Below are 47578 nucleotides of genomic sequence, written 5' to 3' on the forward strand. Positions count from 1 at the left end.
GACTGCCGACCACGCGCAACCGCGACATCGACAGCTTGCTGCCGATCGAGGGCTGGGCGCCGATCTGCAACTGAGGCTCAGCACGGCGAGTGGGGAAGCGGTAGGTGGCTTGGGCGGACGCATACGGACGACAAGGCCCGCAGCGCCATCGAAACCGCCGCTCAAACGGTGCTCGATGCCCGCGCGGCCTTCCCCGACAGCACGCTCGCCGACCTCTACGATCCGCTTTCCATGCCGCCGGCCCTGGTCAAGGCCCACCAGCAGCTCGACCGCGCCGTCGATGCCGCCTACGCCGCCGTCGAAAAGGCCGCAGGCCGCAAGGCGCCCAAGCTCGGCACCGACGCCGAACGCGTCGCCTTTCTGTTTGAGCGCTATCAGGCTTTGACCAGCCTGCTGCCGGCCGAGAAGCCGAAGCGCGGACGCGCAAAGCCCAGTCGGAAAGTGGAGGAGGGCGCGGATTGAGTGCGCCGCCGCGCAACCCCTGGCATGAGCTGCCCACTACAGCGCCCTTCGTGCTGCCGTGCGACGCGGCCTGGCTGCCGCTGATGCAGTCGCCCTCGCTGGGTGAGGGCGAGAAAAACTCGGCGCGTGCAGCCTTGAACCTGGATCTGCAGCCGGAACCCTTCTTCGGTCCGCACGCCGCGCCGGTGGTCCTGCTGCTCGCCAACCCCGGGCTGGGCGAGGACGATGCCGGTCATCACCGCCGCGCCGATTTTGTCCACGCGCTGCGCGCGCATGTGCAAAGCGATTCCGGTGCGCCGCACTTCCACCTGCTGGACCCGAGCCACGGCCCGGGTCAGCGCTGGTGGCGCCGTCAGTGCGGCCCCTTGCTCCGTGCGTCCGGCCTCAGCGTCGAGGCGCTGGCCGAGCGCCTGCTGTGCATCGAGTTCTTTCCCTACCACTCCGAGCAGTTTGCGCACGCCCATCTGCGCCTGCCGTCGCAGCACTTCAGTTTCGAGCTGCTGCGGCGGGCGATGCGCCGCGACGCGCTGGTGCTGTGCATGCGCGGATATCGCTACTGGTGCGGTGCGGTGCCGGAGCTTGCGACCTACGCGGGCCTGCTGCGGCCGAACAGCCCGCGCTCCGCAACACTGAGCGCGGGCAATCTGGGTGCGGAGGGTTTCACGCGTGTGCTCGGCGCGCTCGATGTGAGGCTTGCTCCCATGCAAGAGCGGAGTGTTTGAACGCGGGGCCTCGAGCAAGTGTTCACGCCGATGCCGCATGCGGCCTCTGCCCTCTGCGCGCCCGAGGTTGGGCCGCGCTGCGCTTGGCGCCAACCTACGAAGGCCGCGCCGTGGCGCAGTATCTGCGTAGGTTGGGACAAGCCGCAGGTGCGTCCCAACATCGCAGACTCGCAGGTCGCCGCGGTCATGCCTCGCCGCCGCTTTGTCCAGGGTGGGGCTGTTGAACATTCGGACAGGTCAAGGTCATCGCCGCATGGGAATCACCGGCGAGTTCGCCCGCCTCAATGCCAAGCTCGCCAACGTGCAGTGGGCGGTGTCCGCGCGCACGGCCGATGGCATGGTGAGGCGGTCCTCGCCCGCACTGCAGTGTCGGTTGAGTCCGCCTCGACCGATGACCCTGGCCGAGGCGGCCGAGTGCCTGGCCGTGGCGCTCGGAACTGCGCGCCCGAAGTGGATCGAACAACGACTCGCCAACCAGGGCTACGACTGCTTCTTTCGCCTCCGCGGCGCGGGCTTCGACATGGAACTGCGGAGTGAGGACTGGCAAGTCGAGGCGCCTCAGAGCGGATTCCTCTTGCGCGGGGTGTCATCGATCGACTCGGCGTTGCGGCCGCTGAGCGAGCAAGCGGGGTGGCGGATCAGCCCTGTCGCAGATCTCATCCATCAGCCGGTTGCGGAGTAGACGCCGCAGCACTCGAAGTGATTCGGATCGGCGTGCGACGTGCGGGAAGAAATCGCCCTGAGCGTGTCCGCCCGCCGCTTGAAGGACTTTGGAGCGTAGCTGGCTTGGCCGAAGCGCTGATCGCGCAGAGTGCGCACCTTCGCCAACGCTGCTCGGGACCGGTGTAGCAACGCCTCACACCCACTCCCTCCGACCCAGTCTCCACAGCATCAACGCCAACATCAGCACCCCACCGAACAATCCAATCGCCAGCGCTATCTGCGCACGTGCCGGGTCGGCGGCGAGTTGGTTGACGGGGATTTGCCAAGGCAGGATCTGGCCGATCTGGGCGGAGGTGGCGACCACGGCGAAGAAGGTGCCGCCGATGCCGGTGGCGAGCGCGGGCACGAAGCTCGCGTAGCGCAGGGCGATCCACAGCTGGATGGCGATCAGCAGCCAGGCGGCGAGGTAGATGCGGGTCAGCAGCCACAGGAAGCCGGCGATGTCGACGCTGCCGGTCGGGGCGATAGCGGGTTTGATCCAGCTGGCGCCGTAGATCGCAGGCAGGGTGAGCGCGGCCAGTGCGAGGCTCATCGCGGCCACGACGGCGAGCACGCTGACGGCTTTGGCGGCGTACAGGTGCCAGCGCGGCAGGGGCAGGGCGCGCAGGTAGTCCCAGCTGCGCACGCTGTGCTCGGTCTGCGCGAGCAGGGCGGTGAGCGCGGTGACGCTCATCGGCAGCATGAAGAAGGCCCAGATCGCGGCGGCGCCCTTCAGGGTGATGTCCCACTCGGGCGCGGTCTGCAGGCGCAGCAGGTTGAAGAACACGAACACGGCGATCAGCGCAGGCGCGACCAGGGCCAGCAACAGGGCCAGTGAGCGCTGCAGTTTGGCGGCCTCGACCGCGATGGCGGTGCGCAGGCGGGCGCGAGGCGGTGCTGTGGCGCGCGCTGGGCTCATGGGCTTGGTCGGGTTCACGGCGGCGGGCGGATTGAAGGCTCGATTCGGGTTCATGGCGATGAGCTTTCTGCCGGATCGACTTCTGCCGGATCGACGCGACGCGCGGCGGCGCTTTGCGCGGCGCGGTGGTAGAGCGCTTCCAGGCTCAGCTGGCGCGGCGCAAGCCGATGCACCGGCACATCGGCGATGCACAGCGCGTGGTTCAGTGCGGCGCTGGCGCGGCGGCTGTCGGTGCCGGCGGCGAAGCGCGCGATCAGCACGTCGCCTTCGCGAGTGAGCTCCACGCCTTTCGCACGCGCCACGTCGGCGGCGCGCCCCGGTTCGTCGGTCTCGATGCACAGCTCGGTGGCGAGGCTGGAGCGCAGTTCAGGCAGCGCGCCCTCCAGCACCAGCCGCCCCTCGCTGAGGATGCCGATGTGGCTGGCGCTGTGCTCCAGCTCGCCGAGCAGATGGCTCGACACCAGCACGGTGGCGCCGGTGCGTTCCGGCAGCTCGCGCAGCAGTTCGCGCATCTCGGCGATGCCTTCGGGGTCGAGCCCATTCGTGGGTTCGTCGAGCAGCAGCACCGGCGGCGCGCCGAGCATCGCCCGCGCCAGGCCCAGGCGCTGACGCATGCCCAGCGAGTAGTCCGCGACGCGGCGGCGCGCCTGCGCGGCGAGGCCGGCGAGTTCGAGCACGCGGCCGATTTCGCTGGCGGGCAGGCCGAGCAGGCGACGCGCGAGATCAAGGTTGGCCTGCCCGCTCAGATGGCCGTAAAAGCCGTGTGCTTCGAGCAGGGCGCCGATGCGACGCGCGGCGGCGATGCGATCGCGGGCGATGTCGATGCCATCGATCCAGACCTGGCCGGCGTCGGCGCGCAGCAGGCCGAGCAGCAGTTTGATGGTGGTGGTCTTGCCGGCGCCGTTGCGGCCGAGAAAGCCGTAGACGCTACGTGCTGGAACGGTCAGCGATACCGAATCGACTGCGACGCGGTCGCCGAAGCGGCGGGTAAGGCCCAAGGTGCGGATTGCAGCGTGCATGGCGATGGGCTCTGGGATTTAAGTGCGAATTAAATCTAGCGGGGCGTCGAGTTTTAAGTCAAGATTAAATTCGTCTGGGCCTGCGATGGTGCGATTTGAGGTTGGCAACGGGCATGGCGCGCGCTGCGAATGGATGCAGAATCCGCCTCGCGGACGGGCGGCCCGCAGCGTTGCACCTGCACCGGTGATGCGGCCGTACCGACTGGCGTGCGCGTTCAAGTCGCGGCGTGTGGATGCGAGGTCCGGCACGGACAGGATTGGGCGATTGCGCCGGCCGGTGAGCCGCTCCGTGTCACGCCTTGCCCGTCAAACCTCAGCTGCGCGGATCAATCGGAACTGCTGCATTCACCAGGAACAACCTACGCATGAATACCGCGCCACACCTGCAGGCCGCTGAGTTTCGTCGCCAGTGCCGGGTGCTCCGCATCGCCACCGTCTGCGTGCTGATCGGGCTGCTGGCCTTGATCCTCCCGGGCCTGGCCGGTCTGCCGATTGGTTTGGCCGACATCGGCGCGCTGACGGATGCCCAGCGCTGGCTGCTGCGTGGCATTCAGGGATTGCCGGCCGTCGGTTATCTGTGGGCATTGTGGTCGGCCCAGTTCGCCCTGGGTGAGCTGGCCGCCGGCCGCAGCTTCCATACCACGGTTGCGCGCGCGTTGCGCTGGATCGGCCTCGGCGTGCTCGCAGGCGCGCTGCTGCAGGTGTTCGCGGTGATCAACCTGATGCGCTTCGTGCTCGATGCTCCCGGCAGCTATGTGTACTTCGAGCTTTCAGCCATCGTGCTCGGTGTGATCGGCGCCGCGCTGGTGCTGGTGGCTCGCGTGATCGATCAGGCCCGCGCGCTGCAGGCCGAACTGGACGAGATCATCTGATGCCGATCCGGGTGAAGCTCGACGAAGTCCTGGCCCGCCGCGGCCGAACCGCGCGTGAGGTCGCCGCCGAAGTCGGCATCAGCGAAACCCAGCTGTCGCTGTTCCGCAGCGGCAAGGTCAAGGGCATCCGCTTTCGTACGCTGGCGCGGCTGTGCGCGGTGCTCGGGTGCACGCCCGGGCAGCTGCTCGGCTATGAGTTCGATGCGGACGATATGGCGGTCGAGGACGTTGAGTAGCAGCAGCGGAGCACGCTCCGCTCTACTTGCCCGAGGCGAGATCCGAAGGCCTGCCGGACTGCGAACGCCGATGGAAAGCCTGAGCAGCCGTAGAGCCGAGCTCGGTTGGCGCTCACAACGCAGGTAGAGCCGAGCTTGCTCGGCTCAAACCCACGACGCCTGCAGCCGAGCTTGCTCGGCTGAAGCCTGCAACGCGTGAGCGGCCGGGAGCGCTCGGCTGAAGTCGGTGGCCGACCGCAAACGCGGCATGCATCACATGGGAATCGACTGGGTTCATCGCGCGGCGCCTCTCCAGCAGGTCCCGGGTGCGGATGGAGCAGCCAGGGCCCCAGTCGCGGTCCAGTTGGCTCGCCGTCGCCGCGTGCGCTATTCGAATCCGTCAGCGAACACCGCATCCCCCGGCGTTGCACCCGGGCTGGCGAGCGCGAACGGCGATAGCGAATCAACCACGCCGCAGACCTGCCGCGGCGCGCCCGGCAGGTCGATGCGAACGGTGGTGCGATCGATCCACTGACCGTTCTCGCCGTGCAGCAGGCGCAGCTGCAGAAAAGTCCCCGCCGGCAGGCTGGCTGGCACTTCGATGCAGACGGTCATCGGGGGCACGACGCTGGCGGTGGTGGTGATGTCGAAGGCCGGGCAGGTGCCGCAAAGAGCATAGCCGGCCGGCATCGCTGCGGGATCGGGCTGGATCCGCGTGAAGGCGGTGCTGCCCGCGCCGATGATGCCAGCGAACTCGACAGAGACGCCCGGAGCCCGAACGGTCACCGGCGCACCGACCGCGGTTGCCACATCGAAGGCCGGATCGCAGGCATCGCCAATGCCGTCGGCGTCGCCATCGGCCTGCGGGGCCAGCGTCGGGCGCGTAAAGCTCTGAAGGTTGGTGATCCTGCGCAGGCCGGTGCCGTCGCGCTGCATCGCGTACGGCTTGGGGCTGCCGTCGTAGTCGGCCATGAACACGATCTGCGCGCCATCCGGCGAGAATGTGGGTTTGAACTCGCGGAAGGTGGTGTTGGTGATGCGGCGCGGGTCGGAGCCGTCGGCGCGCATGGTGTAGATCTCGCCGTTGGTGGCCGCACCGTCGCGGAAGGAGATGAACACGATCCGGCTGCCGTCGCGGCTGTAGGCAGGCTCCATGTCGATGCCGGCCGTGGTGGTGAGGCGGATCTCGTCGGTGCCGTCGGTGCGGATGCTGTAGATCTCGCGATTGTTGCCGGTGAGCAGGTTGCGCACGCTGTCGAAGGCGATGCGCGTGCCGTCGTGGTTGAACACCGGATTGTTGGCCTGGCCGTTGAAGCCCTGGTTGGTTGTCAGTCGGATCGGATTGCTGCCGTCGGCGTTCATGATCCAGACGTTGCGATCGGTGTTGGCATTCGAGGGCGGACGCGTGCCGAGGAACGCGATCTTCGTGCCATCGGGGCTGACCACCGGTTCTTCGTCGCGACCGACGACGTTGGTCAGGCGAGTCACGTCGCTGCCGTCGGCGTTCATCATGTGGATCTCATAGTCGTTGCCGGCGCGATTGGACGAGAACACGATGCGCCGCCCGCTGGTGTCGAAGCGAGGGTGCACGTCGGCCGCAGAAGTGGGCGTGACGCGCAGCGGCTGCGAGCCGTCGTAGTTCAGCGTCCACACGTCGAGGCTCTCCAGCTCGACGGCGACGCGGTAGCCGTTGGGCACCGCCGGGCACGAATCCGCACCATCGATCACGCCGTCACCATCCACGTCGGGCCGGCCGAAGCCGCGGAACGGCACGTTGTCCGTGGGGCCGCCATAGGTGACCGCATTGCCGCCGTCGAGGTCCATCACCCGCGTGGCGTAGATGCAGTCGCCGGCGGACGAGTAACACAGCTCGAATGCGATCCGGCTGCCGTCGGGGCTGAAGCGGGCCGTGCTGACGAACACGCGGTCGGCCGCCGGATCCTCGTAGAGCGCGACCACGCCACTGCCGTCGGTGCGCGCGAGGTAAAGCACTGGCGGCACGGTGAAGCCCACCGGATCGGGCCGGTTGATGAACAGCACGCGGCTGCCGTCGGGGCTGACCACCAGACTGCTCTTGCCACCGACGATGTCGGTCAGGCGCAGCCCGCTGCCGCCGTTGCCATCCATGCGATACAGGTCGTTGTAGCGCGGGCCCTGGGTCGCGGCGCGACCGGAGGCGTACACGATGCGGCCGTCAGGCAGGTAGACCGGTTCATCGTTGAAGCTGCTGTTGACCCCGGGGTCGGTGAGTGCGACGACCGTGTTGCCGTCCAGCGACGACCGATACACCTGGCGCGAACCGGAGGCCGCAGCCTGCGAGGTGAACACCACGGACTGGCCATCGGGGCTGAATGCCGGCCTGCCGTGCTTGTTGCCGGTGGGATCGTTGCTGACGGGTGGTGCGGACGTCAGCAGGCGCTGGTCGCTGCCGTCGATATCCATCAGCCAGATCTTGTCGTCGAGGTCGGTCGGGCCGCAGTTGCGGCGGAACACGATGCGGGCACCGTCGGGGCTGATCGCGAACTGGTCGTTGCGGCAGCTGCCGCCGGTGAGGTCGGTCAGGTCGGTGCCGTCGACGTCGATCGTGTAGATCATCGACGAGAAGCTGCCCGGGCTGGCCGAGAAATACAGCTTGCGCGAGGCGGCATCGAACTGCAGGTCCTGGATGAAGGTGCCGGTGCTGAATGCCGGCTCCGCCAGCAAGGTGCGCTGCGAGCCATCGAGATTCTGCGTCCACAGCCGGTGGCTGACCGGGCCGGAGAGGAAGTACTCCCCGAAGGCCACGCGCCCGCATTCGAAGCCGGTGCTGCAGTCGACTTGCGCGTGCGCACTCGTTGCCGTGGCGCTCAGCAGCACCAGCGTGCGCAATACCCATGCACGCAGCGGTTGAAGGGACGGAAGGGCTTCGCGGGACATCGGAGGATCCTGGCTGAGGTTGGACGGGGCGGCGCAGCTGCACCTTCCCCAGCAAACGCCGGAAACCGCGGCAAGGGCTCACGTCGCTTCCGCTTCAGCGCGCTGCCGGCAGCGCCGCTTCAGCGCGCTGCCGGCAGCGACCCGAATGGCTCGGCCGTTTCGTCGATCCCCGCCACAGCGCAGCGAGCGACCGCTTCAGCGCGCCGATGTTGATGCCTGCTTGCTCGAATGCGCCTAGAGCCGAGGGTGCTCGGCTGAACCCGACGAGCGTGCTCTAGCGCGAGTTGCATGAGAACTGCCTCACTTCACGACGCGCGCGGCGCCTTGGTGAGGTCGAGCAGGGTGATCACCACGCCGTCGATCATGTTGTCGATTCTTCGGTAAGGCATCACCCGGACCTGGAACTGGCGGCCGTCATCGGTGCGGATCTGTTTTTCCGACGGCAGCAGGGTGTGCAGGGTTTCCAGTGCGTCCTCATGCAGCGCCGGGTACTGCAGGCTGCTGGTGATGTCGCTGAGCGGCCGGCCGATGTCGCTCTCACGCAGGTTGACCAGCTTGGCCGCGCGATCGGTGTAGCGCCGGACGTTGAGCTGCTGGTCGAGAAACAGGATCGCGATCTCGATGCTGTTGAGCACGTTCTTCATGTCGCTCTGCGCCAGCGCCAGATCGTCGAGCTTGGTCTGCAGCTCGCTGTTGATCGTCTGCAGCTCTTCGTTCATCGACTGCATCTCTTCCTTCGAGGTGGTCAACTCCTCGTTGGCCGATTGCAGCTCCTCATTGGTGGACTGCAGCTCTTCGTTCGACGACTGCAGCTCCTCGCGCGATGCGCGGGCCTCTTCGCGCAGGTTGCGGATCTCGTCGTGACACTGCCGCAGCTCGGCCTCGTGTGAGGCTGAAAGCGCGCCCTTGGGCCGCCGCGCGCGTCCGGCCGGCGCGGCTGGGGCATCACGAAACACCAGCATCGACATGCCGCGCAGCGCAGCGGGCTCCTGGAAGGCCTGCAGGGTGACATCGACGACCTGCGTGCCCGCTCCGGTCTGCACCTGCAGCTCGTGCAGCTGCAGCGGTTCGTTGCGCTCGGCAAGCCCTCGCAAGGCCTCGACCAAGGGCGCGCGCAGCCCATCGCGGGCCATCGCGTGGATGTTCCAGTTGGCCTTGCCGGCGGCCGGCTCCAGATAGTTGCCGGTGCGTCCGCTGATGTAGACGATGTCGCCCTCGCCATTGATCACCACCGCGGCCGGCGCGTAGTTCTGCAGCAGGACATCGTCCGCCGATCTCTGCAGGCCGTCGTTGGACGGTTCGGGTGTCTGCGGCGCTGACATGGGGGGTTCCTTGGACGTGCCGCGCAGGGGCGGGAATGATTTCAGCAGAAGATTGGCGCCGCGAATCGCGCCGTCTTCCTGGCGTTCGTACAGCCGCAACCGCGCGTGCAGCGGCGTGAACAGTCGAGTGAGGCGTCCGACCGTCTCGGAGCTACCGAGCAGCAGCAGGCCGCCGCGCCGCAGGCTGTAGTGGAACAGCGGCAGCAGTTTGCGCTGCAGTTCGGGCACGAAGTAGATCAGCAGGTTGCGGCAGACGATCAGGTCGAGCCGCGTGAACGGCGGGTCGAGCGCGACGTCGTGCTGGGCAAACAGCACACGGTCGCGGATGCTCTTGCTGATTTCGTAGTAGGTCGGGTGCGCGACGAAGAAGCGCGCCAGGCGCGGCGCCGAGACACTGTCGGCAATCGACAGCGGATAGCGACCACGCCGCGCGACCCCAATCGCGTCCGGGCTGATGTCGGATGCGAAAATCTGCAGGCTCATCGCTTGCGCTTCCGGCAGCTGGTCGAACGCCTCGGCAAACGCGATCGCCAGCGAGTACGCCTCTTCGCCGGTCGAACAGCCGACGCTCCAGACCCGCAGGTGTTGCTCATCGCCGCGTCTCGCGAGCAGCTCGGGCAGGGCGGTGCCCGCCAGGTACTCCCAGACCGGGGCATCGCGAAAGAAGCTGGTGACGCCGATCAGCAGTTCCTTGAACAGCAGGTCGGTTTCCTGCGCATTGCTTTCCAGGAACTCTGCGTAGGCGTCCACCGAGTCGATGGCGTGGATCGCCATGCGCCGTTCGATGCGTCGCTGCAGGGTGCTGACTTTGTACAGGGTGAAGTCGTGGCGGGTTCGCTGGCGCAGCAGTTCGATGATCTGCTTGAACGGCGCCGCTTCCGGGCTGGCCGGTGTTTCCGCTTTCGGGCTGCGCCGTGGCGTCGACGCGTGCATGAGGACGGCGAGAATGCGGCTCGGCAGTTCTTCGGGCGGCGCAACGATATCGGCGCAGCCCGCGGCGATGGCGCTGCTCGGCATCGAATCGAACTGCGCGCTGGCGGGCTCCTGTGCGGCCGTCAGCCCGCCCACGGCCTTGATCGCCTGCATGCCCAAGGTGCCATCCGAGCCCATGCCAGACAGCACCACCGCCACCGCCTGCTCACCCTGCACGCTGGCCAGCGAGGAGAACAGCACATTGACCGGCAGCCGCAGCCCGCGCGGTTCGGCCGGTGGCGCCAGCTTCAGCGACGCGCCGGCCAGGCTGAGCTCGGTGTTGGGCGGGATCACGTAGACGCAGTCGGCAGCGATGCGCATGCGGTCGGCTGCCTCGCGCACCGGCATCGGGGTGATCCGCTGCAGCAACTCCGGCAGCAGCGCCTTCTGGGTCGGATCGAGATGCTGCACAACGATGAAGGCCAGCCCGCTGTCGGCGGGCACTGCCGCGAGAAACAGCTCCAGCGCCTGCAAACCGCCCGCGGAGGCACCGATGCCAACCACCCGAACCCGCGCTGGCAATACATCGCCAAGCACTGGCGCTTCAGCGAGCGCGCCGGGCGTAGCCGGGCCGGAAGCTGGCATCAGCTGACCGGCGAGACTGAGCCCTGGGTCGCCACCAGCAGAAGGGCCTCGCTGGCCGGCACCGTGCTGACCGTGATCTTCCAGCGGTGGCTGTCGTCCACGGTATTCGCAGGTTGAACGCTGCACGGCGGGCTGGTCGCGCCGCCGCGCGGCAGCGTGTCCAGCAGCTGGGCGAGCCGCAGCCGTCCTTCCGCCGACAGGAAGGCGCCGAAATGGCGACCACTGACTTCTTCACCGGGAGCCTCCAGCAAGGCGGCGCCGGCCCGATTGCACTCTTCGATCTCACCGCTGGGGTTGAGCACGAAGTAGGCGATCGGCGCCAGCTCGTACAGCATGCGGTAGTGGGCCAGCCCCTCGGTCAGTTCGTTTTCGCTGGCTTCGAGTTGAGCCTGCTGCAGATCCAGCTCGACCTGGTGGACCTGCAGCTCATGCAGCAGCTGCAATGCATCGGCGGCGCTGGCAGGCGTGCTGGCGAGCCGGTGCAGCAGGGTGAGGGCCTCGACACTGACGCCCCAGCCGCGGGTCGACGGCGCGTTGCCAGCGTTCAACCGCTGCTGGGCGTCGTGGCGCAGCGTGGCGCGTTCGCCCGGCTCGGCGGTGATCTGGGGCATGGAGTCTCCGGTGTTGGATGGGAAGCAGGCTGCATAGTAGCCCCCGCGGATGAATGCACCGCTGCGCATCGCTGCCGCGACACCGCGAGCAGCCGTGAACCGCCGAGGCTGAAGACCAGCGCGGCGGAACTCACGCTTGTGATGGCTCGTGGCGGTTCGGTAGAGCCGAGCTTGCTCGGCTGCATCTCGAAGGCACGAAGAGCCGAACTTGCTCGGCCGCATTCTTCCGGCGGGCGAGAACATCCGGAGGCGTCGCTACACCAGCGGAGCAAGCTTCGCTCTATACGGCTGCGGTGTCAGTGCCCGCGTTCGCCTCAGATGCTTGGTGAACGCGCGGCTGCGCGCTCAGCGCAGCGTCCAGTCCGTCAGGATCTGATCAAGGCCTGCGCTGGCGGCCTGGACTCGGATCTGCAGGGCGCGCCGGTCGGCAGCGCGCGTGCATTCAAGTTCGAAGGTGGCTGACCACGGTGCTTCGCCAGCGGGCGTCTCACCGGGCGCGCGTCGACGCAGCTCGCCTTCGGCGTCGATCAGTTCCTCGCGCAGCTGCATCGCCTGCCAGTCGGCGTCGTCGCTTGCGCGCACGCACACCTGGCACTCGTCGATCGGGCCGTACACATTGCAGACGCTGATGCGGGCGATGAAGCTCTGCCCGGGCAGCGGCTGCGCGGGCAGGGCAGTGGCCAGCAGGCTGGTCTCGCCGGTCAGTTCCCACTGCGAGGCCGAATCGCGCACGCGCAAGAAGCCGTCATCGTCCGCGCTCGCCGGCAGCGCGCGGGCGTCCAACTAGGCCAGCTGCTCGGCGGGGATGGAATCGCGCTCGTAGTCCTGTGGCTCCAGGTTGACGCCGTGGGCCAGCAGGGCCTGGATCAACTCGGGCTGCTGCAGGCCGAGCAGGTCGCGCACCCAGAAGTCCGGCGCCTTCTTGCGCACCAGGGCGGGGTCCAGCCCGGCTTTGAACAGCACGGCGATCAGCTGCAGACGTTTTGCGGTCTGCGCCGCCATCGTGTGCGCGTCGAGATCAAATGCGTCCAGCTGCGCCTGTCGGGCGCGGACTTCAGCGCGGGCCGCCGCCATCTGCGTGGCGACGTCCGTGCCATTGTTTGGATCGATCACGATCGCATGCGTGCCCGGTGCGCCTCGGCGACGGGCAAGTCGCCAGGCCAGCGGCAGCCAGTCGGCCAGTCCATGCTGCAGCAGCAGGCTCGATGTGCAGGCCTCGAACAGCGCGTGGGCCTGCTTGTGCAGGGCGGCGTTCGGATCGAAGCCGGCGTCCAGCATCGCGGCAGCGCGATCGGTGTCGAGGCGCGCGCAATTCAGGCACATCAGCAGCCGTTTCGCGCCGGCGCTGAGCTCGGCCTGTGCGGCCAAGGTCTGCAGGGCTTCCGGCTGGCCGAGCAGGCGCTCGATCAGGCCCTCGGACAGCACGAGCTTGCGTTTGTGGCGAACGCAGAGGCTCACCAGCGTGTCGAGCAGGGGCAGGCCGCCCGCGTCCAGACACAGCTCGGCTTCGCTCAGGCCCAGCAGGTCCTTGCTGCCCGGTTTCGCGCCAGCCTGCAGCAGCTGTTCGATCGCGAAGGCATGGCCGAGGCGACAGGCCTGCAGCAGCGGTGTGCGCTGCAGGCCGAGGTCGTCGCCGAAGCTGCGGCGCAGGTCGGCCTCCAGTTTGGCGATGCCGCGACGTGGATCCAGCGAGGCCAGCAGGTGCCGCAGCGCGGGCTTGAGCTCATCGCGCGGCTGCGCGGCGACCGCGTGGCCTGCCTTGCGCGCGGCCAGCGCGGTGACGACCTCGCGGTGATCGCTGAGCAGGGCGATATCGAACAGGCTGCGATTGCGGGCGTCGAACTGGCCGATGTGGGCATCGGTGATGTCCTCGGCGACGCTGGGATCGCGCGCTTCGATCCGCGCCACGAATTGTTCTGGGAGCATGCGGATGGAGTTCCGGTGGGGCGGCTGTGGGCGTGCATCGGGGCGAGATTGGGGCGGCAGTGTAGCGGCGTCGTGCTTCCTGAGGGGTGGTGCGCGGGCGCGGTCGCCGGTGAGAATCCCACTGGAGTTCCGCGCGGCGCCGAGCGGCGATTCGCGGTGACAACCGACGTACGAATCGGCCTGCTTGCCGGGGCCGCGCTTGCGCTGTCAAGCCTTCCTGAATTCGAGTACATGCCCATGAGCACACCGACCTTTTTCGCGAATGCGCTGGCCTTCCGGCGGTGGCTCGCGGCCCACGCCGATTCGGCGGCAGAGTTGCTGGTCGGTTTCCACAAGGTCGGCAGCGGTATGCCCTGCATGTCGTGGTCGGAATCGGTCGACGAGGCGCTGTGCGTCGGCTGGATCGACGGAGTGCGCCGGCGCATCGACGATGCGACGTACTCGATCCGATTCACCCCGCGCAAACCGCAGTCGATCTGGAGCGCGGTGAATATCGCCAAGTTCGCCCAGCTCGAAGCCGAGGGGCGCATGCAGCCGGTCGGTGCGCGCGCGTTTGCGCTGCGCAGCGAGGCGCGCTCGGGCGTGTATGCGTATGAGCGCGAGGACAGCGCCGAGCTGTCGAGCTTGGAGCTGGCTGCGTTCCAGCGCGATCCGGTGGCCTGGGCCGTCTTCGAGCGCACGCCGCCCAGCTATCGCAAGGTGGTGCTGCACTGGATCACCACCGCCAAGAAGCCCGAGACCCGCGCCGCGCGGCTCGCCAAGCTGGTCGAGGCCAGCTCGGCGGGGCAGCGTTTGAGGTAGCTCTGGCGTGACCTTGTCCGGTGCTGCGGCGCGGCTTGCTGCGAAGCCCGCATGGTCTGTCGGTCTACGCAACTTGGCTCTGAGTCGCCACGCATCGAAACGCTCCGCCGCGCTATGCGGTGCCTGCGGGATAGGCTGCGGTGGCGCTGCTCGCGTTGGATACGACTGTCGACGATGTGGTTTGGTGGCCGCGGCGAGGTTCTTGTCTGCGCTCCGCCCGAACCCTCTCCCCAACCCCTCTCCCACGGGGAGAGGGGCTTGGAGCGTGGATCGCGGAGTGAGGCGTGAGCGTGTGCCTCGGTCGGCCCCTCACCCCAACCCCTCTCTTGTGGGGCGAGGGGCTTGAAGCGTGGATCGCGGAGTGAGGCGTGAGCGTGTGCTTCGATCGGCCCCTCTCCCCAACCCCTCTCCCACGGGGAGAGGGGCCTGGAGCGTGGATCGCGGGGTAGGGGGAATGCGGGATGTGCTCCCCTCTCCTGTGGGAGAGGGGTCGGGGGAGAGGGTTCGCAGGCCCTCACCCGCCACATTTGCCCCAGCGCAGCGTCGGGCTTCGAGGCCGCGGAGTCTCCGCTGCCTCCCGAAATCTTCGCTGACGGCTTCGCGTGAGCCCGCAAGCCTATGCAGAAGACTCGCCTTACTTGCATGCCGCGGGCCTCATTGCAACTGCGGTCGGGCTGCAACTGCCCGTCGGTTGCACGGTCGTTTCGGCGGACGTGGGTTCCATCGCGCAAGAGAAAACCTCACCAAGGCATCGCTTCGCGCCGGCCTTCGCGCAACCGCATCGGCATCGAGTCCACCACGTCCAGCAGTTCCGACAGCTGCTCCGGAGTCGTACGCGAGGCTTTCAGCCCACCATCGAGCCCGATCAGATGCAGCCCCGGTGCATGCGCGCGTTCGCCGAGTAGATCGCGCACGGCGCCTGCCGCGTCTGAGCCTGCCACCGCCGGCATCAACGCCTCCGCTCCGCCCGACCAGCGCAAGCGATCACCCTGCAACTGCCACACGCTGAGCCTGCGCTCGCGCAATGCAGCCTGAGCTTCGCTCAAGCTGTGCTCGAGTCGAACCCAGGCGTGCTCGTCCAGAGCGGTGACGATGATCAGGCGCCGCTGCCACTGCTGGCTGTCGAGCCAGCTCGTGGCGGCGATCGCGTTGACACTTAGCAGCAGGACCAGCAGCGGCATGAACTTGGTCATGCCGAAGAGCATTTCGCGGGGTGGATGCAGGGGCGGTGAAGGCGGCCTCTGCAGCGCGGCGCATACAGCACACACTGGCGGGCCGCGGCCGCAGCCACCGGGACGCGACGAGCCACGATCCGCTGCGAGGCTGACGGATGGGCTCACGCGGCTGCCCCCGACGTTGGATCACGATCGTGATCACGCCCGAAGTCGCCGACAGAGTGTTGCCGGCGGCGGCTTACTCTGCGGATCGCGTACGGCCCGGTCTGTTGTCGGTCGGGATGCCGCGACGCGTTTTCATCAGAAACGCGCTTGTCATCAGCGCCCCCAGCAGCAGCCCTGTGACGTGTCCAGGTTTCGGATAGCCGGCATAGATCAGATCGAGCGAGAACGCCGCGATGATGGCGAATGCAAGCGAGAACAGCAGAAACTTCGTGCGGTCCGCGCCTGAGACGGCCAATGACACTCCGCACCCCGCGATCGCCATGACTGCCTGCGAGGCACCTGTGCCGAGGTTCCACGGTTGCTCCACGAATCCAGTGCTGACGAGCGTCGCGATGCACCCGGGCACGAGCCAGAGGAGAAGCATGCGGGCGAAGCCGATGTGACGTTCAATACCAATTCCCAAGAGGAGCATGCACAGCACGTTCAGCAGCATGTGCATTTGCTTGACGTGCACGAGCTATGCGGTGACCAGCCTCCATGGTTCGAAGTCGATGAGGTGGTGTAGCCGCACGCCGTAGTCTTCAAGTTCGACGATTCTGACTCTGCCGAACCACGTTCCAGCGATGTCGACGGCCACGTAAACGCTGACTGCGGCCGTTGCTGTACAGAGCAGCAGCGTGCCCCAGGGAAAGTGGCGCGGCAGCGACACTCGGGGCATGAAGGTTGAAGAGCGTTGAAGCATGCCATGCCCTTTTGAACAGCGCTGCCTGAAGCAGCGGAGGTGGTCAATGTGCGTCCGCGCGCTCGGGTCGTTCGCGCAGCGCCGAATGCTCGCGCGTCCAGATGGCGATTTGCGGGCAATCGGTGACTTTATGCGGCCGCGGGATCACCAAGCCCAGCACCTGCCTGATTGACGTGCGCGCCATCGAGCTCGCCTGCTTGGCGCGTGCTCGGCGCACTTTGTTCGACCTGCATGCGGCGACCCACAGCCTGATTGCCGCGGAGCTGCTGCAAGGTTTCGCGCAGGTCTATCGCGTCGAGGTCGAAGCGTAAGGGCTGTCGGTGGCGGTACGAGGCTCATACCGCGACCGGCGCGCCAGATCGCTGGCGGACGTGGTGCATCACTGGCTGATCGAGGTATGGCACCGATGTGCTCCGTGCGACCGGTACTCTCGCTGCGACTGACCACACCCTGATCGAGAACCGGGGAGCATCGCTCCCCGAATCCCGAATCCCGAATCCCGAACCTACTGCAAGCGCCCCGCGCCCGCGCTCGACGGGATGGTGTTGCCCAATTGAACCGGATCGCTCACCGGCGTGTAGCTGTAGGGTGGCTGCCAGCTGCTGATTGGCAGGCCGCTGCAGCCGGCCAGATGGGTGTCGACCTGCAGCGGCACCAGGGCGGTGACGTCGTCGCTACCAAACCACAGATTCTCGCCGCGGAAGCCGGTGGCGCTGCCGTGGTGGTGGACCAGCTTGCCGCAGATCTCGTTGTTGGCATTGATCTTCAGCCCCAGCACGTGGAAGAAGTTGCTTTGGGCCAGAACGTCGCCTTCGTAGGCGACCGCCATGCCGTTGCCCCATTTCCGGTTTGGCACCGAGGCGATGCTGCCCTCGTAGAAGTTGTTGTACAGGTGCACGCGGCCGTAGCGGACGCGCGGCATGCGCGCCTGGTTGTACTGCCAGTGGTTGCCGGTCATGGTGACCTTCAGCCGGCCGGCGTCGCTCCAGCGGCGGCCGTTGTCGCCGTTGCCGATCAGGTTGGTCTTGTCGTTGGAGTAGAACCGGCTGTTGCTGATGGTGACGAAGTTCGAGGCCCGAACCACATCAAGCGCGCCATCGCGGCGGGTCGCGGTATACACGCCGTCGTACTGGCCGGGGCCGATGGTGACGTGGTCGATCCACACCTGCTGCGCCCAGGCCACCACGATGCCGTCGTACTCGGCGTCGGCCGAGCCCGGGTTCACATCCCACGGCGTTTCGATCTCGAGATTGCGCACGATCACATTGCGCGTCCAGGCCGGATACTCTTCGGCATCGCGGCCCGCATTCACCCAGGCCTGAAAGTTGTTCTGCGGCTCAGGCACGGCGGGTGTATTGGCATGTGGCGGAGCGAACTCGCGGCCGATCGAGATCTGCGTGCCGGCAAAGCGCGCGGGTCGGCCTTGCGCATCGTTGATCCCGACCAGGGTAGTGTTCGACGGGATCACCAGGGTGCCGCCGACGCGCTGATCGGCGTAGCTGGTGTATTCCTCGTAGACACCGTTGGTGAAGCGGAAGTCGATCACCCCGACCACGCGGATGATCTTCGGCGTATTGCCGGCCGTGCTCAACGCGCTCAGCAATTCCTCCTTGGTGCGCACGGTGTAGACGTGCTCCGGCGTGGCTGCCGAGCCGCCGCTGATGAACACCGGGCCGTACTCGCTCCAGCCGCCCCAGCCGATTCGCGGCGCCCGTTCGCGCTCGAAGCTGAGCACGCCACCGGTCGGATCCGCCGGCAGGTTCTGGTAGTGGTTCACATGCACCGGCAGCGGCGGGGTGGCCACAAAACCGAGGTTGTCGACCGGCGCCGCATAGCTGCGCTGGCCCATGTTGGCGGGCATCGGTTGGCCCACCGGCAGCAGGCGCGCGTCGATGGGTTCGCCGCCGCCAGCGCTTGAGCTCGAACTCGAACTGTTGCTGCTGCTCGAACTGCTGCCAGCGCTTTCGCCGCCCTCGAAGCTGCTGACAAAGATCACCGCAACGGGGTTGGGCACCGAGCTGCTCGACGACGAGCTTGACGAAGTGCTGCTGGAGCTCGACGAGCTGCCGGGAAAGTTCAAGCAGGTGTCGATACGGCCGACGCCGGTGTTGGCCAGCACATGCGGTTTGACCTGATCCGCCGGCAAGGCGGTGTAGGCATAGGGCGGCGTGTAGCTGACGGTGGAGGCGATCTGCCCGTCGTTCTGCACCGTGCCGGGGGTATTGCCCCAGGAGCAGGGATTGTTGTCGCAGTTGGTCGGCAGCACGGTCCAGGTGACATTCTGGAAAAGGTTGTCGCCATTGGTGTCCCAGAAGCCGATCTGGCTGCTGTCCTGCGACACAACCACATTGGTCGAATCCTCGAAATGGGTGCCGTCGATGCGGATCCGAGCGCCCATGCGCGAGTTGATCGCGGTGGCGCGCACCCCGTGGTAGTAGTTGTTCAGCACATGACCTTCGCCGAAGCGGAACAGCGGCAGCCGCGAGTTGACGTTCGACCATCGGTTGGCGATGAAGCTGATGCGGCGGTTGGCGCTGTCGGTGTCGGATGAACCCCACAGCGAGGTCTTCCAGCTGTCGTGCAGGTAGTTGTAGGACAAGGTGACGTTGTTGACCGCACCCTTGCCGCTGACCAGCTCATCGTAGAAATCGATATCGACATCCAGCGAGTTGTAGAACTCGTTGTGGTCGATCCAGATATTGCTGGCCGGGCCTTCCAGACTGATCTGATCCTTGTCGCCGATGTTGACGTAGCGCATGGTCAGGTTGCGGATGATGATGTTGTTGGCGCGCCAGACCTTGATGCCGATGCCGTCGAACAGCGCGCCGGGCAGGCCAATGATCGAGACATTGTTCATGTCCTTCACCTCGAACTTGGTGACGCTGCCGCTGTTGGCCGGGCTGATGGTGCCGTCGATGAAGATGGTCAGCGGCTGCGGGTTGCCGACCTGGGTCAGCAGCTCGGCCGTGAGCGCGGTGCCGCTGTTGACCGTTGCCACCCGCCCACCGGCACCGCCGGTGGTGCCGCTGTCCATCGAAGCGAAGCCGGGCACGGTATTGGCCTGGGTGCAGCTGAGTGTGCCCGGGCCGGCGCCGGAGGACGACGAGGACGAGGAGCTGCTGGAGCTTGACGAGCTGCTGCTTGAGCTCGAACTTGAACTTGAACTGGAACTTGAGCTCGAACTGCCCGGCGGCGGACAGGTGGCGCTGCCGGTGGGGCCGTAGTCGATGCTGAGGTTGTCGATCAGCGCCTCCTCGTTGTTCTCCATCCGCACAACGAAGAACGAGTTGGGCGTGCCGACTGTCGAGGTCACGCTGTAGACCTGACCGGGCGTTAGATCGCCGACCACCGCGTTGTAGATCCGCGAGTTGACGCCGTGCATCGAGTTCGCCGCGCCGCTGGTGTTGTTGTCGACCTGGAACTGCAGGCGCCGGGTGGCATCCGTGCCGCTGCGGCCGACGTAGCAGAACGACACCGTGTACTGCCGGCTGAGGTCGAACACGCCGCTGCTGCTGGTATTGGTGCCGAGGGTGGCCGTGGTGGGTGTGGTGTTGCCGACGCTGAGCACCGCCCCCATCAGCCCGAGTGCGCCGTCGACGACGCGGGTGCGCGAGGTGGCGCTGCTGAAGTACATCGGTGATCCGGGCAGGCCCGGCAGGCTGCGATAGCCGGCGGTCAGCAGGGTGCTGCTGCTGGCAAGGTCGAAGTTCTCAAGGAACAGCGTGTTGCCGCTGCTGCTGGAGGAGGAACTCGAAGATGAGCTCGACTCGCTTGACGAGGAACTCGACTCACTCGAAGACGAGCTCGACTCGCTGGATGAAGAACTCGATTGGCTCGACGAGGAGCTGGACTCGCTCGACGACGAACTCGACTCGCTGCTGGAAGAGCTCGACGAGCTGCTCGAAGAGCTTGAGGAGCTTCCACCGCTGCAGGTTGCCAGCTGGGCCGTGCCCGCACCACCGGCGCTGATGGTCAGATTGTCGATCGCCACACTGCCACCGGACTCGGCGCGCAGCGCGATGAATGAGGTCGCCGAGCCGATGCTGGCACTGACGCTGACCACCGTATTGGCCGCCAGCGTGCCGATGTCGAGGTTGAGCAGGCGCGAGGCGCCACCGAGCGGCGAATTGGCCTGGCCGGTGCTGTTGTTGTCGACGTAGACCTGGAATTTTTTCTGCACCGCAGGATCGGTCAGGGTGGCCGAGCGCACGCACATCGACACGGTCCAGGTGGTGGACAGATCGAAGATGCCGCTGAAGGCGCTGCCGGCGGCGGTGGTCACGGTGGGCGTGGTGTTGCCGATGCTCAAACGCGCACCGGTCAATGACACTGCACCATCGGCAACTGCGACGGTGCCGGCAAGGCTGTGGAACATCTGGGTGGGCGGCGTGATGCCCGGCAGCGCGCGGTATTCCGGCGTGCGCAAGCTCGCCGTAGTGGCGCTATCGAAATCTTCGAAGAAGGGCAGGTTGGCCTGCGCGCTGGCAAGGCTCGGGCCGAACAGGAGGGCGGCCAGGCATGGCAGCAGACTGATCGGGGACAGTCGGGGCAGGAAGCGACGGGTGTTCGGATTTGAAGCGCGGCTCATGGGGGTGCTCCACGGGCGGACAGGCGCGGTTGTTGGCATCGTTCCTTGATGCCTGCGCCAACATGAAGCCGCGCGTCCGGCGGCCATCGTGATACCGGTGTCATCTGATTGGACGACACGATGGGCACTCGGCGTCCTGCGCTTGCAGTCCGCTCGGTGCCCGGAGGTTCGATGGCCGTGGCTGCGCCGTCAGGGCGCAACCCAAAGAAGACCGGCTGCAGGCCGGTCGTGCGCGGTTTTTCCGCGCTGTTCATCGCGTTGTGCAAACGCATCCGGCTGGATGCGTCCTCCCTTGGCGCAACGTGCGGCGCAAGTTGATTCTCCAATGGCACCGGTGTCAATGTGCACTGCAGCGAAGCCTGTTCAGCCGCGCCGGCAAGCATTCCAGGGGCGTTGCTGGCGGTTGCTGGTGGCGGTGCCGGCGGCCACACCGATGATGCAGAATGTTGCCGCCAAGAACATCACGGGCTCAGCCCAGAGGGAGAGTGACACGGTGGAGCCCGATGCCCCCGGCGCGCAGGCGCCTGTTGATTCGCCGGTCGGCCGCGCGGCCGGCAGCCACGCTGACTCGACTGATCGCTCCGGCGCTGAGCCGGCAGGCAATGCCCCAACGCGTACCGCGCTGCAGCGCCTGCGGCCGTTGGCGCTGAGCTGGCTGCCGCCGCTGCTGGTGCTGCTGATCGCTACAGCCAGTTTTGGTTGGCGCTACTGGGAGCCGCAGTCACTGTTCTGGGACGAGAACTATCACGTCGCCTCGGCCTACAAGCAGCTGGAAGGCGTGATGTACATGGAAACCCATCCGCCGCTGGGCAAGATGCTGATCGCCCTGGGGGAGTGGGCGACCGGCGCCAATGCCGGCATCGATCCAACGCCCTTGCTGCAGCACGACCATCTGGCCCAGTCCGATCTGCCGCCGGACTTCAGTTTTGTCGGCGTGCGTCTGGCCTCGGTGCTGTCGATGATCCTCGCCGCGCCCTTGCTGTTCGGGCTGCTGCGGCTGGCGACCGGCAGCCGTGCGGTGGCCTTGGCGTTTACCTGCCTGTTCGTGTTCGACAACGCCCTGGTGGTGCACACGCGGGCGGCGATGCTGGAGGGCATGCAGATCCTGTTTGCGCTGGCGACGCTGTACCTGCTGGCGCGTGCGCTGGCGCCCGGCGGGCGGATCCGGCTGTGGCATTACCTCGGCCTCGGCCTGCTGATCGGTCTGGCGCTGGCGGTGAAGTTGAACGCGGGCGTGCTGCTGCTGGTGCCGCCAGCCCTGCTGCTGGTGGAGTGCTGGCCGCAGCTGCGCGAGCGGCTGTGGCGGCCGGTCGCAAAGCGCGCGCTGCTGGCGGGCAGCGCGACGACCCTGGCGCTGCTGCTGATCTTCGGCGGCGTGTTCGCACTGCAGATCAGCCTGTCCGAACGCGTGATCGACGGTCGCACCTACAAGGCTTCGCCCGAATTTCTCGGCGCACTTGCACTCGGCCACGGCGCTGCGCCGAGCACCTGGGCCGTGGGCATCCGCGATCATCTGCGCTACATCGCCGAGTATTCCGAAGGTGTTCCGCGTCTGGATGTCTGCAAGCCCGGCGAGAACGGCAGCCCGCCGCTGCACTGGGTGCTCGGCGGCAAGACGATCAACTACCACTGGAACAAGACGGTCGAGAACGGCGTGGCCGAAGTCAGCTACACCTACCTGCTTGGCAACCCGCTGGTGTGGTTGCCGGTGCTGCTCGGGCTGGTGCTGTCCGGCAGCCTGGTGGTGGCGCGGCTGATCTACGGCGCCCCCGTGCACGACCGTCGCCTGTTCCTGTGGATCCTGCTGATGAGCAGCCTCTACCTCGGCTACATGCTGGCGATCCTGCAGATCGATCGGGTGATGTACCTCTACCACTACCTGCTGCCGCTGGTGTTCGGCATCGTCAATCTGGCCCTGGTGTTCACCTACCTGTTCCGCGAAGGCCTGGCCGCCGGGCGCCTGCATACGCGCCTCAATCTGGTCGGCATCGTTGGCCTGGTGTTGGCCGGCTTCTTCTGGTTCGCGCCGTTCACCTATAACCAGCCGCTCACCGAACAGGCGGTCGAGCAACGGCAGTGGATGTCGGTGTGGAAGCTGGAGCCGATCCGATGAGCCGCAGCCGGGTGTCGGAGTGGCTGCTGAGCCTGCTGCTGGTGGCGCTTGCGATCACGCTGTGGGTGTCGATGCGGCCGGCGCAGGTGCCGGCGGTGATCCTGCTTGAGATCAGCCGCAATGCGGTGCCGATCAACACCCTGGACCAGCCGCGCGAAATCGACTCGCGCCAGCAGCTGTGGATCGATCGCTTTGACCTGGCCAGCAACGGCCAGCTGCGCCACCCGCAGCTCGGCCAGATCGGCTACGGCGAGCAGTTCTTCATCGATGCCGAACTGCGCCTGCGCATGCGGCGCGCGGCCAGCCTGCGCTTCGAAGTGCAGAGCGACGATGGCTTCGCGCTGGAGATCGACGATCGCCGCGTGTGCGCCTTTGTCGGTCATCGGGCTCTGGCCGGGCAAAGCTGCCGCGTGCTGCTGGAGGAGGGCGAGCATCGCCTGCGCTTGTCGTACTTCCAGGCCGGCGGGCCGGCGGGATTGCTGGTGCGCTACGGCGAAGGCGGCGAGGGCCCGCTGACCTGGCTGGGCGAAGACACCGACTACCTGGAAGTGCTGCGCTGAAACTCGGCGCGCGCTGCGGATACGCGCAACGCGCCTACTTCGCCAGCGTGAGTTTGCCGCTGCCGTCCATACGGCCACCGCTACGGATCGATTCGATCGCGGCCTGATAGGCGGGTTCGAGATCGTCCGGGCCGTCGACACCGAAGCCCAGCTCGCGGATGCGGCCGTCCAGCAGGCCGTAGATCCAGGCGTGAACGGACAGCGCCTGGCCACGGCTCCAGGCATCGAGGACGATGGTGGTCTGGCAGACATTGGCGACCTGTTCGATCGCATTGAGCTCGCACAGGCGCGCGTGGCGTAGTGACTCAAGCTCGGTCGAATCGAGGATCGCGCTGTGTCGATGGGCGACATCGCCGACATGGCGCAGCCAGTAGTCGGCCAGCCCGACCCGCGTTTTCGCCATCGCCGCGTGCACGCCGGAACAGCCGTAGTGGCCGCAGACGATGATGTGCTCGACCTTGAGCACATCGACCGCGAACTGGATCGTCGACAGGCAGTTCAGATCGGTATGCACCACCACATTGGCGATGTTGCGATGGACGAACACCTCACCCGGCATCAGCCCGGTGACCTGGTTGGCCGGCACGCGCGAGTCCGAGCAGCCGATCCACAGATACTTGGGCGCCTGCTGGCGCGACAACCGCTTGAAGAACTCGGGGTCCTCGGCGCGTACGGTTTCGGCCCACTGGCGATTCTTGTCGAGCAGCTCGCGAAGTTGGGTCATGGCAGGGCAGGGCAGCGGAAGGCGGCGCGCATTCTATGGCAGGTCTGCGCCCTCACGACTCGGATTGCGAAGGCCGCGGCTGCGGCGTTGTCGCCGCGGGGGCAGTCGGTGGTACGGCGAGCGGCGGCGCCGGCGGTAGTGGCGCCGCTTCGCTGCTGCGCGGGGGCAGCTGCGACGACAATCGATCCAGGCTGCGGTCGAGCTGCTGGATACGCACATGCGAGCGCAGCATTTCGAGTTCCTTGACGAAATCGCGGGCGTCCTGGCGATCGCGCCACTTGATCCGCATCCGCACCCTGCCTTCTTCGGATTCCGGCAGGCCGTCCAGCACCTTGAGGTCGTTCACCCGCAGCTCGATCACCGGCATCAGCCACAGAAAGCCGGCGCGGTAGCGCACGCTCATCAATACCTCCAGCGGCACCCGCAGGCTGCGCTGGCCGGTCTTCACCACTCCGAACACGGCATCGCGGGTGGAGAACTGCAGCTCCAGACCGAGATCATCGAGCTTGGCCAGGCCCATCACCTCGGCAAAGCCGCCGTGGGCATCGAAACGGAATGACACGGTATCCATGGCGCGGGCCCGGTGAGTGATCGAACGCGAGGAGACTGCGGCAGGCGAGGCGGCGTGACAAGCCCGGCGCGACGGGGCGGCGGCCGTAGTGCGCTCGCTACACTCGCCCATCTTTGCGTTTTGCCATGAGGCGTTCATGAGGCTTCGATCGGGATACTCGCGGTTGGCCATTGGGCTTGGACTGGTTTCGATGATTGCGCTGGCCGTAGCGCTGCTGCTGTCGCCACCGCAGCCCGCGCCGCCGGAAGCTCTCAGCGACGGAGAGGCCACGCAGGCGACTGAACCCAGCGGAATCGAGCCTGCAACCGCACTCTACGTATTGGCGGCGACGAATGCGTCCGTGCCAGCAGGAGCGCCCGCACCATGACAACTCGCAGGATGTCCACCCCGGAGCCTACGCCCGCAGCGCCTCGCCAAGCCAACTGGCCGTTGCGAATGGCCGTCGTGCTGGTGCTGGTTGTGGCCCTGCTGTTGCTCACGGCGTGGGCGGTTCGACGGGCCGCGCCGGACGACGAGCTGGCGCGTGTGATCGCCGCTTGGCAGGCCCCGCCGCCAGCACCCGGGGCCAACGCGTTCGAGCACCTGTGGCTGATTGAATGGGATCTGCCAGAGGCGCAGCGCGCTGCCGTGTTTGCCGATGATCGCGAGCGCACGATCGAGCAGGCCAACGCTACTGCGGCAGCGCCTGCGGGCTCGGTGCCGGCGCCGGAGTACGTCAGCAGTGCAGAAGGGCGCTTCCCGCGCTGGGCGCTTGAAGACCAGCCACAACTCCAATGCGTGCGCGCCGAGGATGCTTGCCTCTCGGGCTTGTCAGAGATCGAACCCGAGGCTTGGCAGCGGCTGGAGCAGGCCGGCGGGCTGCGCGAGCGTATCGAGGCCGTGCATGGTTTTGGACATCTGCGCGCAGACGATGCGCTGCATTTCGCGAGCTTTGCGAGTGCCGCTACACAGCGCAGTCATACAACTCGCATTGCGCTCGCAATCGCCGCCAGGACCTTTCGCGAGCAGAGCCCCGTACAAGGATTGAGCCTGGCCTGCCGAGAGGTCGCGACAGCGCGGCGTTTTGCCGGCCACAGTGCGCACCTGATCGCCCGCATGATCAAGTCAAGCCTGCTGCGCGCGAGCCTGCGCCTGGTGGGAGAGCTGCTCGCTGAGTATCCGCTGCAGGCTCCTCTTCCGACGGAGTGCGCGCTGCTGGCTCAGCCGCCCGAGCCCGAGGTCGGCTCGATGTGCGCCGTCGCTGGGGCCGAGAACCGCTGGATGCGTCACGCACTGCTGCTGGCCGTGGAGCAGGGGAGCGCCGATGTCTGGTCTGCCGACCTCGGCGATCCTTCAAGCCCGCTTTTCGACGTGGGCCTGAGCGTGCAGTGGCACGCTCGCGCGCTGGCCTGGTCTTGCGATCAAGGCGTGCTTGAACAAGTGCGGTCGGACGATCCTGCCGCGATCGCCCGCGTCAGCCAATGGCCCGCAGATCCACCTGTCCTGCAGTGCATCGTCAATCCCGTGGGTTGCACCTTGGCGCGGGTTGCCCAGCCAGACTACAGCCGCTACGTGGCCCGCGGCATGGACGATCTGGCGGTGCTGCGGATGGGGCAGCTGCTGATCCAGCTGCGTGAGGCGCAAGCGCGCGGCGAAGATTCCGATGTGGCCCTGGCGCGGCTGGCGCGTCCCATCCTGAATCAGCGTCGATGGAAGCTCACCAAATCTGGAACGCTTGAGCTGGAGATGTACGAGGTCTCACGACAGGCAACGATCGCTTGGCCTGTTCCAGGCAGCCGTGTGGCGGCTGCCAACGATTGATTGTCTCCGTGGTGGTCCACCGCGCTTCTGCGAGCCCGTGCTGGCGTCGAGATGCCGGCCGCCGGCCCTGGGAGCCCTGCCACCCCGGGACTGCTGGCGCTGACCACGCTCGACATACGTACACGCCTGTATTGATCGCCGACCCGCGCCAACGCGGCTCGACAAGGCGGGCGAGCGAGACTGAATGCCTCCACTTCGCGCCCGTGAAGAGGTCCGCCTATCCGCATGCGCCGCGCGCCGCCGGCTGATAAGGTGCTCGGCTCGCCCGCTGCCGGACTCCGGATGAAAGCCCCTGCGCCCCTGCTGGAACTGATGGAACTCGGCATCATCGATGCCGTGCTGCGGCCTCTGAAAAGCGGCAAGGAAGCGGCGGTCTATGTGGTGCGGCGTGGCGATGAGATTTGCTGCGCCAAGGTCTACAAGGACATGGCGCAGCGCAGCTTCCAGAACCGGGTGCAGTACCAGGAAGGCCGCAAGGCCCGTGGCAGCCGCGAGTCGCGGGCGATGGGCAAGGCCAGCAAGTTCGGCAAGCGCGAGGCCGAGGCCGCGTGGAAGAGCGCTGAAGTCGACGCGCTGTACCGCTTCTTCGAGGCCGGCGTGCGCGTGCCCAAGCCCTACGGTTTCTACGGCGGCGTGCTGGTGATGGAGCTGGTCACCGACGCCAGCGGCGGCGCGTCGCCGCGCCTGGGCGAGGTGCAGCTGGAACCCGACGTGGCCCGCGATTACCACCTGCGGCTGATCCGTGAAGTGGTGCGCATGCTCTGCTGCGGGCTGATCCACGGCGATCTGTCGGAATACAACGTGTTGGTCGATGCGCAGGGCCCGGTGGTGATCGACTTCCCGCAGGTGGTGGACGCCGCCGGCAACAACGCCGCCCGCGACCTGCTGCGTCGCGACGTGAACAATCTCAGCATCAGCCTCGGCCGCTTCGCCCCCGAGCTGATGCTCACCCGCTACGCCGAAGAAATGTGGGCCCTGTTCCAGAGTGGCGAGCTGACGCCCGAATCGGTGCTGACCGGCGAGTTCGAGGAAGTCCAGTCCGAAGTCGACCTCGATGCGATCGAATGGGCGATTCGCGATGCGCGGGAGGAAGCCCTGATCCGCGAGCAGGGGCGGCAGGCTGCGGCTGAGGCTGACTGAGCGCGCTTCCACGCTGTCAGGCGCGGGGCGCGTGGAGTCGGCGTCCGCGTTGGACCCTTGGAACTGTTCGGTCGGGTGTGTTTCTGCGGCTCAGTGCGGCAGCAGTTTGCCGGCGAGAAGCAGGCCGAGGATCAGAGCACCGAGTGCGACCCTGTACCAGACAAAGGGCCAGTAGCCCTGGCTGCTGACGATCCGCAGGAACACCACGATGACGCCGTAGCCGACGAAGAATGCGGTCACCGTCGCCAGGATGGTTGGGCCTGCGGCAATCGGTCCGGCAACGCCCCAGCTTTTGTAAACCTGATAGAAGCCCGACGCGAATACCGCGGGGATGGCAAGCAGAAACGAATAGCGCGCAGCGGCTTCGCGGCTGTAGCCCATGAGCAGCCCGGCGGTGATCGTGCCGCCGGAGCGTGAGACGCCCGGGATCAATGCCATCGCCTGCGCGAAGCCGAAGATGATGCCGTCGCGCCAGCTCATCGCCGTCAGCGCTTTCTGCTTCGATCCGAAACGATCGGCCGCGCCGAGAAACAGCCCGAACACGATCAGCATCACCGCGGTGATGTACAGATTGCGCAGATGGGTTTCGATCGCCTCCTGGAACACCAGCCCCAGTACGGCGATGGGCAGGCTGCCCCAGATGACCAGCCAACCCAGCCGCGCATCGTGATCGGGCGCGGCCTGCCGGCGGCCGAGCGAGCGCAGCCAGGCATTGGCGATCCGCCAGATGTCGTGGCGAAAGTAGATCAAAACGGCGAGTTCGGTGCCGATCTGGGTGATGGCGGTAAACGCCGCGCCGGGATCAGTGCCCGAGGGCAACAGTGGGCCGATGATGCGCAGATGCGCGCTTGAGGAAATCGGCAGAAACTCGGTCAAGCCTTGAAGCAGGCCGAGAAAGGCCGCTTCCAGCCACTGGATCAAGGAAATTTTTTCGTCCGCCACCGGTGATCCAGATCTTCTGCTGAGCTGCCGGCATTATCGCCCGGTGACAGCCTGCGCGGCGGGGCGGCACGCGGTTCCTGCGATCACTTGTCGCACTTCGACTGGCCGCGCAGCGCCGCCGTTGTGCCAAGTCCAGACGATCGCCGCGCGGGTCAAACCGCGGGTTGGCATGCCATCCATGATCCATGGACAATCGCCGGCACCCTTACTCGGCCTCGCCCCATGACACCGCCCCCGACCGTCGCCGCCGACGGCGCTTCAGCATTGCCGCGACAGATTCCCTACATCATCGGCAACGAGGCCTGCGAGCGCTTCAGCTTTTACGGGATGCGCAACATCCTGGTGCCCTTTCTGATCGGCTCGGTCCTGCTGGGCTACCTGCCCGAAGGCTCGGCGCGCGAGGGCGCGGCGAAGGACATCTTCCACAGCTTCGTGATCGGCGTGTACTTCTTTCCGCTGCTGGGCGGCTGGTTGTCCGACCGCTACTTCGGCAAGTACAACACCGTGCTGTGGTTCTCGCTGATCTACTGCGCCGGTCACGCCTGCCTGGCTGTGTTCGAGTCGCATGCGGCGGGCTTCTACACCGGCCTGTTCCTGATCGCGCTGGGCTCCGGCGGCATCAAGCCGCTGGTGGTCAGTTTCTGCGGCGACCAGTTCGACCAGAGCAACAAGAGCCGCGCCAAGGTGGTGTTCGACGCCTTCTACTGGATCATCAATTTCGGCTCGTTCTTCGCCTCATTGCTCGCGCCGCTGTTCCTGCTCCATCTCGGTCCAGCCTGGGCCTTCGGTATTCCGGGCGTGCTGATGTTCATCGCCACGCTGATCTTCTGGGCGGGCCGCAAGCGCTATGTGAATGTGCCGCCCTCCGGTCCCGATCCGAACTCCTTCCTGCAGGTGGTGAAGTCGGCTCTCCTGCTCCGTGGTTATGGCGGCGGAACCCTGGTCGCCGCCATCGGCGCGCTGGCAGCGCTGCTGATCATGGGCCTGTGGACGCTCGGCGCGACGACCGGAACAAGCCTGCTGCCGCAGGGCTGGGGCTTTGTGATCTGCGCCTGCCTTGCCCTGGGCGCGCTGATCGCCGGCACCGGCTGGGGTGCATCGCTGCAGCTGGAGCGCGCCCGCGGCCTGCATCCGGATACCGCGGTCGACGGCGTACGCGCGGTGCTGCGCATCCTGATCGTGTTCGCCCTGGTCACGCCGTTCTGGTCCTTGTTCGATCAGAAGGCCTCGACCTGGATCATCCAGGGCAATCAGATGCTGATCCCGCACGAGGCCTGGTGGTGGCCGAGCTGGTTGATCCAGAACGCCGCGCAGATGCAGGCCTTGAATCCGCTGCTGGTGATGCTGCTGATTCCGTTCAACAACATCGTGCTGTACCCGGCGCTGCGACGGCTGGGGGTGCAGGTCACCACGCTGCGCCGGATGGGATGGGGCATCGCGCTGTCGGGCGTATCGTGGGTTGCGGCCGGCGTGATCCAGCTGTGGATCGACAGCGGGGCCGAAGTGTCGATCGCCTGGCAGTCCGTGCCCTACCTCTTGCTGACGCTTGGCGAAGTGCTGGTGTCGGCGACCGCGCTGGAGTTCGCCTACAGCCAGGCGCCGATGGCGATGAAGGGCGTGATCATGGCCTTCTGGTATCTGACCAGCACCTTCGGTGGCCTGTGGGTGCTGCTGACCAATGCCAGCGTGCGCAACCCGGCGGTGATCGAGTGGATCACCGCGCGCGGCTGGACCGAGAACGCGTTCCTGATGTTCTTCTTCGCCGGCTTCGCGATGCTCGCGGCGCTGGCGTTCGCTGCGTATGCGCGGAGTTATCCGATGCAGGAGCACTACCGGGCCCATTGAGGCTGGAAATGGCGGTCACCGCGGCGTTGAAGTCGGCGGGTGCTGCCTATCGCGCCGCGGGGCTGCAGCTTTGGATCGATCCCGACGGGCTGAAGCCCAGCGGGATCGACCCGCTTCAGGCGATCTCAGTTCCACCTCTTCGCTTGGCCTGCAGCGCCTGTCTTGCTTGGGCGCGGGCGCGGCCGCGGTCGGCGGCGGTTTCCTGCGGGCCTTCGTCGCCGAGGAAGCGCGCCAGTGATTCAACGGTCGTGTAGCGGAACAGGTCGGTCATCTGGATCGGCTTGTCGAAGCGTTCGCGCAGCTCGCGCAGCAGCTGCACCACCAGCAGCGAATGGCCGCCGAGATCGAAGAAGTTGTCGCGGGTGCCGACGCTTTCCAGCCCCAGGGCGCGCGCCCACAGCTCGGCCACGCGACGTTCGATATCCGAGGCCGGCGCCACCGGCGCGCGGGTGGCGAGGCGACGCAGGCCGGGTGCGGGCAGGGCCTTGCGGTCGAGCTTGCCGTTGGGCGTCCGCGGCAGCTCGGCCAATGGCATCAGCAGGCTGGGCCGCATGAACTCCGGCAGGGACTGCGCCAGCAGCGCCGAGCGTTCGGTCAGGTCGGCGTCGGACAGGCCGGGCGCGCGCACGTAGCCGACCAGGCGTTGGTCGCCGGGGCTGTCTTCGCGCAGCAGCACGGCGGCCTCCAGAATGCCGGGCAGCTCGCACAGCCGCGCTTCGATCTCGCCCAGCTCGACCCGGTAGCCACGGATCTTGATCTGCTGGTCGACCCGGCCCAGGCATTCGAAGCGGCCATCCTCGCGCAGGCGGCCGAGGTCGCCGGTGCGGTACAGGTGCGCATTGGCACTCAGCGGAACGAAACCATCGGGTAGGAAACGCTCGGCGCTAAGCTCCGGGCGCTGCCAGTAGCCAACGGTGACGCCGCCGCCGCCGATCACGATCTCACCGGCCAGGCCGGCCGGCAGCGGCTGTTGGCGTGGGTCGAGGATGTGCAGACGCTGGCCGGCCAGCGGGCGGCCGATCGGCGTGGTGCTGGCGCGGGTGTCGGCATCGACGTCGCCGGCAGACGACCACACCGTGGTTTCGGTTGGCCCGTAGACATTGCTGATGCGTTTGACGCCGAGGCCGCGCAGGCGCTGCGCCAGTGCCGGCGACAGCGCTTCGCCGCCCAGCAGCAGGTGATCGAGGCGGCCGAGCTGGGCCGCGCAGGCCGGGTCTTCGGCCAGCATCGCCGCCATCGAGGGCGTGCACTGCAGATGGCTTGCGCCCTCGCGCTCCAGCAGGGCGGGCAGGCTGTAGTCGGTGCGGCGGCCGAACGCGCTGATGCCGCGCTCGGCGCTGAGCGCGCGCAGTTCGTTGAGCCGCGGCAGATGCGCCAGCACCAGCTCGGTGTCGATGCCGAAATCGATCAGGCAGGCGATCTCGTCGACGTCGGCCGCGGCCGCACGCTCGACCATCGCCAATGCGTCGGTCGGTGAACCAAACAGGCCGCTCTCGTTGAAATAGCGCTGGAAGGCGAACTCCAGCAGCGCATCCAGATCGGCCTCGTTGGCCTCGGCAAAAAAGGCGTCGAGGCTCTTGCCCTGTTCGGCGCTCAGCTGCTGCTTGAAGGTGGGGAAGTGCCAGGCCGCCGCCTTGACCAGAGCCATCGCGCTGCGCAGGTAGTCCTTCATCGGGCCGCGTACCGCGGCTTCGACCTGCTGCAGGCTGTCGCCCACAAAGGTGTGCAGCATCAGGGTGACCACGCCGCGTCCGCTGTGGCCGGCCTCGCGATAGGCGCGGCGGTAGGACTGAATCTTGGCGCTGACTTCTTCCACCGTTTGCCCGAGCAGATGGGTGAGCACGTTGGCGCCCATGCGACCGGCCTCGGCGAAGGTCTCCGGGTTGCCGGCGGTGGTGACCCAGATCGGCAGCTCGGGCTGGATCGGCCGCGGCAGGGTGCGCACCGCGACCTCACCCTTGGGGCCGGGGAACATCAGGGTTTCTCCGCGCCACAGGCGCTGCACCTGGGCGGCCGATTCGAACATCACCCGCTTGGCCTCGGCGTGGTTCTCCGGGCGCAGGGCGAAGTCGGGCGCGGCCCAGCCAGCGGCGATCGACAGGCCGACGCGGCCATTGCTGAGGTTGTCGACCATCGCCCATTCCTCGGCGATGCGGATCGGATGGTGCAGCGGCACCACGCAGCTGCCGGCGCGCAGAGCGACTTTGTGGGTGATGGTCGCCAGCGCGGCCGAGGTGATCGCCGGGTTCGGATACAGGCCGCCGAACGCCGCGAAGTGACGCTCCGGCGTCCACACCGCAGTGAAGCCGTTGGCATCGGCATAGCGCGCGCTGTCGAGCAGCAGACGGTACTTGTCGCCGCTGCCCAGGTCTTCCTCGCGCGCCACGTTCCAGAAGAACAGGCCGAACTCGATCGGCGTTGCCTGCGCATCGGCGCGCCGGGTCTGCGACTGCTGGCGGCGGGCGTCGGCATACAGCACGACCCGGTAGCCGCGGGCCAGCGTCCACAGCAGCTCCAGCACCGAGATGTCGAAGCTGATGCTGGTCACCGCCAGCCAGGTGCCGGCCTGCGAGCCCAGCACCTCATCCATGCCGGCGAAGAAGCGCAGGACATTCGCGTGCTGAACCATCACGCCCTTGGGCCGGCCGGTGCTGCCCGAGGTGTAGATCAGGTAGGCCAGTGCATCGGCCGGCAGTGGCGCGGTGTCGAGCGCGGCTTCAGGCGCCTCGGCTTCGATGCGCAAGGTGTTGGCGTGGCTCAGCAGCGGCGCGGATTCGGCGTCGCACAGCAGCAAGGCGAGCTGTGCATCTTCGGCCATGTAGGCCAGGCGCTCGGGCGGGTACAGCGGGTCCAGCGGCACGTAGGCAGCGCCGGCTTTCAAGGTCGCGAGCAGGCCGACCACCAGCGCGGTCGAGCGCTGCAGCAGCAGGCCGACGCGGTCGCCCGGTTTGACCCCAGCGCCAGCCAAGCGCCGCGCCAATTGCTCGGCGCGGGCGTCGAGTTCGGCATAGCTCAGGCGCTCGTCCTCGAAGCACAGCGCTTCGCGCTCCGGCGTGGCTGCGGCCTGGGCAGCAATCAAGGCATGCACGCTGGCGGCGCGCAGCGGGCTGTGTTCGGCATCGCTGAAGGCCGGTCCCTGCGCCAGCTGCATCAGTCGCGCTCGCTCGGCGGCGTCGAGCAGATCGAGCGCACCGGCGGCGGTGTCGGGCTGGGCCTCGGCGTGGGCGAGCAGGGCACTGTGCGCGGCGATCAGGCGGGCGAAACCGCTGGCGCTGAAGTGGGCGGCATCGGCGCGCAGCAGCAGATTGTCGGCCGTATCCCAGTACAGACACAGCGGCGCTTCGGCCGCGGCGGGCAAGGCCTCCAGGGTCGACACGCGCAGCAGGCGCAGCGGCAGCTCGGCCGGCAGCAGCGCGCCGCGCAGGGAGGGTTCGCGTGCGTAGACGTCGGTGAGCAGCCCGCCGGCGCGTTCGCTGATGTCCAGCGCGGCCTGCAGCTGGGCCTCGAAACTGTTCAGTGGCTGCGCGAAGTCGGGGCTGAGCACCCGCGGCAGCAGGCCCGACACGCAGCGTTCGATCGCAGCTGCACGCGCCTCGGCGGCCAGTGGACGCAGCGCCAGGGGCAGACTGTCGAGGCAGGCGCAGCGGGCCAGGCTGAGCAGCAGGCTGGCGACGCCGCGCAAACCCTGCACCTGCAGCGCCTGTTGATGCAGGCCGACCGCGCTGGAGGCTTCCGCGAACGGCAGGCCCGCGGGCTCGATCTGGCGCAGCGCGCGCTTGAGCGCGGCCTCGTGCGTGGCGGCGGCTTTGACTGCAGCGGTGAGCGCCGATCCGTCGCTGGCATCCAGCAGCGGCAGCCGCGCGCCGACGCGGATGTCGTCGTCGGTGCTGGCGAGGGCGGCGAAGTCGATCGGTGCGCCGCGCAGACAGGTCAGCGCGTCGATGCGCAGCGCACCCTCGCCGCAGCGGATGCTCAGTGCATCGGGCTGAACGCTCATCACCTCGCCGGGCGCGCCAGCGCAGGCATCAATGGCCCGCGCCGACCGTACCAGCAGATCGCGCCCGGCCAGACGCAGGCGCGGCAGCAGCACGGGATTGGCGTAGCTGCCGAAATCCAGCGCCCGCACCTGCTGCGCCAGCTGCGCGGCGGGCCGGCTGAAATCGAGGATGCCGGCCGCGGTCGGTCGCGCGTTCGCACCGAAGTAGCTGCGCTGGCTGAAGTCCTGCGCCAGTGGCTGCAGGGCGTCGGCGTCGAGCGCATCCAGCAGGGCATCGAAGCTGGCCAGGCCGGCCTCGTAGCACTGCGTGTTCAGGCCGAAGGCGGTGCTGTCGGGCGCGATCTCGAAGTGCTGCTGCACCAGCAGCTCGCCGGCATCGGCACGCGCCGCCATTCGATGCCAGCTGACGCCGTGCTGATGCTCGCCGTGAAGCAGCGCCCACACCGGTGCGTTGAGGCCGGCATAGCGGGGCAGGGGGCCGTCGTGGAAGTTGATGGCGGCGAGCCTGGGCAGCTCGATCAAAGCCGTCGGCAGCATGCGCAGCCAGGTGATGTTCAACAGTAGATCGAATTCGCCAGGCGGCTGCGCAAGCAGGGCGTCATGGTGATGGTGCAGGCGAAACGCATGGCTCTGCGCCCAGGCCTGCAGGCGCGGCTGGTCGCTGACCACGGCGACGATGAGGTGGCCGCGTGCGCGAAGGCGCTCGCCGCATTCGATCATCAGGGACTGTTCGCCCAGCAGGACACAGCGCAGGCGGCGAGAGGGCGAGTTCGGCGGGTTGTGGGTCATGTGTGGTGTCGGCTGGGTTGAGGTTTGAGCCCACATCGAGCGTCCGGCTTTGGTCGGGACCGCGGCTGGGGCATTGTCGAACGGGCATGCAAAATGCGATTCTTATCACACTTTATGCCACTTGATCGCCCGAGCCGCTGCCAGGCCCGGGCCGTCTGCTGCCGAGACCCGCTTTGATGACCGCGCTCGACCCCAACAGCCACATCGCCATCATTGGCCTCGCCTGCGATTTTCCCCAAGCCGCAACTCCCGCCGAGTTCTGGAGCAACCTGGTCGCCGGCCGCTGCGCGGTCGAAGATCTCGACGAAACCGCACTGCGCGCGGCCGGGGTGAGCGATGCCGAGCTCGCCAACCCCAACTACGTTCGCGCCGGCATTCGCCTTGATGGTTTCGACCAGTTCGACGCCGGTTTTTTCGGGCTGTCTCCGCGCGAGGCCGCTGTGATGGACCCGCAGCACCGGCGCTTTCTGCAGTGCGCGTGGGCGGCGCTGGAGCACGCCGGCTACCGGCCCGATGCGCACGACAAGCAGACCGGCGTGTTCGCCGGTTCGGGCATGCACTGGTACCTGCTGCGCAACCTGTTCGGTCAGCGCGCATTGCTGGAGGACATGGGCGAGTTCCTGGTCCGGCATCTGTCGAACGACAAGGATTTCCTGTCGACGCGGGTGTCGTACCAGCTTGATCTGCGCGGCCCCAGTCTGAATGTGCAGACCGCCTGCTCGACCTCGCTGGTGGCGGTGCATCTGGCCTGCCAGAGCCTGCTGGCCGGCGAGTGCGACATGGCGCTGGCGGGCGGCTCGACCATCGAGGTGCCGCACGGCCAAGGCTATGTGTATCGCGAGGAAGAAGTGCGCTCGGCCGACGGCCGCTGTCGCGCCTTTGATGCCGACTCCGGCGGCACCGTGTTCGGCAGCGGCTGCGGGCTGGTGCTGCTGCGCCGCCTCGGCGATGCGCTGCGCGATGGTGACAGCATCTATGCGGTGATTCGCGGCACCGCGATCAACAACGACGGTGCCGGCAAGGCGGGCTATCTGGCGCCGAGCGTCGATGGTCAGGCCGAAGCCATCGCCACCGCGCTGACCTTGGCCGACGTCGATCCGGCCACGATTGGCTATGTCGAAACCCACGGCACCGGCACTCGCCTCGGTGATCCGATCGAAGTCAGCGCACTCAGCCAAGCCTTCGATGGTGCCGCGGTCGGCAGCTGCGGGATCGGTTCGGTCAAGACCAATATCGGCCATCTCGACACCGCCGCCGGCGTCGCCGGCATGATCAAGACCGCGCTGGCCCTGCACCACGGCCAGCTGCCGCCCTCGCTGTTCTTCAAGCGTGGCAATCCCGAGATCGACTTCGCGCGCAGCCCGTTCTTCGTGGTCGATCAGCTGCGCGATTGGCCGCAGGGCGAGGCTCAGACGCCGCGGCGCGCGGCGCTGAACTCACTCGGCGTGGGCGGCACCAACGCCTTTGCGGTGCTGGAGCAGGCGCCCGCCGCAGCGCGCCCGCCGCAGGCCGCAGACACGCCACTCGACACCCCGCAGCTGCTGCTGATTTCGGCCAAGACGCCAGAGGCGCTGCGCCAACGCGCCGCGGATCTGGCCCGCCATCTGGACGCCTGCGACACGCCGCTGGCAGACATCGCCTACACCCTGCGCGAGGGGCGCGTGGCGTTTGGCCTGCGCAGCGCGATTGCCGCGCGCAGCCGCAGCGATGCCGCGCGTCAGTTCGAAGCGTTGGCCAAGGATTCGCGCGCCGATGCACGCGTCGGCAAGTCTGCCCCGGTGCAAGTGTTCGGCTTCCCGGGCCAGGGCGCGCAGAGCCTCGGCATGGCGCGCGGGCTCTACGCCGCCGATGCGGGCGTGCGTGCCGCGCTCGATGACTGCATCGCTCACCTGCGTGCGCTCGGCCGCGAGGACGTGATCGAGCTGCTGCTGAGCGCCGCTGATACGCCGGACAACACCGCCCAGCTGCGCCGCACCGAGCTGACTCAGCCGGTGCTGTTCTGCGTCGAGTACGCGCTGGCCCGCGGCCTGATCGCGCGCGGCATCGAACCCGCGGCCAGCGTTGGCCACTCGCTGGGCGAATACGTGGCCGCGACCCTGGCCGGGGTGTTCGAACTCGGCGCCGCGATCCGGCTGATTTGCGTGCGCGGCCAGCTATGCGGTTCGGCCGCTGCCGGCGCGATGCTGGCAGTCAGCGCCGGGGTCGATGCGCTGCCTCCGTTTCTGACGGGCGACATCGATATCGCCGGCATCAATGCGCCTGAGCAGACCGTGCTGGCCGGGCCGGGCGCGGCGATCGACGCGCTCGCCGCCCGCCTCGAAGCCGATGGTTTCGGTGCGCGCAAGCTCGAGACCTCGGGCGCCTTCCATTCGGCCCTGCTCGATCCGCTGCTGGAAGATTTCCGCGCGGCCGTGCAGGCGGCCCAGCCGCGTCGGGTCGATCAGCTGAAGATCGCTTCCACGCTGACGGGCCGCTGGCTGAGCGCCGATGAAGCCGCCAACGTCGACTACTGGCTGCGCCATTTGCGTCAGCCGGTGAACTTTGTCGGTGCGCAGAACTGCCTGGATGAACTTGGCGACTACGTGCTGATCGAAGTCGGCCCTGGCCACACCCTGAGCCGGCTAGCACAGGCGCGCCGCAGCGATGCGCGCTGCCTGCCGGTGCTGGGCGCACGCACGCCGATCGAGGCCGAGCTGGACCGCTGGTTCGCAGTCCCCGGGCTGCTGTGGGCGCAGGGTGCTGCGGTCGATTTCAAGCGCTGGCAGCAGGCCGAACGCGGTCGCCGGGTGGCCTTGCCGACCTATCCCTTCGCCCCGGTGCGGCATTGGATCGATCCAGCGCCGGTGCAGGCACCCGCGGTAGTCGCGGCAGCTTCCGGCTTCGAGAGCTGGCTGCAGGCGCAGGACTGGCTGAGCGCGCCGCTGCCGCGCGCCGCCGCGCCGGCTGCGGTGGAATCCGTACTGCTGCTGGCCGATGCCGCCGGTATCGGCGCGGCCCTGGCCGAGCTGCTGCGCGCCCGTGGCGTGCCGGTGCGGCAGCTGCTGCGTGGCGCCGAGCTCGAACTCGACGGCGAGCGCCTGCAGCTTGACCCGGCCTTGGACAGCCACTGGCAGGCCCTGGCCGCGCAGCCGGCACCGAGTCATCTGATCGACCTGTGGGCGCTGGATGCCCTGGATGCGCCGGATGCCGTGCAGCAGGCGCTGTGTTTCGACTGGGCGCTGCGCATGGTCCAGCAGCTGACGCCCTGGAGCGAGCGCGAGGGCGGCCTGCGCTGGCTGAGTGTCAGCCTGCAGGCACAGTCGGCCGGTGAAGCCGCATTGATCCAACCGCTGCAGGCCCTGCGCGCGGGGCCGGTGCGCACCTGGCCGCAGGAGGCCGCCGGCGTGCGCAGCGTGTGGCTGGATCTGGAACGCACGCATGTCGGCAGCCCGGCGCTGGCTGCGCGCCTGCTGCTGGACGAGATCGATGCGGGCCTGAACGATGACAGCGTGGCCTGGCGCGGCCGGCGCCGGCTGCGGCCGGTGTGGACGCCCCTGCAGCTGCCGCGGCTGCCGACGCGCGCGGCACTCACGCCCGGCGGGCGCTATCTGGTCACCGGTGCCTTCGGCGGTGCCGGCCAGGCCCTGGTCGAACACTTGGCGCGGGTGCCGCAGGTTGAACTTGTGCTGCTGTCGCGCGGCGAGCTGCCTGCGGATCCAGCACACCCGCGGCGACGCTGGCTGAGCGCGCTGCAGGCGCTGGGTGCGCAGGTGCAGCTGCTGGTCGCCGATGTCACAGATACCGCTAGCCTGCAGAACAGTGTCGATACGGCCGGGCTGGATCGTCTCGACGGCGTATTCCACGCTGCTGGCGTGCTGGAAGACGGCCTGATCGCGCGCAAGTCGCTCGAATCGGCACAGCGCGTGCTGGCGCCCAAGCTGCAGGGCGCACAGGCTGTCGCGCAGCTGGCCGAGCGCTGCGGCGCCGAGTTCGTTCTGTACTTCTCCTCGCTGAGTGCGCAGATGGGCGTGTCCGGCCAGGTTGATTACACCGCCGCCAATGCCTGCCTGGATGCCTTCGCAGCGCGTGCCGATGCGCGCTCCAGCCGCACTCGCCATCTGGCCCTTGCCTTCAGCATCTGGCGTGAGGCCGGCATGGCAGCGCGGCTGGCGGCCGATCTCGGCCTGGCCCCGGCGCCGTTTGCCGACGCCCTGCCGCAGGCGCATCCGCTGCTGCAGCGCCGCCGCGACGAGGCCGATGGGCGAGTCGTGTTCGGCGGCGTGCTGGATCAGCACAGCGGCTGGGTGCTGGACCAGCATCGGCTGAAGACTGGCGAAGCGCTGCTGCCGGGCACCGGCTACATCGATCTGATCACGGTCGGCTTGAGCCTGCTGCGCGGTGGTTTCACTCCGTTCGCCTGCGCCCAGCTGAGTTTCGCCGCGCCGTTCAAGCTGGCCGGCGATGAGCGTCGCCGCTTCGAGCTCAGCTTCGCGGCCGCGGGTGAGGCCGCCTATCAGGTCGAGATCAACAGCCAGGGTGCCGAGGCCGACGATCGCATCGAGCATCTGTCAGTGCGGATCGAACTGCAGCCGACCGCCTTGCCGGATCAACTTCAACTCCGCGCCAGCCGCAGCAGCCTGCCGCCGCGCTACGCGCATCCGGAGCTGCGCTTCGGCCCGCGCTGGGACTGCCTGCGCCGGTTCGAAGTCGGCGCGGGTGAGGCTGAGCTTGAGCTGTCGGTCGATCACCCCGGCGACGACTCCGCCGCGGCCGAAACGCATGCTGCTGAACATCGGGCCGTGGAACACCCGCTGCACCCGGCCCTGTTCGATATGGCGATTGGCGCCGCCCAGGGCGCGCTGGCGCCGGCGGGGATCGATGCCGCGCGTCTGCTGCCGTTCCGCTACGGCCTGCTGCAGGTGCTGGCGCCGCTGCCCGATCGCCTCATCAGCCGTCAGCGCGCGCGCGCCGAGGGTGCGGATCTGGTGCTCGACATCGACCTGCTGGATATCCACGGCCAGCGCGTGCTGGTGCTGCGCGACTTCGTGCTGAAGGCGGCGCGCGCGCTGGCAACGAATGCCGCAGCGCCGCGGCCCAAGCCGCGCGCGGCGTCGGCCAATCGCATTCTGGAAGTCGGCTTTCGCGATGGTTTCAGCAGTGCTGATGCGCTTGCAGCGATCGAGACCGCACTGGCCCATGCCGGCCCCGCGCAGATCGCGCTGGCGCGGCGTCCGGTGGCGGTGTTGGTGGCCGATACGCGCAGCCCCGCCGAGCCCGAGCACGCGCCGGATGCAGCGGTGGCGGCGACGCCTGTCACGCGCAGCGCGGGCGGCACGCCCTTCGTTGCGCCGCAGGGCGAACTGCAGCAGCGCCTGGTGGAGCTGTGGGAGGGCATCCTTGATCTGTCGGGGGTTGGCACCGAGGACGACTTCTTCGCCCTGGGCGGCCACAGCCTGCTGCTGACCCGTGTCCTGTCGCGGCTGAAGCGCGAAACCGGCCGCGTACTGCCGGTCGAGGCCGCGTTCGAAACGCCGACCATCGCCGCCTGGAGCCGACTTGCCGCCAGCGCCGTCGCCGCGCCCAGCGGGCCGGCCCTGAAACGGGTCGACCGCAGCCGCTTCCGCGCCGACGCGGTGGCCGGCTGATGCGGATCACCGCATCGGCCCTCGCCAGGCCTGCCCGACCCGCGCAGCGGCCCGTCAGTTCAGATCTGTCGCCGCCGATCCGCCTGAACCCTCAGCGCCGCCGCGGCACTGATCACATCCTTCAAGTTCTCACTACCCGATCGCCATGACCTCGACCGCCGAGCTCTACCGTTTCCCGACCACCTTCAGCCAGCGCCAGCTCTGGTACGTGCAGGCCACCGCGCCGCAGACCACCGCCTACAACATCCCGTTCGCGTTCACTCTGCACGGCGCGCTGGATACGTCAGCACTGGAATACGCCCTGGCCGAACTGGTGGCCCGTCACGACGCGCTGCGCACCCACTTCGAGGTGCATGCCGAAGCGGTGCAGCAGGTGGTGGATATGGCCTTGCGCGTGCCGCTGGAGCAGGTCGATCTGTCCGCGCTTGACGACGCGGCGCGCGAGCAGGCCCAGGCCGAGCACACCCGCGCGGTCGCCGAACACGTATTCGATCTGTCACGCCCGACGCTGCTGGTACTGCGTCTGCTCAAGCTCGGCGCCGAGCGCCATGTGCTGCTGATCTGCGTGCACCACATCGTGATGGATCACCTCTCCGTGCTGCAGTTCGGCCGCGAGTTGGAAACGCTATACGCCGACTACCGCGCCGGCCGCCGCCCCGCTGCGCCTGCGGACGGCCTGCAGTACCCCGACTACGCGGTGTGGCAGGGCGAAGCGCTGGATGCCGCGGCGATCGCGGCCAAGCTGCCGTACTGGGTCGAGTCCCTGGCCGGCTGTCCGCACCAGTTGGAGCTGCCGACCGACTTCGCTCGGCCGCCGTTGCAGAGTTTTCGCGGCGGTGAAGTGCAGGTCGCCTTCAGTGCCGACACCAGCCGCGCCCTGCGCGCTTACGCACAGCGCGAGCAGCAGACCCTGTTCACGGTGATGCTCGGCGGCCTCGGTGTGCTGCTGCGCGGCTACACCGGGCAGGACCGATTGATCATCGGCTGCCCATTTGCAAATCGTGGCGCCGAAGAACTCGAAACGGTGATGGGCCTGTTCATGAACCTGCTGCCGGTCGGCCTGGAGGTCGATCCCCAGCAGCCCTTCGTCGAGCTGGTGCGCGCGGCGCGCCGGCAGATGATGAAGGCCCAGGGCGTGCAGGACACCCCGTTCGAGAAGATCGTGCAGGCCGTTGGCGTGCAGCGTGACCCCGCGCGCAACCCGCTGGTGCAAGCCTGGTTCACCTTCCAGGACGCGCCGATGGCGCTGGATCTGGCCGGGCTGAAGGTCGACAGCCGGCCGCTGCCCAACGGCGGCGCCAAACTCGATCTCTCGTTCTGGTTCTGGGACGACGGCGAGCGCATCTGCGGCCTGATCGAGTTCGATGCTGAGCTGTTCGAGCCCGCGACCGTCGAGCGGCTCGGCCGCCGCTTGGAGGCAGTGATGGCGCAGGTGGTGGCCGACCCGGCGGTGCAGATCGGTGCACTCAGCCTGATCGCGCCGGACGAGGCCGTCGCATTGGCCGCGGCCAGCTACGCCGGATCGCCCTCGCGCGAATGGTCCAGCCCACACGGCGCGTTTTTCGAACGCGCCCGCGTTGAACCGAACGGCATCGCGCTGCGTGCGATCGACGGCGAGTTCAGCGCCGGCCAGCTCGCCGCACGCGCCGATGCCATCGCTGCCGCTCTTCAGCAGGCGGGCGTTGGCGCGGGCGATATCGTCGGCGTCTGTCTGCAGCGCAGCGCGGATCTGGTCGCGGCCCTGCTCGGCGTGCTGCGCGCCGGCGCGGCCTACCTGCCGCTGGACCCGGACCTCCCGGCCGAGCGCATCGAGTACATGCGCGGCGATGCGGGCGTGCGCCACGTGCTGGTCGATGCTGAGGCCGCGGCGCGCTTCGATCGCGACGCCATCGTGCTGATCGATATCGCAAGCCTGCCGACGACCGCCCCGAGCGGTTTCAGCCCGGCGCCGGAATCACCCACCGCGCTGGCCTATGTCATCTACACCTCCGGCAGTACCGGCCGGCCCAAGGGCGTGCGCCTGTCGCAGGGCGCGGTCGGCAACTTTCTCGCGTCGATGGCGGATACGCCGGGCTTGAGTCAGCACGACCGCGTGCTCGCGCTGACCACCTATGCCTTCGACATCGCGGTGCTGGAGATCTTCCTGCCGCTGGCCGTGGGCGCCACCCTGGTGCTGGGCCAGCGCAGCCTGCTGGAGGCGACCGATGCGCTGGCATCGTTCATCGATGCCGAGCAGATCAGCGTGCTGCAGGCCACACCGTCGACCTGGCGCCTGCTGCGCGCCAACGACTGGGCGGGCCGACCGAACCTGAAAGCGCTGACCGGCGGTGAAGCGCTCGGCCCCGACCTGGCCGCCTGGCTGCTGCCGCGCGTGGGCGAGCTCTGGAACATGTACGGCCCGACTGAAACCACGGTGTGGTCGAGCCTGCAGCGCATCACCGGCAGCAATGTCGAGCTCTGCCCGATCGGCCATCCGGTCGCCCGCACCGGCCTGCACGTGGTCGACGCCCAGCTGCAGCGCCTGCCCAGCGGCATCGCCGGCGAGCTGCTGATCACCGGCGCGGGCTTGGCCGAGGGCTATCACCAGCGCCCCGAGCTGACGGCCGAGAAGTTCATCGTGCTGCCGGCTACCGGCGAGCGCGCGTATCGCACCGGTGATCTCGTGCAACGCATGGCTGACGGCAGCCTGCGGCACCTCGGTCGGCGCGATCAGCAGATCAAGATCCGCGGCTACCGGATCGAGCTGGGCGAGATCGAAAGCGTGCTGGCGGCGCAGCCGGGCGTGGCCGCAGCCGCAGCGGGCGTATGGCGTCTCAGCGATGCCGACCACCGGCTGGTCGCCTGGTATGTCGCAGAACCGTCTGCAGCACCCACGCTGGCCGAACTGCGTGCCGGGCTGTCGCTGCAGCTACCGGGCTACATGCTGCCGCAACACCTGCTCGCACTGCCGGCCTTGCCGCTGCTGCCCAACGGCAAATTGAACCGCGCTGCGCTGCCGTGGCCGGTGCTGCATGCACCGTCTGCCGAAGTTGCCGCGGTGGCGATCGAGCTCAGCGACGAGGAACGCCTGGTGCTGCAGACCGCCCGCGAGCTGTTGGGCACGGACCTGGTCGAACTGGACGACAACTTCTTCGAGGCCGGCGGGCACTCGCTGCTGGCGCTGAGCCTGTCGACGCGGCTGGAAAAGGTCAGCGGCGTCAAGCTGTCCCTGCTGGCCATCGCCCACGCAACTCTGCGTGCGGTGGCGGCACAGATCGCGAGCGGCGGCGCCCCAGCGGCCGAGCCCGTACGGACGGGGCTCGGCGCCAAGGTCGCCAAACTGTTCGGCTTCGGACGCTGATGCGCGTTTGAGGCAGAGCGCACCCGCGCGGGCATGCAGAGCGTCTGCAGGCCCGCGCGGGTCGCGGCCTCAGTCAGCCCGACCCGCAAACTCGCCGGTGACCGTGCTGACGGTGATGCGCTCGCCGTTGGTGATGTACTCCGGCACCTGGATCTCGATGCCGGTCGACAGCTTCGCCGGCTTCGGCCGCTTGGTGGCGGTGGCGCCCTTCATTTCCGGCGCGGTTTCGACCACTTCCAGCACCACGCTGGGCGGCAGCTGCAGGGCCACCGGCTGGTCGTCGATCACCGCCACGAAGCAGCCTTCCAGGCCATCGGTGATGTAGCCCGCAGCTTCGCCGACCACGTCGGCGTCGAGCATGTAGCTGGTGTAGTCCTGGGTGTCGAGGAACACGAAGGCCTCGCCGTCCTTGTAGGAGAACGTCGCCTGGCGGCGCACCAGGTCGAGCTCCTTCAGATCGTCTTCGGCGCGCAGGCTCAGATCGAACTTGGACCCGCCCGGAATGCTGTACAGGGTGAAGCGGAAGGTGACATTGCCGCCGCGTGCGGTCGGGGTGCTGCGTTCGATGTCGCGCACCTGATACACGGTGTTGTTGTGTTCGACGACATTGCCCTTGCGGACTTCATTGGCCTTCATGCGGGGTGCTCGGCAGGTGGAAAGTCCGCCATTTTCACCGAAATCCGTCCGCCTGCCCATGCAGGGCGGCGCGGCTCAAGCCTGCGGTGATCCGCCACGTGACGGCTTATCGGGCTGCGCCAAGGGTGTTGCGCGCGTCGTGCGCGCTCAGCGCTCCGGCAACGGCACCCGGATCAAGGGCGCCGGTATCCGCTCGCCGCTGATCCACAGCGCATCGCCGTCCACATCGAAGGCGAGCGCTTCGGCCTGCATCGCCCAGCCGAAGGGCAGCTCGATCGGGTCGCGCGCCAGCGCACGGGCCCAATCCTCACCGCGGCTGCGGCGGTACACATGCGCGCGCCGGTAGTTGAGCACCGCCAGCTGCAGGCCATCGTTGGACAAGTCGGCCGCGGTGATCTGGCTGCGGTAGCGGCCAAAGCGCGGGTTGCCGGCAAGCTCGAGCGCGGGCGGCGGCGCGATGCCGTGCAGTGTGGTGACCACGGCGGCCGTCTGCAGCGTGTCCGATGCGCCCAGCGGCAGCCGCAGCAGCTCGGGCGGTACGCGCTTCTTGGAGATCAGCAGCACCTCGCGTGCCTGCGCGTCGACCGCCACGGCCTCGACATCGCGCGCGCCGTCCGGCCAGCGGAAGCGCTGGGTCCAGGCCGGGTGAAGCTTGGCATCCGCCAGCACCGCGGGCTCTTCCACCACGACGAGTTCAAGCTCAGTGCGCACACCGCCGTTGTCGCCGGTGTCGGCGATCAGCAGATAGCGCCGACCGTCCAGCTCGAACGCGGCCATGTCCTCGAAATCGCGCGCGGCCACGCCGTCGATGTGCAGCGTCGCCAGGCGCCGGCCGCGGCGGTTGATCGCATGCAGGTAGGGCCCATTGCCGCTGTCGTTGTGCACCCAGAAGGTGTCGGCATGCCGCCCCGACAGCGCGATACCGCTGATCTCGCTCAAGCCGCGGTCGCGAATCAGAGCAATCAGATCAGGGGAGGGGAGGGCGCCGGGCGCTGCCGCATCGGCAGGCCCAAAGCCATGGGTGAGCGCGAGCATCAAGCCCAGCGCGAGGCCGCCTGCGCAGGCGAGCCGAGCCGCGTCGCGGATGAGAGAAAGGGTGCCGGGGTGCTGTCGTGGACCATCCATAGCCATGCCGAGATTGTGCCAGAGCACGCCAATGCTGATCGGGCGGGGCCCGGCGCGCTGGCTACAATGTCGGCCGCCCTCTACCGCCTCCGGAGCCACCGCATGTCCGCACCCACCGTCCGCCTGGGAACCCCATTGAGCCCCGATGCCACCCGCGTGCTGCTGCTGGGCGCCGGCGAGCTGGGCAAGGAGGTGGTGATCGAACTGCAGCGCTTCGGGGTGGAAGTGATCGCCGCCGATCGTTATGCCGATGCACCGGCGATGCAGGTGGCGCATCGCAGCCACGTGCTCGACATGCTCGACCCGATCGCCTTGCGCGCACTGATCGCACAGGAGCGCCCGCACCTGGTGGTGCCCGAGATCGAGGCCATCCACACCCAGACCCTGGTCGAGCTGGAGGCCGAGGGGCTGACCGTGATCCCGACCGCGCGGGCGGCCCGCCTCACGATGGACCGCGAGGGCATTCGCCGGCTCGCCGCCGAAGAACTGGGCCTGCCGACCTCGCACTATCGCTTTGTCGACACCGAGGCCGAGTTCCGCGCCGCGGTCGCCGCGGTCGGCCTGCCCTGCGTGGTCAAGCCGCTGATGTCGTCCTCGGGCAAGGGCCAGAGCACCCTGCGCAATGAGGCCGATCTCGGCCGCGCCTGGGCCTACGCGCAGGAAGGCGGGCGGGCCGGGGCAGGGCGCTGCATCGTCGAAGGCTTCATCGACTTCGAGTACGAGATCACCCTGCTCACCGTGCGCCACCGCGATGGCACCACCTTCTGCGCGCCGATTGGCCATCTGCAGATCGATGGTGATTACCGCGAAAGCTGGCAGCCGCAGCCGATGTCGACGCCCGCGCTCGAACGCGCTCAGCAGATCGCCGCCGCGGTGACCAATGCCCTCGGTGGCTATGGTGTGTTCGGGGTTGAACTGTTCGTGCGTGGCGATGAAGTGTGGTTCTCGGAGGTGTCACCGCGCCCGCACGACACCGGCCTGGTCACCCTGATTTCGCAGGAGCAGAGCCAGTTCGCCCTGCACGCCCGCGCCATCCTCGGCCTGCCGATTCCGGCGATTGATCCACTCGGCCCCGCGGCCTCGGTGGCTTTGCTGGCTGAAGGCCACGGCGTACCGGTGTTCAGTGGTATCGAGCGCGCGCTGGCGGAACCACAGAACGGCCTGCGCCTGTTCGGCAAACCCCGCGTAGCCGGCAAGCGCCGCGTCGCGGTGGCGCTTGCGCGCGGCGCCGAAATCGACACCGCGCGTGAACGCGCACGCCGGGTCGCGCAGGCGCTAACGATCAGCCTGGAGCCCGCGCCGTGAATCGCGCCCCATTGGACACCGCGTTGCGGCTTGGCCTGATCTGCGCAGTCGCGTCACTGCTGAGCCTGCCCGCCGCAGCGGCCGACATCGAGTGCAGCCCGAACCGGATCGGCCCCGGCGACACCGTGCGCGTGCTCAAGCACGACCGCAGCCTCGACGAGCTCGCGGTGGTGCGCCCTGATGGAGTCACGTGGGTATTCCTGGTGGTGGGCCAGCCACCCGCCGACCCGGAACGTGTCAACCCTTTCCCAACACTCGGCGACGTTTTTTCTAACTAACCACCTCCGGCAGATCGAGCTCAACGGGTGTGGATCTGGCCTTGAGCGCGCCGGGTGTGCTGAGCAGCTCAGCTG

The 47578-nt window shown here is 67.9% G+C and carries 32 protein-coding genes; 16 read left to right on the plus strand and 16 right to left on the minus strand.

Annotated elements, in window-relative coordinates:
• The 3 genes from ACIQ7H_RS12855 to ACIQ7H_RS12865 form a co-directional block, all read left to right on the plus strand.
• Nucleotides 1-462 (plus strand): type IIL restriction-modification enzyme MmeI (locus tag ACIQ7H_RS12855; protein ID WP_395792062.1); only part of this gene is annotated, 462 nt, incomplete at its 5' end.
• Nucleotides 459-1184, plus strand: coding sequence for a hypothetical protein (locus tag ACIQ7H_RS12860; protein ID WP_395792064.1), 726 nt, complete (start codon nucleotides 459-461; stop codon nucleotides 1182-1184). The genes ACIQ7H_RS12855 and ACIQ7H_RS12860, both read left to right, overlap by 4 nt.
• A 253-nt stretch (nucleotides 1185-1437) precedes the next feature.
• Nucleotides 1438-1866, plus strand: a complete 429-nt coding sequence (locus ACIQ7H_RS12865; RefSeq protein ID WP_395792066.1) for a hypothetical protein — start codon at nucleotides 1438-1440, stop codon at nucleotides 1864-1866.
• 174 nt (nucleotides 1867-2040) lie between these two features.
• Here ACIQ7H_RS12865 and ACIQ7H_RS12870 read toward each other — a convergent pair whose 3' ends face one another.
• Entirely contained in the window at nucleotides 2041-2859 is an 819-nt protein-coding gene (locus ACIQ7H_RS12870; RefSeq protein WP_395792068.1) for an ABC transporter permease, read from the minus strand.
• Entirely contained in the window at nucleotides 2856-3824 is a 969-nt protein-coding gene (locus tag ACIQ7H_RS12875; RefSeq protein WP_395792070.1) for an ATP-binding cassette domain-containing protein, read from the minus strand. The genes ACIQ7H_RS12870 and ACIQ7H_RS12875 overlap by 4 nt, the downstream gene beginning before the upstream one ends.
• A gap of 365 nt (nucleotides 3825-4189) precedes the next feature.
• Here ACIQ7H_RS12875 and ACIQ7H_RS12880 point away from each other — a divergent pair, with 365 nt between their 5' ends.
• Complete coding sequence (locus tag ACIQ7H_RS12880) at nucleotides 4190-4696, plus strand: DUF2975 domain-containing protein (protein WP_395792072.1); 507 nt, start codon at nucleotides 4190-4192, stop codon at nucleotides 4694-4696.
• Entirely contained in the window at nucleotides 4696-4932 is a 237-nt protein-coding gene (locus tag ACIQ7H_RS12885) for a helix-turn-helix domain-containing protein (RefSeq protein ID WP_395792074.1), read from the plus strand. The genes ACIQ7H_RS12880 and ACIQ7H_RS12885 overlap by 1 nt, the downstream gene beginning before the upstream one ends.
• 366 nt (nucleotides 4933-5298) lie before the next feature.
• Here the strand turns inward: ACIQ7H_RS12885 and ACIQ7H_RS12890 are convergent, their stop codons facing one another.
• The 5 genes from ACIQ7H_RS12890 to ACIQ7H_RS12910 form a co-directional block, all read right to left on the minus strand.
• Entirely contained in the window at nucleotides 5299-7827 is a 2529-nt protein-coding gene (locus ACIQ7H_RS12890; protein ID WP_395792076.1) for a thrombospondin type 3 repeat-containing protein, read from the minus strand.
• A gap of 305 nt (nucleotides 7828-8132) precedes the next feature.
• On the minus strand, nucleotides 8133-10706 hold the full coding sequence (locus tag ACIQ7H_RS12895) for a chemotaxis protein CheB (protein ID WP_395792078.1): 2574 nt from the start codon (nucleotides 10704-10706) through the stop codon (nucleotides 8133-8135).
• The gene (locus ACIQ7H_RS12900; protein WP_395792080.1) at nucleotides 10706-11317 is read right to left on the minus strand and encodes a PAS domain-containing protein; all 612 of its coding nucleotides are present in this window, start codon (nucleotides 11315-11317) and stop codon (nucleotides 10706-10708) included. The genes ACIQ7H_RS12895 and ACIQ7H_RS12900 overlap by 1 nt, the downstream gene beginning before the upstream one ends.
• Nucleotides 11318-11662: 345 nt before the next feature.
• Nucleotides 11663-12100, minus strand: a complete 438-nt coding sequence (locus ACIQ7H_RS12905) for a hypothetical protein (RefSeq protein ID WP_395792082.1) — start codon at nucleotides 12098-12100, stop codon at nucleotides 11663-11665.
• Nucleotides 12101-13243, minus strand: a complete 1143-nt coding sequence (locus tag ACIQ7H_RS12910) for a hypothetical protein (RefSeq protein ID WP_395792084.1) — start codon at nucleotides 13241-13243, stop codon at nucleotides 12101-12103.
• A gap of 237 nt (nucleotides 13244-13480) precedes the next feature.
• Here ACIQ7H_RS12910 and ACIQ7H_RS12915 point away from each other — a divergent pair, with 237 nt between their 5' ends.
• Nucleotides 13481-14044: a YdeI family protein gene (locus ACIQ7H_RS12915; RefSeq protein ID WP_395792086.1), complete on the plus strand. Its 564-nt coding sequence runs from the start codon at nucleotides 13481-13483 to the stop codon at nucleotides 14042-14044.
• A 740-nt stretch (nucleotides 14045-14784) separates the two neighbouring features.
• Here the strand turns inward: ACIQ7H_RS12915 and ACIQ7H_RS12920 are convergent.
• Both ACIQ7H_RS12920 and ACIQ7H_RS12925 read right to left on the minus strand, forming a co-directional pair.
• Nucleotides 14785-15237, minus strand: coding sequence for a DUF4174 domain-containing protein (locus ACIQ7H_RS12920; RefSeq protein WP_395792088.1), 453 nt, complete (start codon nucleotides 15235-15237; stop codon nucleotides 14785-14787).
• A gap of 220 nt (nucleotides 15238-15457) precedes the next feature.
• The gene (locus ACIQ7H_RS12925) at nucleotides 15458-15898 is read right to left on the minus strand and encodes a rhomboid family intramembrane serine protease (protein ID WP_395792090.1); all 441 of its coding nucleotides are present in this window, start codon (nucleotides 15896-15898) and stop codon (nucleotides 15458-15460) included.
• 329 nt (nucleotides 15899-16227) lie between these two features.
• On the opposite strand from ACIQ7H_RS12925, the gene ACIQ7H_RS12930 reads away from it, so the two are divergent.
• Nucleotides 16228-16437 (plus strand): hypothetical protein, encoded by a 210-nt coding sequence (locus tag ACIQ7H_RS12930; RefSeq protein WP_395792092.1) that lies wholly within the window; start codon nucleotides 16228-16230, stop codon nucleotides 16435-16437.
• A gap of 194 nt (nucleotides 16438-16631) precedes the next feature.
• Here ACIQ7H_RS12930 and ACIQ7H_RS12935 read toward each other — a convergent pair whose 3' ends face one another.
• Complete coding sequence (locus ACIQ7H_RS12935; RefSeq protein WP_395792094.1) at nucleotides 16632-20714, minus strand: polysaccharide lyase family 1 protein; 4083 nt, start codon at nucleotides 20712-20714, stop codon at nucleotides 16632-16634.
• A gap of 433 nt (nucleotides 20715-21147) precedes the next feature.
• On the opposite strand from ACIQ7H_RS12935, the gene ACIQ7H_RS12940 reads away from it, so the two are divergent.
• Complete coding sequence (locus tag ACIQ7H_RS12940) at nucleotides 21148-22827, plus strand: phospholipid carrier-dependent glycosyltransferase (protein ID WP_395792096.1); 1680 nt, start codon at nucleotides 21148-21150, stop codon at nucleotides 22825-22827.
• On the plus strand, nucleotides 22824-23387 hold the full coding sequence (locus ACIQ7H_RS12945; protein WP_395792098.1) for a hypothetical protein: 564 nt from the start codon (nucleotides 22824-22826) through the stop codon (nucleotides 23385-23387). Before ACIQ7H_RS12940 ends, ACIQ7H_RS12945 begins: the two co-directional genes overlap by 4 nt.
• Nucleotides 23388-23421: 34 nt before the next feature.
• On the opposite strand, the gene can is transcribed toward ACIQ7H_RS12945, so the two are convergent.
• On the minus strand, nucleotides 23422-24111 hold the full coding sequence (gene can / locus ACIQ7H_RS12950) for a carbonate dehydratase (RefSeq protein WP_395792100.1): 690 nt from the start codon (nucleotides 24109-24111) through the stop codon (nucleotides 23422-23424).
• A gap of 52 nt (nucleotides 24112-24163) precedes the next feature.
• The gene (locus ACIQ7H_RS12955) at nucleotides 24164-24682 is read right to left on the minus strand and encodes a hypothetical protein (RefSeq protein WP_395792102.1); all 519 of its coding nucleotides are present in this window, start codon (nucleotides 24680-24682) and stop codon (nucleotides 24164-24166) included.
• Between the two features lie 363 nt (nucleotides 24683-25045).
• Here ACIQ7H_RS12955 and ACIQ7H_RS12960 point away from each other — a divergent pair, with 363 nt between their 5' ends.
• Together ACIQ7H_RS12960 and ACIQ7H_RS12965 are read left to right on the plus strand one after the other, a co-directional pair.
• Nucleotides 25046-26482 (plus strand): hypothetical protein, encoded by a 1437-nt coding sequence (locus tag ACIQ7H_RS12960; RefSeq protein WP_395792104.1) that lies wholly within the window; start codon nucleotides 25046-25048, stop codon nucleotides 26480-26482.
• Nucleotides 26483-26764: 282 nt separating this feature from the next.
• Nucleotides 26765-27622, plus strand: coding sequence for a PA4780 family RIO1-like protein kinase (locus tag ACIQ7H_RS12965; RefSeq protein WP_395792106.1), 858 nt, complete (start codon nucleotides 26765-26767; stop codon nucleotides 27620-27622).
• A 90-nt stretch (nucleotides 27623-27712) separates the two neighbouring features.
• Here ACIQ7H_RS12965 and ACIQ7H_RS12970 read toward each other — a convergent pair whose 3' ends face one another.
• Entirely contained in the window at nucleotides 27713-28564 is an 852-nt protein-coding gene (locus tag ACIQ7H_RS12970) for an undecaprenyl-diphosphate phosphatase (protein ID WP_395792108.1), read from the minus strand.
• Between the two features lie 222 nt (nucleotides 28565-28786).
• On the opposite strand from ACIQ7H_RS12970, the gene ACIQ7H_RS12975 reads away from it, so the two are divergent.
• A complete protein-coding gene (locus tag ACIQ7H_RS12975; protein WP_395792110.1) occupies nucleotides 28787-30409 on the plus strand; it encodes an oligopeptide:H+ symporter in 1623 nt (540 codons plus the stop codon).
• 115 nt (nucleotides 30410-30524) lie between these two features.
• Here the strand turns inward: ACIQ7H_RS12975 and ACIQ7H_RS12980 are convergent, their stop codons facing one another.
• A complete protein-coding gene (locus ACIQ7H_RS12980) occupies nucleotides 30525-35195 on the minus strand; it encodes a MupA/Atu3671 family FMN-dependent luciferase-like monooxygenase (protein ID WP_395792112.1) in 4671 nt (1556 codons plus the stop codon).
• 176 nt (nucleotides 35196-35371) lie between these two features.
• Between ACIQ7H_RS12980 and ACIQ7H_RS12985 the strand changes: the two genes are divergently transcribed.
• Both ACIQ7H_RS12985 and ACIQ7H_RS12990 read left to right on the plus strand, forming a co-directional pair.
• Nucleotides 35372-40819: an SDR family NAD(P)-dependent oxidoreductase gene (locus ACIQ7H_RS12985; RefSeq protein WP_395792114.1), complete on the plus strand. Its 5448-nt coding sequence runs from the start codon at nucleotides 35372-35374 to the stop codon at nucleotides 40817-40819.
• Nucleotides 40820-40964: 145 nt separating this feature from the next.
• Entirely contained in the window at nucleotides 40965-44159 is a 3195-nt protein-coding gene (locus ACIQ7H_RS12990; RefSeq protein WP_395792116.1) for an amino acid adenylation domain-containing protein, read from the plus strand.
• 69 nt (nucleotides 44160-44228) lie between these two features.
• On the opposite strand, the gene yeiP is transcribed toward ACIQ7H_RS12990, so the two are convergent.
• Together yeiP and ACIQ7H_RS13000 are read right to left on the minus strand one after the other, a co-directional pair.
• A complete protein-coding gene (yeiP, locus tag ACIQ7H_RS12995; protein WP_395792118.1) occupies nucleotides 44229-44795 on the minus strand; it encodes an elongation factor P-like protein YeiP in 567 nt (188 codons plus the stop codon).
• A 147-nt stretch (nucleotides 44796-44942) separates the two neighbouring features.
• Nucleotides 44943-45830, minus strand: coding sequence for a hypothetical protein (locus ACIQ7H_RS13000; RefSeq protein ID WP_395792120.1), 888 nt, complete (start codon nucleotides 45828-45830; stop codon nucleotides 44943-44945).
• Between the two features lie 192 nt (nucleotides 45831-46022).
• Here ACIQ7H_RS13000 and purT point away from each other — a divergent pair, with 192 nt between their 5' ends.
• Nucleotides 46023-47225 (plus strand): formate-dependent phosphoribosylglycinamide formyltransferase, encoded by a 1203-nt coding sequence (gene purT / locus ACIQ7H_RS13005; RefSeq protein WP_395792122.1) that lies wholly within the window; start codon nucleotides 46023-46025, stop codon nucleotides 47223-47225.
• Entirely contained in the window at nucleotides 47222-47503 is a 282-nt protein-coding gene (locus ACIQ7H_RS13010; protein WP_395792124.1) for a hypothetical protein, read from the plus strand. The genes purT and ACIQ7H_RS13010 overlap by 4 nt, the downstream gene beginning before the upstream one ends.
• Nucleotides 47504-47578: the final 75 nt, after the last annotated feature.

The sequence above is a fragment of the Aquimonas sp. genome (assembly GCF_044377145.1).
GTDB lineage: Bacteria > Pseudomonadota > Gammaproteobacteria > Xanthomonadales > Xanthomonadaceae > Aquimonas.

Coding starts and splice junctions, on each gene's coding strand:
- ACIQ7H_RS12910 (WP_395792084.1), bottom strand. CDS start 13,243: ATGCTCCCAGAACAATTCGTGGCGCGGATCGAAGCGCGCGATCCCAGC.
- ACIQ7H_RS12890 (WP_395792076.1), bottom strand. CDS start 7,827: ATGTCCCGCGAAGCCCTTCCGTCCCTTCAACCGCTGCGTGCATGGGTA.
- ACIQ7H_RS12875 (WP_395792070.1), bottom strand. CDS start 3,824: ATGCACGCTGCAATCCGCACCTTGGGCCTTACCCGCCGCTTCGGCGAC.
- ACIQ7H_RS12880 (WP_395792072.1), top strand. CDS start 4,190: ATGAATACCGCGCCACACCTGCAGGCCGCTGAGTTTCGTCGCCAGTGC.
- ACIQ7H_RS12920 (WP_395792088.1), bottom strand. CDS start 15,237: ATGACCAAGTTCATGCCGCTGCTGGTCCTGCTGCTAAGTGTCAACGCG.
- ACIQ7H_RS12930 (WP_395792092.1), top strand. CDS start 16,228: ATGGCGATTTGCGGGCAATCGGTGACTTTATGCGGCCGCGGGATCACC.
- can (WP_395792100.1), bottom strand. CDS start 24,111: ATGACCCAACTTCGCGAGCTGCTCGACAAGAATCGCCAGTGGGCCGAA.
- ACIQ7H_RS12975 (WP_395792110.1), top strand. CDS start 28,787: ATGACACCGCCCCCGACCGTCGCCGCCGACGGCGCTTCAGCATTGCCG.
- ACIQ7H_RS12990 (WP_395792116.1), top strand. CDS start 40,965: ATGACCTCGACCGCCGAGCTCTACCGTTTCCCGACCACCTTCAGCCAG.
- ACIQ7H_RS13000 (WP_395792120.1), bottom strand. CDS start 45,830: ATGCTCGCGCTCACCCATGGCTTTGGGCCTGCCGATGCGGCAGCGCCC.
- ACIQ7H_RS12900 (WP_395792080.1), bottom strand. CDS start 11,317: ATGCCCCAGATCACCGCCGAGCCGGGCGAACGCGCCACGCTGCGCCAC.
- ACIQ7H_RS12945 (WP_395792098.1), top strand. CDS start 22,824: ATGAGCCGCAGCCGGGTGTCGGAGTGGCTGCTGAGCCTGCTGCTGGTG.
- ACIQ7H_RS12865 (WP_395792066.1), top strand. CDS start 1,438: ATGGGAATCACCGGCGAGTTCGCCCGCCTCAATGCCAAGCTCGCCAAC.
- ACIQ7H_RS12960 (WP_395792104.1), top strand. CDS start 25,046: ATGACAACTCGCAGGATGTCCACCCCGGAGCCTACGCCCGCAGCGCCT.
- ACIQ7H_RS12895 (WP_395792078.1), bottom strand. CDS start 10,706: ATGCCAGCTTCCGGCCCGGCTACGCCCGGCGCGCTCGCTGAAGCGCCA.
- ACIQ7H_RS12985 (WP_395792114.1), top strand. CDS start 35,372: ATGACCGCGCTCGACCCCAACAGCCACATCGCCATCATTGGCCTCGCC.
- ACIQ7H_RS12870 (WP_395792068.1), bottom strand. CDS start 2,859: ATGAACCCGAATCGAGCCTTCAATCCGCCCGCCGCCGTGAACCCGACC.
- purT (WP_395792122.1), top strand. CDS start 46,023: ATGTCCGCACCCACCGTCCGCCTGGGAACCCCATTGAGCCCCGATGCC.
- ACIQ7H_RS12980 (WP_395792112.1), bottom strand. CDS start 35,195: ATGACCCACAACCCGCCGAACTCGCCCTCTCGCCGCCTGCGCTGTGTC.
- yeiP (WP_395792118.1), bottom strand. CDS start 44,795: ATGAAGGCCAATGAAGTCCGCAAGGGCAATGTCGTCGAACACAACAAC.
- ACIQ7H_RS12940 (WP_395792096.1), top strand. CDS start 21,148: ATGATGCAGAATGTTGCCGCCAAGAACATCACGGGCTCAGCCCAGAGG.
- ACIQ7H_RS12885 (WP_395792074.1), top strand. CDS start 4,696: ATGCCGATCCGGGTGAAGCTCGACGAAGTCCTGGCCCGCCGCGGCCGA.
- ACIQ7H_RS12915 (WP_395792086.1), top strand. CDS start 13,481: ATGAGCACACCGACCTTTTTCGCGAATGCGCTGGCCTTCCGGCGGTGG.
- ACIQ7H_RS12955 (WP_395792102.1), bottom strand. CDS start 24,682: ATGGATACCGTGTCATTCCGTTTCGATGCCCACGGCGGCTTTGCCGAG.
- ACIQ7H_RS12935 (WP_395792094.1), bottom strand. CDS start 20,714: ATGAGCCGCGCTTCAAATCCGAACACCCGTCGCTTCCTGCCCCGACTG.
- ACIQ7H_RS12965 (WP_395792106.1), top strand. CDS start 26,765: ATGAAAGCCCCTGCGCCCCTGCTGGAACTGATGGAACTCGGCATCATC.